General features: G+C 73.3%; 43 protein-coding genes (2 of these 43 cut by a window edge). 27 read left to right on the plus strand and 16 right to left on the minus strand.

Annotated features, from left to right (window positions below):
• From HHX41_RS00235 to HHX41_RS00245, 3 genes are all read right to left on the minus strand, one after another.
• Positions 1-1,222, minus strand: the 5' portion of a protein-coding gene (locus tag HHX41_RS00235; RefSeq protein WP_169979426.1) for an MFS transporter. It extends 407 nt beyond the left edge of the window; 1,222 of the gene's 1,629 nt are visible here — the first part of the coding sequence; it begins with the start codon at positions 1,220-1,222; its stop codon lies off the left edge, out of view.
• 144 nt (positions 1,223-1,366) lie between these two features.
• Entirely contained in the window at positions 1,367-2,737 is a 1,371-nt protein-coding gene (locus HHX41_RS00240) for a condensation domain-containing protein (protein WP_310741682.1), read from the minus strand.
• A gap of 127 nt (positions 2,738-2,864) precedes the next feature.
• Positions 2,865-4,211 (minus strand): nucleotide sugar dehydrogenase, encoded by a 1,347-nt coding sequence (locus HHX41_RS00245; protein ID WP_182904349.1) that lies wholly within the window; start codon positions 4,209-4,211, stop codon positions 2,865-2,867.
• A 330-nt stretch (positions 4,212-4,541) separates the two neighbouring features.
• Between HHX41_RS00245 and rfbH the strand changes: the two genes are divergently transcribed.
• Genes rfbH through HHX41_RS00260 form a run of 3 tightly spaced genes read left to right on the plus strand, consistent with a single transcriptional unit; the run spans position 4,542 to position 8,606 of the window.
• Positions 4,542-5,846, plus strand: coding sequence for a lipopolysaccharide biosynthesis protein RfbH (gene rfbH, locus HHX41_RS00250; protein WP_182904350.1), 1,305 nt, complete (start codon positions 4,542-4,544; stop codon positions 5,844-5,846).
• 58 nt (positions 5,847-5,904) lie between these two features.
• On the plus strand, positions 5,905-7,584 hold the full coding sequence (locus HHX41_RS00255; RefSeq protein ID WP_182904351.1) for an amino acid adenylation domain-containing protein: 1,680 nt from the start codon (positions 5,905-5,907) through the stop codon (positions 7,582-7,584).
• Positions 7,581-8,606 carry a glucose-1-phosphate thymidylyltransferase gene (locus tag HHX41_RS00260; protein ID WP_169979419.1) on the plus strand — a complete coding sequence of 342 codons (1,026 nt, stop codon included), beginning with the start codon at positions 7,581-7,583 and terminating at the stop codon, positions 8,604-8,606. Before HHX41_RS00255 ends, HHX41_RS00260 begins: the two co-directional genes overlap by 4 nt.
• A gap of 168 nt (positions 8,607-8,774) precedes the next feature.
• On the opposite strand, the gene HHX41_RS00265 is transcribed toward HHX41_RS00260, so the two are convergent.
• Entirely contained in the window at positions 8,775-9,191 is a 417-nt protein-coding gene (locus tag HHX41_RS00265) for an SgcJ/EcaC family oxidoreductase (RefSeq protein ID WP_169979417.1), read from the minus strand.
• Positions 9,192-9,288: 97 nt separating this feature from the next.
• Positions 9,289-12,240 (minus strand): LuxR C-terminal-related transcriptional regulator, encoded by a 2,952-nt coding sequence (locus HHX41_RS39550; protein WP_220503608.1) that lies wholly within the window; start codon positions 12,238-12,240, stop codon positions 9,289-9,291.
• A gap of 180 nt (positions 12,241-12,420) precedes the next feature.
• Here HHX41_RS39550 and HHX41_RS00275 point away from each other — a divergent pair, with 180 nt between their 5' ends.
• Positions 12,421-13,782, plus strand: coding sequence for an FAD-binding oxidoreductase (locus HHX41_RS00275; protein ID WP_182904352.1), 1,362 nt, complete (start codon positions 12,421-12,423; stop codon positions 13,780-13,782).
• A gap of 23 nt (positions 13,783-13,805) precedes the next feature.
• Positions 13,806-14,765: an alpha/beta fold hydrolase gene (locus tag HHX41_RS00280; protein ID WP_220503609.1), complete on the plus strand. Its 960-nt coding sequence runs from the start codon at positions 13,806-13,808 to the stop codon at positions 14,763-14,765.
• A gap of 146 nt (positions 14,766-14,911) precedes the next feature.
• Here HHX41_RS00280 and asnB read toward each other — a convergent pair whose 3' ends face one another.
• From asnB to HHX41_RS00305, 5 genes are read right to left on the minus strand one after another with little or no spacing between them, the layout of a single operon-like run.
• Entirely contained in the window at positions 14,912-16,756 is a 1,845-nt protein-coding gene (asnB, locus tag HHX41_RS00285; RefSeq protein ID WP_182904354.1) for an asparagine synthase (glutamine-hydrolyzing), read from the minus strand.
• Positions 16,757-16,783: 27 nt separating this feature from the next.
• The gene (locus HHX41_RS00290; RefSeq protein WP_182904355.1) at positions 16,784-17,977 is read right to left on the minus strand and encodes a 3-hydroxybenzoate 6-monooxygenase; all 1,194 of its coding nucleotides are present in this window, start codon (positions 17,975-17,977) and stop codon (positions 16,784-16,786) included.
• A 44-nt stretch (positions 17,978-18,021) separates the two neighbouring features.
• Positions 18,022-19,920, minus strand: a complete 1,899-nt coding sequence (locus HHX41_RS00295) for an anthranilate synthase family protein (RefSeq protein ID WP_182904356.1) — start codon at positions 19,918-19,920, stop codon at positions 18,022-18,024.
• A complete protein-coding gene (locus HHX41_RS00300; protein WP_169979404.1) occupies positions 19,917-20,630 on the minus strand; it encodes an isochorismatase family protein in 714 nt (237 codons plus the stop codon). Before HHX41_RS00300 ends, HHX41_RS00295 begins: the two co-directional genes overlap by 4 nt.
• A 38-nt stretch (positions 20,631-20,668) precedes the next feature.
• Positions 20,669-21,430 carry a 2,3-dihydro-2,3-dihydroxybenzoate dehydrogenase gene (locus tag HHX41_RS00305; RefSeq protein ID WP_169979402.1) on the minus strand — a complete coding sequence of 254 codons (762 nt, stop codon included), beginning with the start codon at positions 21,428-21,430 and terminating at the stop codon, positions 20,669-20,671.
• 317 nt (positions 21,431-21,747) lie between these two features.
• Between HHX41_RS00305 and HHX41_RS00310 the strand changes: the two genes are divergently transcribed.
• Both HHX41_RS00310 and HHX41_RS00315 read left to right on the plus strand, forming a co-directional pair.
• A complete protein-coding gene (locus HHX41_RS00310) occupies positions 21,748-22,788 on the plus strand; it encodes a prephenate dehydrogenase (protein ID WP_396793808.1) in 1,041 nt (346 codons plus the stop codon).
• 400 nt (positions 22,789-23,188) lie between these two features.
• The gene (locus HHX41_RS00315) at positions 23,189-24,370 is read left to right on the plus strand and encodes an acyl-CoA dehydrogenase family protein (protein WP_169979398.1); all 1,182 of its coding nucleotides are present in this window, start codon (positions 23,189-23,191) and stop codon (positions 24,368-24,370) included.
• Positions 24,371-24,542: 172 nt separating this feature from the next.
• Here the strand turns inward: HHX41_RS00315 and HHX41_RS00320 are convergent, their stop codons facing one another.
• The 3 genes from HHX41_RS00320 to HHX41_RS00330 form a co-directional block, all read right to left on the minus strand.
• Positions 24,543-24,818, minus strand: coding sequence for an acyl carrier protein (locus HHX41_RS00320; RefSeq protein ID WP_169979396.1), 276 nt, complete (start codon positions 24,816-24,818; stop codon positions 24,543-24,545).
• Positions 24,819-24,929: 111 nt separating this feature from the next.
• A complete protein-coding gene (locus HHX41_RS00325; protein ID WP_310741683.1) occupies positions 24,930-27,989 on the minus strand; it encodes a BTAD domain-containing putative transcriptional regulator in 3,060 nt (1,019 codons plus the stop codon).
• A gap of 490 nt (positions 27,990-28,479) precedes the next feature.
• Positions 28,480-28,689, minus strand: coding sequence for a hypothetical protein (locus HHX41_RS00330; protein ID WP_182904359.1), 210 nt, complete (start codon positions 28,687-28,689; stop codon positions 28,480-28,482).
• A gap of 388 nt (positions 28,690-29,077) precedes the next feature.
• Here HHX41_RS00330 and HHX41_RS00335 point away from each other — a divergent pair, with 388 nt between their 5' ends.
• From HHX41_RS00335 to HHX41_RS00390, 12 genes are all read left to right on the plus strand, one after another.
• Positions 29,078-29,416: a hydroxyisourate hydrolase gene (locus tag HHX41_RS00335; RefSeq protein WP_169979391.1), complete on the plus strand. Its 339-nt coding sequence runs from the start codon at positions 29,078-29,080 to the stop codon at positions 29,414-29,416.
• Between the two features lie 10 nt (positions 29,417-29,426).
• Entirely contained in the window at positions 29,427-31,223 is a 1,797-nt protein-coding gene (locus HHX41_RS00340) for a 2-isopropylmalate synthase (RefSeq protein ID WP_310741684.1), read from the plus strand.
• 4 nt (positions 31,224-31,227) lie between these two features.
• Complete coding sequence (locus HHX41_RS00345) at positions 31,228-34,095, plus strand: AAA family ATPase (RefSeq protein ID WP_310741685.1); 2,868 nt, start codon at positions 31,228-31,230, stop codon at positions 34,093-34,095.
• A 127-nt stretch (positions 34,096-34,222) separates the two neighbouring features.
• Positions 34,223-34,474 carry an acyl-CoA carboxylase epsilon subunit gene (locus tag HHX41_RS00350; protein ID WP_182904361.1) on the plus strand — a complete coding sequence of 84 codons (252 nt, stop codon included), beginning with the start codon at positions 34,223-34,225 and terminating at the stop codon, positions 34,472-34,474.
• Positions 34,475-34,660: 186 nt separating this feature from the next.
• On the plus strand, positions 34,661-35,647 hold the full coding sequence (locus HHX41_RS00355) for a DUF1702 family protein (protein ID WP_182904362.1): 987 nt from the start codon (positions 34,661-34,663) through the stop codon (positions 35,645-35,647).
• Positions 35,648-35,842: 195 nt separating this feature from the next.
• On the plus strand, positions 35,843-36,802 hold the full coding sequence (locus HHX41_RS00360) for a DUF1702 family protein (protein ID WP_259400540.1): 960 nt from the start codon (positions 35,843-35,845) through the stop codon (positions 36,800-36,802).
• The gene (locus HHX41_RS00365; protein WP_182904363.1) at positions 36,799-38,766 is read left to right on the plus strand and encodes a CRTAC1 family protein; all 1,968 of its coding nucleotides are present in this window, start codon (positions 36,799-36,801) and stop codon (positions 38,764-38,766) included. The genes HHX41_RS00360 and HHX41_RS00365 overlap by 4 nt, the downstream gene beginning before the upstream one ends.
• A 6-nt stretch (positions 38,767-38,772) precedes the next feature.
• Positions 38,773-39,783, plus strand: coding sequence for an enediyne biosynthesis protein (locus tag HHX41_RS00370; protein WP_169979381.1), 1,011 nt, complete (start codon positions 38,773-38,775; stop codon positions 39,781-39,783).
• A complete protein-coding gene (locus HHX41_RS00375; RefSeq protein WP_182904364.1) occupies positions 39,780-45,608 on the plus strand; it encodes a type I polyketide synthase in 5,829 nt (1,942 codons plus the stop codon). The genes HHX41_RS00370 and HHX41_RS00375 overlap by 4 nt, the downstream gene beginning before the upstream one ends.
• Positions 45,605-46,033: a thioesterase family protein gene (locus HHX41_RS00380; RefSeq protein WP_182904365.1), complete on the plus strand. Its 429-nt coding sequence runs from the start codon at positions 45,605-45,607 to the stop codon at positions 46,031-46,033. Before HHX41_RS00375 ends, HHX41_RS00380 begins: the two co-directional genes overlap by 4 nt.
• Positions 46,034-46,084: 51 nt before the next feature.
• A complete protein-coding gene (locus HHX41_RS00385; protein ID WP_169979818.1) occupies positions 46,085-46,600 on the plus strand; it encodes a flavin reductase family protein in 516 nt (171 codons plus the stop codon).
• On the plus strand, positions 46,597-47,979 hold the full coding sequence (locus HHX41_RS00390) for a cytochrome P450 (protein WP_310741687.1): 1,383 nt from the start codon (positions 46,597-46,599) through the stop codon (positions 47,977-47,979). The genes HHX41_RS00385 and HHX41_RS00390 overlap by 4 nt, the downstream gene beginning before the upstream one ends.
• A gap of 108 nt (positions 47,980-48,087) precedes the next feature.
• Here the strand turns inward: HHX41_RS00390 and HHX41_RS00395 are convergent, their stop codons facing one another.
• Both HHX41_RS00395 and HHX41_RS00400 read right to left on the minus strand, forming a co-directional pair.
• On the minus strand, positions 48,088-48,858 hold the full coding sequence (locus HHX41_RS00395; protein ID WP_169979375.1) for an AraC family transcriptional regulator: 771 nt from the start codon (positions 48,856-48,858) through the stop codon (positions 48,088-48,090).
• A gap of 285 nt (positions 48,859-49,143) precedes the next feature.
• Entirely contained in the window at positions 49,144-49,989 is an 846-nt protein-coding gene (locus tag HHX41_RS00400; protein ID WP_182904366.1) for a metallophosphoesterase, read from the minus strand.
• A 207-nt stretch (positions 49,990-50,196) separates the two neighbouring features.
• Here HHX41_RS00400 and HHX41_RS00405 point away from each other — a divergent pair, with 207 nt between their 5' ends.
• The 7 genes from HHX41_RS00405 (at position 50,197) to HHX41_RS00435 (ending at position 57,092) form a co-directional block, all read left to right on the plus strand.
• Positions 50,197-50,760: a SigE family RNA polymerase sigma factor gene (locus HHX41_RS00405; RefSeq protein WP_182904367.1), complete on the plus strand. Its 564-nt coding sequence runs from the start codon at positions 50,197-50,199 to the stop codon at positions 50,758-50,760.
• A gap of 38 nt (positions 50,761-50,798) precedes the next feature.
• Entirely contained in the window at positions 50,799-51,368 is a 570-nt protein-coding gene (locus tag HHX41_RS00410) for a DUF5987 family protein (protein ID WP_182904368.1), read from the plus strand.
• Positions 51,365-53,026 (plus strand): FAD-dependent oxidoreductase, encoded by a 1,662-nt coding sequence (locus HHX41_RS00415; RefSeq protein WP_182904369.1) that lies wholly within the window; start codon positions 51,365-51,367, stop codon positions 53,024-53,026. The genes HHX41_RS00410 and HHX41_RS00415 overlap by 4 nt, the downstream gene beginning before the upstream one ends.
• 12 nt (positions 53,027-53,038) lie before the next feature.
• Positions 53,039-54,130: a carboxymuconolactone decarboxylase family protein gene (locus tag HHX41_RS41545; RefSeq protein ID WP_182904370.1), complete on the plus strand. Its 1,092-nt coding sequence runs from the start codon at positions 53,039-53,041 to the stop codon at positions 54,128-54,130.
• Positions 54,127-54,930: a TIGR03084 family metal-binding protein gene (locus tag HHX41_RS00425; RefSeq protein ID WP_182904371.1), complete on the plus strand. Its 804-nt coding sequence runs from the start codon at positions 54,127-54,129 to the stop codon at positions 54,928-54,930. The genes HHX41_RS41545 and HHX41_RS00425 overlap by 4 nt, the downstream gene beginning before the upstream one ends.
• A gap of 25 nt (positions 54,931-54,955) precedes the next feature.
• Entirely contained in the window at positions 54,956-56,044 is a 1,089-nt protein-coding gene (locus HHX41_RS00430; RefSeq protein ID WP_182904372.1) for a hypothetical protein, read from the plus strand.
• Positions 56,045-56,105: 61 nt separating this feature from the next.
• A complete protein-coding gene (locus HHX41_RS00435; protein WP_182904373.1) occupies positions 56,106-57,092 on the plus strand; it encodes a helix-turn-helix transcriptional regulator in 987 nt (328 codons plus the stop codon).
• 33 nt (positions 57,093-57,125) lie between these two features.
• Here HHX41_RS00435 and HHX41_RS00440 read toward each other — a convergent pair whose 3' ends face one another.
• Positions 57,126-57,356, minus strand: a complete 231-nt coding sequence (locus HHX41_RS00440; protein WP_182904374.1) for a hypothetical protein — start codon at positions 57,354-57,356, stop codon at positions 57,126-57,128.
• 241 nt (positions 57,357-57,597) lie between these two features.
• Between HHX41_RS00440 and HHX41_RS00445 the strand changes: the two genes are divergently transcribed.
• On the plus strand, positions 57,598-57,671 hold the 5' portion of the coding sequence (locus HHX41_RS00445) for an acyl-CoA carboxylase subunit beta (RefSeq protein WP_169979357.1). Its footprint extends 1,543 nt past the window's final position; only the first 74 of its 1,617 coding nucleotides appear in the window; the start codon lies at positions 57,598-57,600; its stop codon lies beyond the right edge, outside the window.

Here is a 57,671-nt window from a genome sequence, read left to right on the forward strand (position 1 = left end):
CGCCGGTGGTCTCGGAGATCGCCGACGCGGAGCCCGCCTTCTCCGGCGGGGCGGACCCGATGACGAGGCCGGTGCCCAGCGCTCCCATGGGACCCGCGCCGACGGAGCTGACGATCAGACCGGCCACGAGCAGGGCGACGCCCGTCGCGCTGCCCACCTGCGTGATCAGCAGGTAACCGGCCGCCGTGACCACCAGGCCGCCCGCGATGACGTACGCGGGGCGGACGCGCCGCGCGATGGCCGGGGCCATCATGACGCTGGCGATCGTCGCGAGTGTCGAGGGGACCAGCCAGCCTCCGGCCTGCAGTGGCGAGAGCCCCTCGACCGTCTGCAGGTACAGGTTGACCAGCAGGTGGGTGCCGCTCATGACGCCGCCGCCGATCATGATCACCAGGGCGACGCTGAACGCGCGGTTGCCGAAGAGCCGTAGGTCGAGCAGCGGGCTGGCCAGGCTGCGCTGACGCCGTACGAAGACCGCGCCGACGATCAGGCCGGCCACGACGGAGGCGACGGGCAGCACCTGCCAGCCGTTCCTGGCCACCTCCTTGAGGCCGTAGATGACCGGCATGATGGCGGCCAGGGAGAGCGCCACGCTGGCGAGGTCGAGCCGTCCGCCCTCGGGGTCCCGATACTCGGGCAGCAGGCGCGGCCCGACCAGCAGGAGCAGCCCCATCACCGGCACGCCGAGCAGGAACACCGAGCCCCACCAGAAGTTGGTGAGCATGATCCCGCCCACGACCGGGCCGATCGCCATGCCGCCCATGAAGCAGCTCATCCAGACGGCGATCGCCATCCCCATCTGCTTGGGGTCCTTGAACATGATGCCGAGCAGCGACATGGTCGAGGGCATCAGCGTGGCCCCGGCGACGCCCATCAGCGCCCTGGTGGCGATCAGCATCTCCGGGCTGGACGCGTACGCGGCGAGCGCCGAGGCGGCGGCGAAGCAGGCCGCGCCGATGAGCAGCAGCCTGCGGCGGCCGATCCGGTCACCGAGCGTGCCCATCGTGACCAGGAAACCGGCAATGAGGAAGCCGTAGATGTCGGTGATCCACAGCTGCTGGGTCGCGTCGGCCCCCAGGTCGATGCTGAGGTGCGGCAGCGCCAGGTACAGCACGCTCATGTCGAGCGACAGCAGCAGCGTGGGCAGGGCCAGGACGGCCAGCCCGATCCATTCCCTGCGCCCGGCCCGCTCGGCCGGGCCGGATTCGGTGCCTGCGTGCATGAAGGAGTCCTTCCGTCTGGTCGCCCGGGCCGTTGCGGGGGAGCGACGACGAGCGATTGTCGGGTGGGGGTGCGCGCGCGTCGCTCTTCACCGGCTCCGCACACGCGGCGGCTTCCGGCGGGGCCGCGGCCCCGCCGGCGAGCCTCAGCGCAGGGGGGCGTCGGGAGTGGTGACCACCGCTCGCAGCACGCTGTCGAACTCGGTCATCCACTCGGCCATCGTGTCGGCCCGCCACAGGTTGGTGTTGAAGCCCAGAGTCCCGATGATCTCTCCCGACGGGGTGAGGTTGAGCTCGCACAGCGAGCCGTCCGGGATGTCCCCGCCCACCGGCTGCGAGACGAGCCGCGGCACCTCGGCGTACTCGACGTCGCCGACCACCTCGCCGGCCATCCCGAAGGGCGACTGGAAGACCTGGAAGAGGAACAGCGCGCGGTCGTCGGCCGCCGCCGGGGCCATCAGCTCCGGCGCCTCGGCGGCGATCTGGGCGAAGGGGATGTCGTGGGAGTAGGCCTCCAGGCAGGTCGCGCGGGTCCGCCGCACCGCCTCCTGGTAGCTGTCACAGCCGGTGAGGTCCGTACGCAGCGGGACGAAGTTGAAGAACGACCCCACGGTGGTGTGGAACCGCTCCTGGGTGCGCCCGGTGGTGAACGTCGGGACCACGATGTCGCTCACGCCGGTGATCCGGTTGAGCAGGATGTTGTTGGCCGCGAACAGGACCATGAAGGTGGAGCAGCGCAGCGCCTTGGCGGTCCGGCGGGTCGCGGCGCTCAGCTCGGGGCCGAGCGTGAACCGGTGCCACCCGGTCGTCTTGGCCAGCCCGGCCGACCGCGGGTGGTCGGTGGGCAGCGTCAGGATGCTCGCCCCCCGCAGCTTCTCGCGCCAGTACTCCCGCGCGCGGTCCAGGGCGGGGGACGAGGCGCGCTCCTGCTCCCACAGCGTGTAGTCGCGGTACTGCGGCGCCTCCGGGAGAGCGGCGACCTGCCGCCCGCGCCGCGCGGCGTAACTGTGGGCCAGGTCGCGCATGATCACGTGCATCGACCACGCGTCGGCCGCGGTGTGGTGCGCGATCAGCACGAGGACGGCGTCCTCGTCGTCGAACCGGGCCAGCACGGCCCGCAGCAGCGGCACCTCGCGGGCGCTGTAGGAGCCCGCCTCGATCTCGTTGACGAGTTCGCCCGCGCGGCGGTCGCGGTCGGCGGGGGCGACGCCGGACAGGTCGCGCAGCGTCAGCTCCACCGGGCCGGACGGGAGGATCCGCTGGTGGCGGTCCTCGGGGTCGCGGACGATCAGCGTGCGGAGGGCCTCGTGGCGCTCCGCGACGTCGTGCAGGGCCGCCCGCAGGGTGTCGACGTGGACCTTTCCGCGCAGCCGGCTCGCGTAGAAGATGTTGTATCGGGGGCCGAAAGGCCCGGAATCGTCTCCCTCGTCGAAAATGCAGAGGAATTCCTGGTTGAGAGAGAGGGGCACCCGGCTCGCCGGCTCGCTCGGCGCGTTCGGGATCTCGGAGACGCTCACACCACAAGCCTTTCGCTAGCAGGCGGTTTCGCCCTGTGTTTGCGCGCGCGGGTAGCTCAGATGGTAGGAGCGGGTTTCCCGGGCACGCTTATCCTGGATTGCCGTATACGGCCGGCCGGCGCGGAATTCACCGCCCGACGCCCTGGTAGACGTAACCGAGCCGGCGCAGTTCCGCGATCTTGTCTTTCGGGTAGTAGGCCCGGCCGTCCAGCACCAGGCAGTCCGGCGCCACCGGCAGGTCCGCGAAGTCGATGTCCCTGAACGGCCGGTGCAGGGCCATGACGGCGACGCAGTCGGCGTCCTGTACGGCCTCCCGCAGGTCGGCGCAGGGAGCGACGCCGAACAGCGCCTCGGCCTGCACCGGGTCCACCAGCGGGTCGTGGACGCGGACCGTGGCCCCGGCCTTGGCCAGCGTCGTCACGAAGGCCTCCACCGGCGTCGCCCGCAGGTCGCCCGTGTCGTTCTTGAACGCCGCGCCCAGCACGGCCACCGTGGCCGTGGCGGGGTCCTTGCCGAGCCGCACCAGCGTGTCGACGACCAGCTGCGCCGCGTACTCCGGCATGCCGGTGTTGACCCTGCGCCCGGCCGGGGCGGTCTGGATCTCCAGACCACGCCGGCGGGCCGAGTGCCAGACCATCCACGGGTCCTTGACCAGGCACGAACCGCCCACGCCCACGCTGGGCAGCAGGATGTTGACGTTCCCCGTGCCCTTGGGGACCGTGTTGGCCGCGGCGATCACGTCGAGCACGTCCACGTCGTACAGCGCGCAGAACTTGGCCAGCTCGTTGGCGAGCGCGATGTTGAGGTCGATCCACCAGTTGTCCGCCAGCTTCACGATCTCGGCGGCCTCCGGGGAGTCCATCGGGACGATCGCGACGTCGAGCACGCGGCGCCAGAACTCCATCCCGGCTTGGGTGCTGTCGTCGTTCAGCCCGCCCACGGCGATCGGGAGGGAGCGCAGCTCGCGCAGCGCGGTGCCCTCGGCGAACCGCTCCGGGGTGAACGCGAGCCCGAAGTCCTCACCCGCGACGAGCCCGCCGCGCTCCAGCAGCGGCCGGGCCAGATCCCGCGTGGTGCCGGGCGGCACCGTGCTCTTGAGCAGCACGAGCTGGCCCTCGCGCAGGTGGGCGCCGAGACGCCGGCACGCCTCGCGCAGGTGGTCGTCCAGCAGCGAGCCGTCCGGGTGGACGGGCGTGCTGACGGCGACGAGCACCACGTCGGCGTCCCGTACGCCGGCGTAGTCGGCGGTCACCCGGAGGCGTCCGGACGCGACCGCGGCCGCGACGAGTTCGGGCAGGCCGTGCTCCTGGTAGCGGCAGTGCCCGCGGGCCAGTTCGGCGAGCAGGGCGGTGTCGATGTCCACGCCCGTGACCCTGCAGCCGCGGTCGGCCAGGATCGCCGCCAGGCACGAGCCGACGTAGCCGAGTCCGACGACCGCCACTTTCAGGTCCCGCTGGTCGGGTAGGAAACGCATGAAACGCTCCTGAGTCGAAATGGGAATGTGTTTCCTGGTGTTGCCGGGCGCGTCCCCGTCGATATTTCCGGCGTACCGCCGGATCCTGACGCGATTCTCCGTTCGCATCGTCATTCCCGGCCGCCGCCCGCCGCATCTCCCGGCGTGCGAAAGGGAAAAACGCCGCGCGTAATACGGCGCGAATTACGACGCCCGGGGCGGCAATCCAGGAGATGCGGGGCGGTCGGCGCCGCCGGATGCTGGGACGGTGCGTCCGTGGCTCCCCCGTGGCCTGCCCGTGGCCGGCCGGAAGACGACCGGCACCGTCCACTCGACCGATAAGGACCGGAGATGAACGATCACAAGGCGCTGATCCTGGACGAGGTCCGCAAGTATCACCAGGATGTCCAGACCGGCGGTGAATTCGTGCCCGGGGTGACCGAGATCTGGCCGACCGGCGCGGTGCACGACGTCGAGGACCGCGTGGCCCTGGTCGAGGCGGCGCTGGACCTGCGGGTGGCCGCCGGTCAGCGGGCGCGTAAGTTCGAGTCCGCGTTCGCCCGCAAGATGAAGCGGCGCAAGGCGTTCCTCACCACCTCCGGGTCCTCCGCGAACCTGCTGGCGGTCTCCGCGCTGACCTCGCAGCGGCTGCAGGACATGCGGCTGCGGCCGGGCGACGAGGTGATCACGGTCGCCGCGGCCTTCCCGACGACGGTCAACCCCATCCTGCAGAACGGCCTGGTGCCGGTCTTCGTGGACGTCGAGCTCGGCACGTACAACCCGACGGTCGAGGCGGTGGAGCGGGCGATCGGCCCGAAGACCAAGGCCATCATGATCGCGCACACCGTGGGCAACCCGTTCGACGTCGTGGACATGGCCCGGCTCGCGACCGAGCACGACCTCTTCCTCATCGAGGACAACTGCGACGCCGTCGGCGCCCTGTACGACGGCGAGCCCACCGGCACCTTCGGCGATCTCGCGACGGTGAGCTTCTATCCGGCCCACCACATGACGATGGGCGAGGGCGGCTGCGTCCTCACCTCGAACCTGGTGCTGGCCCGGATCGTCGAGTCGCTGCGCGACTGGGGCCGCGACTGCTGGTGCGAGCCCGGCGAGAGCAACACCTGCCTCAAGCGGTTCGACTACCAGATGGGCACGCTCCCGAAGGGCTACGACCACAAGTACATCTACTCGCACGTCGGCTACAACCTGAAGGCGACGGAGCTGCAGGCGGCGCTCGGCCTCAGCCAGCTCGACAAGCTCGACGACTTCTGCGCGACGCGGCGGCGCAACTGGCGGCGGCTGCGCGAGGGCCTGGACGGCGTGCCGCACCTGCTGCTCCCCGAGGCGACCCCGCGCAGCGACCCCAGCTGGTACGGCTTCGTCATCACGGTCGACCCGCAGGCGCCGTTCGGGGCGGGCGAGCTCGTGGACTTCCTGGAGAACCGCAAGATCGGCACACGCCGGCTGTTCGCGGGCAACCTGATCAGGCACCCGGCCTACGCCGACCAGCCGTACCGCGTCGTCGGCGAGCTGACCAACACCGACATCATCACCACCCAGACCTTCCACGTCGGGGTGTATCCGGGCCTGACCGACGAGATGATCGACTACGTCGTCTCGTCCATCACCGAATTCGTGCGGGCACGTGGATGACCGCCCGGCCGCGCTGCCGGTTGCGCACGAGACGATCCGCGTTCCGAGGGGGACCGAGATGCGCGTACCGCTCACTTTCCGGCCGGTTCACGAGCGGGTGCTCCGGCACGCGCTGACCCGGCCGGACGACGTCGCGATCGCCCGGGGCGGCCACGGCGTCGGTTACGCCGAGCTGGCGCGGCAGGCGGCCGCGGTCGTCGCGGCGCTGACCGCGGGCGGCGCGGCGGGCCGGCCGGTGGCCGTGCGGATGGACCCCGGCCCGCGTCAGGCCGCCGCCGTGCTCGGGGTGCTGAGCGCGGGAGCCCACCTGCTCTGCCTGGACCCCGGCGCGGCCGGACAGCGCGGCGCCGCCGTGCTGGAGGACCTGCGCCCCGCGTGGCTGCTGCTCGACGGTGTCTCCGGCGACGCGGCAAGAGCTGACGCGGCGGGGGGTGACGCGGCGAGAGGTGACGCGGCGGGGGGTGAATCGGCAGAGCGCGACGAGCTCGCCGATTGGTACCGCCGCACCCTGGGCGGGACGATCCTGGACGTCGCCGGCCTGCTCGGACCGGCGCAGGCCCCCGCGCCGCCCCCCGCCGTCTCGTCCGCCGCGTCCGGCGCGGGCCCGGACGACCTCATGTACGTCGCCTACACCTCCGGATCGACCGGCAGGCCCAAGGGCATCCCGCAGACCCACCGGGGCTTCGCGCAGTTCGTGACCTGGTTCGCCCGGGAGTTCCGGATCGGGCCCGGCTCCCGGGTGGCCCAGTGGGCGGCGCCGGGATACGACGCGAGCCTCGTGGAGATGTTCGCCCCGCTCGTCGCGGGCGCGACGCTCTGCCCCGTGCCGCCGAAGATCAGAGCGCACCCCGAGCGCCTCGCCGACTGGCTCGCCGCCGAGCGCGTCACGCACCTGCAGACCGTGCCCAGCTTCGCCCGCCGCCTGCTCGAGGCGATCACGGGCCTCGGACCGGAGGGGCGCCCGCCCGCGCTGGTCCACCTCCTGCTGGCGGGCGAGCCGCTCACCGCCGAGCTGGCCGGCGGCCTGCGCGCCGCCCTGCCCGCGACCCGGCTGGTCAACCTGTACGGCCCGACCGAGTCGATCCTCGCCACCTGGCACGAGGTGACGGAGCCGGCCGAGGGCCGCGTGCCGATCGGCCGGCCCATCCCCGGGCGCGTGGTGCTGGTGCTGGACGAGCTGGACCGCCACTGCCCGCCCGGCGTCACCGGCGAGCTCGTCATCCGCAGCCCCTACCTCACCCCCGGGTACGCCGGCGCGGCGGCGGGGGAGCGGTCCGCCTTCCGCCCGCCGCGCGGGTCCGCCCGCCGGGGCCGGTACTACCGCACGGGCGACCGGGGCCGGTGGACGGCGGACGGCGTGCTGGAGTTCGAGGGACGCCGCGACTTCCAGGTGAAGTTCAACGGCATCCGGCTGGAGCTCGGCGACGTCGAGGCTGCCCTGAACGCGCACGAGAGCGTGGCCGAGTGCGCCGTCGTCGCCGTGCCGGGCGCGCACCGCCAGGTCGCCAGCCTGGCGGCCTACGTCGTCCCGCGCGCTCCGGCCGCCGCCGAGGCTACGCCGGCCGCCTGGCGCGCCGCGCTGCGCCGCTGGTTCGGCAAAGCCATGCCGCCCGTGACCTTCACCGTCGTGGGCCACCTGCCGCGCACCGCCGGTGGCAAGGTGGACCGGGACCGGCTGCGGCGCGAACGCGAGAACCGGCAGGCGGCCCAGGCGCGGCCGAAGGGGATGATCGCGTGAAGGCCCTGGTGCTGTCCGGCGGGTCGGGCACCCGGCTGCGGCCGTTCAGCTACTCCATGCCCAAACAGCTCATCCCCATCGCGAACCGGCCGGTGCTGGAGCACGTGCTGGGCAACATCCGCGACTGCGGCGTCACGGAGGTCGGGCTCGTCGTCGGTCACTGGAGCTCGGAGATCGCGCGCGTGATCGGCGACGGCGGCCGCCTCGGCGTGCGCGTCACCTACATCCCGCAGCACGAGCCGCTCGGGCTGGCCCACGCCGTACGGCTGGCGCGGCCGTTCCTGGGGGACGACGACTTCGTCATGTACCTCGGGGACAACATGCTCCCGGACGGGATCGCCGGCATCGCCCGGGACTTCCGCGCCGGGCGGCCGGCCGCCCAGGTGGTGGTGCACCGCGTGCCGGACCCCCGCGAGTTCGGCGTCGTCGAGCTCGACGAGGCGGGCGCGGTGCGCCGGCTGGTGGAAAAGCCCGCGCACCCCCTCAGCGACCTGGCCCTCGTCGGCGTCTACTTCTTCACCGCCGCGATCCACGAGGCGGTCGAGGCCATCCCGCCCGGCCGCCGGGGCGAGCTGGAGATCACCGACGCGATCCAGTGGATGCTGGCGCGGGGCGCGGCGGTGAAGGCCACCGAGTATCGCGGCTACTGGAAGGACACCGGCAAGGCCGAGGACGTCCTGGAGTGCAACCGCCGCCTGCTCGGCGAGCTCGGCGAACAGGTCCTGGTCGCCCCCGGCGCCCGCGTGGTGCGCTCCGTCGTCACCGGGCCGGCGATCATCGGCCCCGGCACGCTGGTGGAGGACTGCCATCTCGGCCCGCACGTCTCCGTCGGGGCGGGCTGCGTGCTGCGCGGCACCCGGCTGGCCGACTCCATCGTGCTGGACGGGGCGTCGATCTCCGACGTCCCCGGCCTGTACGGCTCCATCATCGGGCGCGGCGCCGTGATCGGCCCCACCCGGCCCGGCGCGGCGCGGCACCGCCTACTGGTCGGCGACCACACCCGGGTGGAGATCTCCGCCTGAACCGCCCGAGCAGCTTGAGCCGCTTGAGCCGCCCGAGCCGCTGAGCTGCTTGAGCCGCCCGAGCCGCTTGAGCCGCCGGTCCGCATCACTGACCGCCGAGGACGGGCCCGGGAAACGGAACGAGGAGGACTCCGCGGAGTCCTCCTCGTCGCCGGTGCCGCGCGCGGATCAGGCCGCCGCGCCGATCGGGGTGTTCTGGTAGGCGGTGATCAGCCACGTGCCGTCCTGCTTGGCCAGCACCCAGGTGGCCCGGATGGCCCGCTCCGGCGCGACCTCGGTCTCACCGGGAGCCAGGACGCCGCCCCGCGTGACCAGCACGGCCGCGTCGGCGCCGATGAACTTGACCGAGATCGGCTCGCCGGTCACCCGGGTCCCCTTGTACGGCCCGGCGTAGGCCGCCTTGAAGAATTCGCGGATCGCCTCGCGTCCGCTGACGAAGACGTCACCGGGGAGGATCATGGTGGCGTCCTCCGTGCAGGCCGCGGCGAAGGCGTCGGCGTCGTTGCCGGCCCAGGCGGCGACGATGCGCCCGGGCACCTCGCGGAGGGCCGCGATCTCGTCGTTGATCGTCGAAGTTGCGCTCATGCTCGTTGTTCCTTCGCTGGACGGCTGGAACTCACCTCCCCATCGTCGTGACCGGGCCGCTGACCACGCATCTCTGCGCGTGCGCTCCCGTACGGCGTCAGGCGCCGGGGGGCGGCGGCGGGCAGCCGAGGGCCGCGAGTTCGGCACGGCCCTCGCCGGCGTGCCCGGGGAGCAGCAGCAGGGTGCAGGCGCGCTCGAACCGGGCGCCGACGCGCTCCCACCCCCGCACGGACGCCTCCAGCGCGGCGAGGTCGCCGTGCAGCCGCCCGGTCGCGCGGGCGAGGCAGGCGGCGGCCCAGTCGTTCTCGTTGCCCTCGGCGGCGGCCGCGATCCGCCGCGCGGCGTCGGGCAGCCCGGCGGCGACGGCGAGCTCCGCCCCGGCGGCCCGCGCGTACGTCTGGTACCGCCCCTGCGGGAAGTCCGTGAAGACGAGGTCCACGAGCGCGGCCGCGTCGCCGTACCGCGCGAGGTGGACGGCGATGCGCGCGTCGACGAACGTCGCGAACGACGCGTGGTTGCGGGCCCGGCCCGCGACCTGGGTGGCACGCGCGCGCCAGAAGCGGAACCCGTGCTCGTCGCCGTGCAGTCCGTGTGCGAGCGCGATCGCGGCGACCGCGGGGGACAGCCAGCCGGCGGTGGGGCTGCCGGCCCGCTCCCAGCCGTCCCACACGGCCGGCGCGTGGCGCAGGGCCTCCTCGAACTCCCCGGTGAGCACCAGAGGCAGGATCAGGTTGAGCGCGGACAGATAGGAGTGGTGGCCCAGGAGGTCGTCGTCCAGGGCGGCGCGCGCCGTCAGCAGCGCGGTGTGCAGGTTGCCGGTGGCCACGGCGTACGTCGAGGCCATGGTGAAGGTGTCGACGATCTCCGGGGCCGCCCGGGGGGCGTCCCTGGGCATCGTGGCGAGCAGGGCGAAGCGCTCCCGGGTGACCCGGTGCGCCTCCCGCAGCCGCCCGGCCGTGGTCTCCGCGGCGCACACCGCGTCGAGCGCGGCGCTGACGAGCACGGGGTCGCCCGTGGTGCGGGCCGCCGCGACCGCCGTCCGCGCGAGCGCGGCGTCCGGGTTCATCTTCTCCGGGCCGGCGTTCCAGGCCGCCGCGGCGGCGAGCGCCGCAGCGACCACGGGGTCGCCGGAGTCGCCGGCGCGCACCGCCTCGTCGAGCAGGCCGCACAGGCGTTCGTACGGGACCTCCTCGGCGAAGCCGGCCGAGAACCGGTTGGCCGTGACGACGGCGGAGGCGAGGGCGATCGCCCTGCCGTCGCCGTCGTCCCCCTCGCGGGCCCGCTCCGCGGCGGCGAGCAGCAGGTCGAAGGCCCGGTCGCCGGAGGGAGCGATGGCGTGCGCGCCGTCGGCGGCGCTGCGCAGGTCGCGGGCCGCCTCCGCGGGGGAGGGCGCCCGGCGCGCGGCCTCCGTGTAGTGGCGCAGCGACTCGGTGAGGAACCGCCGCGCGTAGGTGAGATGGCCCAGCGCCCGGGCCAGGCGATGCGGCCGCTCGCCCGGGCCGGGCGGCGCCGCGGCGAGCGCCGCGCGCAGGTCGTCGGCCACGGCGTCGAAGCCGTCGCGCCATCCGCCGTCCCGCCACTCGCTGGGAAGCCGGCTCTCCAGATCCGCGGCGACCGCCGTCGCCCACGTCAGGTGCCGCTCCCGTATCTCGGGCTCCTCGCCGCTGCCGGACAGCCTGTCGGCGGCGAAGGCGCGCACGGTCCGCAGCAGCCGCCACCGGCTCGGCCGGCCCCGCAGGTGCACCACGAGGCTCTTGTCGACCAGCCGTCCGAGGACGTCGGCGACCTCGCTCGTGTCGCCGCCGGGCGTCACCGCGACGGCGGCGTCGAGGCCGAAGCCGCCGGCGAACACGGCGAGCCGCCGGAACAGCGCCCGTTCGTCCTCGCCGAGCAGGTCGTGGCTCCAGCCGATGACCGTGCGCAGCGACCGGTGCCGCTCGTCGGGCCCGCGACCGCCGACCAGCAGCCGCAGGACGTCGCCGAGGGCCGTCAGCAGGCCGTCGGCGCCCAGCGAGGCGCTGCGCGCGGCGGCGAGCTCGATGGCGAGCGGCATGCCGTCCAGCCGGGCGCACAGCTCCGCGACCAGGGCGGGATCGGCGGTGAAGTCGGGGTCGGCCGCGACGGCCCGCTCGTGGAACAGCCGTTCGGCCTCGGGCGCCGGCGGCAGCGGGGCGACCGGGATCGTGCGTTCGCCCGGGACCCCCAGCCGGGCCCGGCTCGTCACCAGGATCCGGGTGCCGGGGCACAGATCGAGCACCCGCACCGCGAACGCGGCGACCTCGTCGAGAAGGTGCTCGCAGTTGTCGAGCACCAGCAGCGACCGGTCCCGGCCGAGACGCTCGGTCACCGCGTCGTCGAGCGGCTGGCGGGGCCGTTCCGTCACGTCCAGCGCGGTGGCCACCGCCTGCGCGACGAAGCCCTCGCTCACCGGCACCAGGTCGACGAACGCGCCGCCGGAGGCGAACGAGGCGGCGGCCGCCCCGGCCACCACCATCGCCAGCCGGGTCTTGCCGACCCCGCCGGGTCCGAGCAGGGTCACCAGCCGCGCGGTCTCGAACGCCGCGAGCACCGCCTCGCGCTCCCGCTCACGCCCGACGAACGAGGTCCGGGCCGCCGGCAGGCCTGCCAGCCGGGCGGGCGGCCCTTCCGGTGCCGCGTGCCCCCCGGTTCCGTGCCCGCCTGCTCCGTGCTGCTCGGTTCCGTGTCGCTCGGCTCTGTGCTGCTCGGCTCTGTGCCCCCCGATACCGTGCCGCTCGGCTCCGGATCCCTCCGCTCGGTGCCCCTCAGCTTTGTGCCGCTCGGCGGCGGCCCGCTCGGCGGCGGCCCGCTCGGCGGCGGCCCGCTCGGCCGCGGCCTGCTCGAAGACGGCCGCGAGGGCGCGCCGGTCGGCGACGCCGTATTTGCGCAGCAACGACGACACGTGGCTTTCCACCGTGCGCACCGAGATCTGCAGCCGCCGTGCGATCTGGGCGTTCGACAGATGGGCACCGAGCGCCTCGAGCACCTCGGCCTCGCGTGCGGACACCTCACCGCGCCCCGTCGACGTCACCGCAACATCTTCACCCATTCGCCCGGGTCCGTGGCGCGTCCGTGGTGAATCCGTGGTCACCACGGATGCCCCGGAGCCCGTCCGCGGGAGATCCTGATCCGGAGCCAGGAGTAGGGGCGCACGGCGGACCAGCAGCCCGACCGCGCCGTCGACACGCGAGACGAGGGAAGGTTTTCCGAGATGAGCCAGCACGTCCAGCGGCAGGCGTACCAGGCCCGGCAGGCCGGGCCCGGCGACGGACCGGCCGTGGCGCGCGACCTGCGCCGCGACTTCGCCGGCGCCGTGCACCTCCCCGGCGACGCCGCCTACGACGCGCTCAGGGAGGCGCCGTACTCGAGCATCGACCCGCGGCCGGCGCTGATCGCCGAGGCGACGAGCCCCGCGGACGTGCGGGCCGCGATCGTGGCGGCGCGCGATTCCGGCCTGCCCTTCGCGGTCCAGGCCACCGGGCACGGCACGCAGGTCGCGTGCGACGGCGGCCTGCTGCTCAGGACGGGCGCGATGGGCTCGGTGCTGGTCGACCCGGCCCAGCGGATCGCCCGCGTCGGCCCCGGCGTCATGTGGCAGGAGGTGACCGCGGCGGCCGAGCCGTTCGGCCTGGCGCCGCTGGCGGGCCCGGTCCCGTCGGTCGGCGTGACCGGCTACACGCTCGGCGGCGGTTTCGGCTGGCTCGCCCGCAAGTACGGCTTCGCCGCGGACAGCGTGGTCCGCGCCGAGGTCGTCACGGCGGAGGGCCACATCGTCGCGGTCGGCCCCGACCGGCACCCCGACCTGTTCTGGGCCCTGCGCGGCGGCGGCGGCAACTTCGGCGTCGTGACCTCGCTGGAGTTCCGGCTCCACCCGGTCGCCCGCGTCCACGCGGGCACCGCGTTCTTCGCCGCCGACCGGGCCGCGGAGACGCTCGCGTTCTACCGCGACTGGATCGCCGGCGCGCCCGACGAGCTGAGCACCGCGATCCTGATCACCCGGATGCCGCACGAGCCGGGCCTGCCCCCGCAGCTGCGCGGCAGGCGGGTGATCGGCATCCAGGCCATGTACGCGGGCGAGGCGGACGAGGCCCGCCGGTTCCTGCGGCCCCTGTGGGCGGCGGCGGGACCGGCACTGCTCGACACCATGCGGACGACGCCGTTCGGGCACGCCATGATGGGCGGCACCGCGCCCATGCACGTGGAACTGCTCCCCACGCTGCCCGACCCCGTGATCGAGACGCTGGTGCGGGCGGGCGAGCGGCCGGGCTCGCCGGTCACGACCGTCGAGATCCGCCACTGGGGCGGCGCCATCGCCGCGGCCGGGCCGGACGCCGGGCCGGTGGCCCACCGCTCGGTACCGCTGTCGGTCGTCATCGACGCGCACGTCCCCGAGATCGAGCGGGCGCTGCGGCCGCACGTGAACGGCGGGACCTTCCTGAACTTCCTGCACGACCCCGCCAGGACCGAGGCGGCCTACACCCCGGACGACTGGCGGCGCCTGCGCGAGGTGAAGCGGGCCTACGACCCGGACAACTTCTTCCACGTCAACCTCAACGTGCCCCCGGCCGGCTGACCACCCGCCGGCTCCGGCCCCCGATGAGCACCGTGACCTCGGCCGACGGCACCCCCATCGCGTTCGACCGCGTGGGTGGGGGGCCGCCGGTCGTTCTCGTCGGCGGCGCGCTCCGCCACCGGGCGTGTGATCCGGTCGCGGAGCGGCTGGCCGCGATCCTCGCCCCGTCCTTCACGGTGATCAGGTACGACCGCCGCGGCCGGGGCGGCAGCGGGGACACCGCGCCGTACGCCGTGGCCCGCGAGATCGAGGACATCGAGGCCCTCGTCGCCGAGGCCGGCGGCGCGGCGGCGGTGTGCGGGTTCTCCTCCGGCGCCGTCCTCGCCCTCGACGCGGCCCGCCGCCTGCCCGGCATCACGCGCCTGGCCGTCGTCGAGCCGCCGTTCGTCGTCGACGACAGCCGTCCCCCGCTGCCGCAGGACTACCTCCCGAGGCTCGCCGCGCTGCTGGCCGCCGGCCGGCGGGGGGACGCGGTCGAGTTCTTCCTGACGCGGGCGGCGGACGTGCCCGCCGAGCGCGTCGCCCTGCACCGGCGATCCCCGGCGTGGCCCGTGTTCGAGGCCGCCGCGCACACCCTCGTCTACGACGGCGCCGTGATGGGCGCGACCATGTCCGGCGCGCCGCTGCCGGCCCACCGCTGGGCCTGCGTCACGGCGCCCGTGCTCGTGACCGGCCGGGCCGGGGGTCCGGCGTTCCTGCGGGGCGCCGCGCGAGCGCTCGCCGGCGTCCTGCCGTGCGCCCGGCTGCGGCTCCTCGCGGGTGCCGCCGGCAGGCGGGACCACCCCGAGACGGTTCCCCCGGGCGGCCGGGATCACCATGGCGATGCGCGCTCTGCCGGTGGCCGGGATCACCATGGTGAGGCGCGCTCTGCCGGTGGCCGGGATCACCATGACGAGGCGGACTTCGTGTGCGGTGGGGGGCACCACGCGGAGACGGCCGCCGCGCTCGCGCCGGTGCTGAGCCACTTCCTCGCCGCCTCCTGAACCCGCCGCCGCGTACCCCTTGAACGCCGCTGTGAACGCCGCCGTGAACGCCGCCGGGACGGCCGCGTCACGGCCGTCCCGGGGGGTCGCTCCTCGTCGTCAGCTCCTGGTCGTCATCGGCTCCTGGTCGTCATCCCTCCTCGTCGTCACAGCTCGACGCGCACGCCGTACATCCGGACCCAGGTGTTGAACTCGATCAGCCTCTCGATGACCGCGCGGGCGCTCCACGGCCCGCCCATGGCGTACGTGCCGACGGGCGCGTCGAGCAGCATGCGCACCTCGGACTCCGACACCAGGTCGAGCACCGGGCCGCCCTCGGCGAGGATCTCCTCCATCCGCTCACGCAGCGCCACCTCGTACTTCTCGTCCTGCGTGGAGGGGTAGGGGTTCTTCTTCCGGTCCAGCACCGAGTCGGGCAGCACCCCGCGCATGGCGGCGCGCAGCAGGCTCTTCTCCCGGCCGTCGAAGTTCTTCATCGCCCAGGGCGTGTTGTAGACGTACTCGACCAGCCGGTGGTCGGTGAACGGAACGCGGACCTCCAGGCTCGCGGCCATGCTGACCCGGTCCTTGCGGTCGAGCAGGAAACGCTCCCACCGGGTGAGGTTGAGGAAGGTCAGCTCCCGCATCCGCGCCTCCAGGCCGGTCTCGCCGGGCAGCCGCGGCACGTCCTCCAGCGCCTCGGTGTAGCGCCGCTTGACGTACTCGCCGAGCCCCAGCCGGTCCCAGAGGCCGACGGCGCGCAGCGCGCCGATCCCGCCGGCCTTCTCGAAGGGGTGGTGCCAGGGGAAGGTGTCGGACTCGACGGCCTCGCGGTCGTGGAACCAGGTGTAGCCGCCGAACAGCTCGTCGGCCGCCTCCCCCGACAGGGCCACCGTCATGCGCTCCTTCAGCGCCCGGCACAGGACCAGCAGGGAATACTCCATGTCGCCGGTGGACACCGGCAGGTCCTGGGCCCGCAGGACGGCCTCGCGCACCTCGGGGTCGAGGATCTGCGCGTTCTCCAGCTCGACGATGATGTGCTCGGCCCCCACGTGCTCGGCGACCTCGATCGCGAACGGCGTGTCCGGGTCCTCCCACTGGACGTTCGACCGGAACCGCGTCTCGTGCCCCTGGAAGTCGACCGAGAACGCCTTGAGCGGCCCGGCCCCCTTGCGGGCGAGCACGCGGGCGGCGAGCGCGGTGATGGCGCTGGAGTCGAGGCCGCCGGACAGCAGCGTGCCGACGGTGACGTCGGCGACCATCTGCCGCTCCACGATCTCCTCCAGCAACCGGCGCACGGTGACGATCGTCGTGGCCAGGTCGTCGGTGTGCTCGCGGGCCTCCAGCCGCCAGTAGCACTCCTCGGACGCGCTGTCGCGGGAGAAACGCATCACGGTGGCCGGACGGACCTCGTACATGCCGCGGAACACCGCGTGGCCCGGAGTCTTGACGATGCTGAAGATCTCCCGCAGCCCGTCGGCGTCCACGACGGCCTCCGCCTCGGGGTGGGCGAGGATCGTCTTCGGCTCCGACCCGAACAGCAGGCCGTCGGGCGTCGGGTAGTAGTAGAGCGGCTTGACCCCCATCCGGTCGCGGACCAGCAGCAGCTCCTCGGTGCGGGGGTCCCAGATGCCCAGGGCGAAGATGCCGTCGAGCCGCTCGGCGAAGGCCGGGCCCCACTGCAGGTACGCGCGGAGCACCACCTCGGAGTCGCTCGACGTGCGGAACTCCTGGCCCAGCGCCTCGAGCTCGGCGCGCAGCTCCCGGTAGTTGTAGACCTCGCCGTTGTACGTCATGACCGGCAGGGCGTCGTCGCCGGCCGCCATCGGCTGCCGCCCGCCCTCCAGGTCGATGATCGACAGCCTGCGGTGCCCGAGGGCGGCGCGGGGAGAGGTCCACACGCCTCCCGCGTCCGGTCCCCGGTATTCCAGGGTGGCGGTCATGGCGGAGATCGTCTCCGTCTGCCCGGTCAGATCGCTCGCGTAACTCACCCAGCCGGCGATGCCGCACATATCAGGGGTTTCCTCTCTAGGGTCGGTTCAGCTCAGGGGGAGGGCTTCGACGAAGTCCCGGGCGCCGTGCAGCCACGAGACCTTGTCGTGCAGTTCGTCGTCGGACAGCGCGGTCAGCATCCGGTTCCTGGCGAGCGCGCCGTGGCCGGCCGGGTGGTACAGCACGCGGCCCATCTCACGGGCGACGATCTGCGCCGCCGCGGTGCGCGCCCGCCGCAGGGCGTTGTACTTCTCGAAGCGCTGGGGGAACTCGTCGGCGCCGCAGTCGAGCAGCTCGCCGAGCAGGACCGCGTCCTCCAGGGCCATGCAGGCGCCCTGCGCGGCGTACTGCAGCATGGGGTGCGCCGCGTCGCCGAGCAGCACCACCCGGCCGTCGGTCCAGTCGTCCACGGGGTCGCGGTCGCACAGCACCCACTCCCTCCACTCCTCGCCGAGCCGCAGGAGGCGCGCGGCGGTGTCGCCGAGCCCGGGGAACTCGCCGAGGACGCGTTCGCGGGGGACGGGCCGGCCCGTCACCACGTGCCGCGCGCCGTCGTCGCGGGTGGCCGCCAGGTTGAGGAACCTGCCGCCGCCGATGGGGTAGTGGACGAAGTGCCAGCCGGGGCCGGCCCACAGCGTGACCGTGTTCCACCGCAGGTCCTCGGGCACCCGGTCCATGGGGATGACCGACCGGTAGATCGTGTGCCCGGACACCCGCGGGTCGCCGTCGCCGACGAGGCGGGCGCGCACCGCCGAGCGGATGCCGTCGGCCCCGATCAGCGCGCCGCCCCGCACCCGCTCGCCGCTCGCGAGGACCGCGCTGACGCCGTCCGCGTCCTGCTCGTAGCCGACGACGTGACCGCCGCCGCGCAGCTCGATCCAGGCCGACTCGCGGCAGGCCGCCAGCAGCGGGCCGTAGAGGTCCATCCGCTGCACCACGGCGTACGGGTTGCCGAACCGGGCGCGGTAGCGCTCGGTGAGCGGCATGCCGGCCACGCGCTCGCCGGTCGTGCCGTCCATGAAGCGCAGCTCCTCGATGTACACGGCGAGGGCGCGGACCTCGTCGCCGACGCCGAGCCGGTCGAGCGCGCGGAAGCCGTTGGGGGCGATCTGGATGCCGGCCCCCATCTCGGTGAACTCCTCGCGCCGTTCCAGGACCACGGCCCGGTGCCCCTGGCCGGCGACGGCGATGGCCGCGGCGAGGCCGCCGACGCCGCCACCGGCGATCAGTACGGTCGTCATCTCCTGCCCCTCACTGCTGGACTGTTCTCACTGGTGGTCCGGCCTCACTGGTGGACCGGCAGCCGGTCGAGCACCGCGACGATGGCGTCGCGGAGGATCGACACGCCGTTCTCGGTGAGGACCGACTCGGCGTGGAACTGCATCGAGCCGAAGCCGGGGCCGCGCAGCGCGTGCACCTCTCCGGTGCGCGGGTCGCGGCAGACCTCGACGGGCGCGGCCAGCCCGGGGATCTCGACGACGTCGGCGTCGGCCCTGGCGGCGAACGCGTTGTAGAAACCGACCCTGACCCGGCGGCCGAACAGGTCGATCTCGCGCTGGACGCCCTGGTTCGGCACGGGCCTGCGCACCAGCGGCAGCCCGAGCGCCGTGCTGAGCACCTGGTGGCTCAGGCACACCGCGACGAAAGGACGCTGTTCCCGCAGCAGCCGTCGTACGGCCTCGCGCAGATGGGCGATCTTGGGATGGGCGGTGTCGCGGGGGTCGCCCGGGCCGGGTCCGAGGACCACCAGGTCGTGGCCGTCCAGCGGGTACGGCTCGTCGAACCGCCGTACGGTCACGTGCAGGCCGAGCGACCGGAGCTGGTGGGCGATCATCGAGGTGAAGTTGTCCTCGGCGTCCACGACGAGGACCCGCCGGCCGATCAGGCCGGGCGTCCACTGGACCCGGTCCTCGTCCTCCCGCAGCCAGAAGCCGGCGATCGTGTCGTTGCGGGAGTCGAGCGCCCGGCGCACGTCGGGGTGGTCGGCGAAGCGCGCCGGCGGCTCCATGCAGAGCACGTCGAGCAGTCCGGCGGCCTTGGCCCGCGTCTCGGCCGCCTCCGACAGCGGGTCCGAGTGACGCACCAGGGTGGCGCCCACCGCGATCCGCACCCGGCCCTCGCTGTCGATGTCCGCCGTGCGGATGAGGATGGAGGAGTCGAGCGCGCGGCCGCCGTCGGCGTCCCTGCCGATGAGCGCGACGACGCCGCTGTAGTAGCCGCGTCCCTCCGGCTCGTATCGGCTGATCACCCGGCAGGCGCTCTCCAGCGGGCTCCCGGTGACGGTGGGCGCGAAGAGCGTCTCGCGCAGGATCTCGCGCACGTCGCGGGTGGTGTGTCCGTCGATGAAGTACTCGGTGTGCGCGAGCCTGGCCATCTCCTTCAGGTAGGGCCCGGACACACGCCCGCCGGTGTGGCAGATGCGCGCCATCATCTTGAGTTCCTCGTCGACCACCATGTAGAGCTCGTCGGCCTCCTTGCGGTCGGCGAGGAAGTCCATGAGCCCCGGCAGGGTCGGGCCGGACGCGGGGTAGCGGTAGGTGCCGCTGATCGGGTTCATCGTCGCGACGCCGCCGGACAGGCTGACGTGCCGTTCCGGGGAGGCGCCGACGAACGTGCGGTCGCCGGTGTGGATGACGAAGGTCCAGTACGTCCCTGCCTCGCGTTCCACCAGCCGGCGGAAGAACGTCAGCGCGCTCCGCACGGAGTAGCCGGAGATCTCGGCGGTGAACGACCGCTTGATGACGAAGTTGGCGCCCTCGCCGTGGCCGATCTCCTCCTCGACGACCTTGCGGACCACGGCCGCGTACTCGTCGTCGTCCAGGTCGACCCGGCGGCCGCCGGCGACCACGGGCGCGTCGGGAATCCGCCGCAGCGCGTCGGCGAGCGGCAGCGTCCCCTGCTCGGCGATCGTCATCGCCAGCAGCGGCTCGTGGTCGTCCACCACCGTGAAGCCCCGCTCGGCGATCTGCCGGAAGGGGATGACGGCCAGCGTCTCGTGCCGGGCCTCCCCGCCGGGACCGTCGGGACCGTCGGGAAGCGGCAGCTCGTCGAGCGTCCCGACCGCGGACATATCGCCCACGAGGACGTCGAGCAGCCCCCGGCGGCCGGCCCCCGGGCGGTGCAGCAGCGCGAAGGCGGGAGGATCCGGGGAGAGCACCTTGTCGAGGAGTCGTTCGGCCGTCATCGCTGTCCCTCCGAACTCGAGGAAAGGCCCGGCACCGGGGCGAGGCCCGGCGTGGGGGAAAGGTCCGGCGCCGCGGACAGGTCCGCCAGCACCTGCTCGGTCGTGACGGTCACACCGCACCGCCGGGCGGCGTAGTCGAGCGTCATGCGGTGGTCGGCGGCGGTGAAGTCCGCGATGGCGTCGGCCACCAGGAAGGGCTGGATGTCGTTGGTGAAGGCGTCGACCGCGGTCATCAGGATGCCCACGTGGGCGTACACCCCGGCGAGGATCAGCTGGTCGCGGCCGCTCTCCCGCATCCGGCTCAGCAGCGTGGTCCTGTGGAAGGCGCTGTAGCGCCATTTGGTGAAGAGCCAGTCGCCGGGGGCGGGCGCCACCGCGGCGACGATGTCCCGGTGGGACGGCTCGGCCGTCATGCCGGGGCCCCAGAACTCCCTGAGCAGCCCCCGCTGCTCCTCCGTCATGTCTCCGGGCTGTCCGGTGTACGCCACGGGGATGCCGAGGCGGGCACACCGGTTCCGCAGCGCCGTCGCGTTGCCGACCAGGTCGACCACCGGAGGCCGGCCCGCGGGGAACGGCTCCAGGAAGAAGTTCTGCATGTCGTGCAGCAGCAGCACGGCCCGTCTCGAATCGACCGTCCAGGACGCCGTGTTCCCCGGCAGTTCTCCGGCCTCCGGCATGGAATACGGTGCGATCTGTGGAATTCCTGCCATCGAAATCCTCTTGTGTGCCGTGATTTGTGATCTCGTTATCAGGCGCCGAGGGTCGCGCCGCCGTCCACTGTCAGGTGTTGCAATGTGATGTGACCGGCTCTTTCCGAGAGCAGGAAGGCGACGGCCTCCGCGATGTCGGCCGGGCGCGCGATCTTTCTCAGCGGGATCCCGGTGCGATAGAGGTCCGGGGCGCCCTCGATGGAGGCCCGGTGACCGTCATCGTCGTGCCACAGCGAGGTGAGCATCGGAGTGTCGGTCGAGCCGGGCGCCACCACGTTGCAGCGGATGCCGTAGCGGGCGACCTCCAGGCCCAGGTTCTTGGTGAACATCGTCACCGCCGCCTTGGAGGCGCCGTAGGCGGACATTCCGATGCGGGCCGTGTGTGCCGCGTTCGAGGCGACGGTGACGACGGCGCCGGCCCGCCGCGGCACCATCCTGTTCACCACCGCACGTGAGACGTGGAAGACGCCGGTGACGTTGACCGCGAACGTCGCGGCCCAGTCGTCGTCCGACAGCGTCCTGGCCTCGCCCACGCGTAGCACGCCGGCGGCGTTGACCAGCCGGTCGATCGGGCCGAGCCGCCGCTCGACCTCGTCCACGACCGCCTCGACCTGTGGCGCGGAGGTGACGTCCGCGGTGAACGCGGCCGCCTCCAGCCCGTCGGCGACCAGCTTGCCGACGACGGTGCGCAGCGCGCCCGCGTCGCGGTCCACGGCCGCCACCGGCACGCCGTCCTCGGCGAGCACCCGGGCGACCTCGGCTCCGATGCCGCCGGCGGCGCCGGTGACCAGGGCGACCATCACGCGCTCCCGGCGGCGGTCGCGGCGGCGTTCGCCGAGGCGTCTCCTTCACGTGCACGACGTGAGTGAACGCGGGGGGCCGGCCGGTCCCACGTCGTCCCGCCCGTCGCGGAAAGGGGGCGGGGAAACCGCGAAATGTTTTTCATGGCAGAACTGTGCGGCCCGGCGTAAGTCGCCAACAAGGCGAATGAAAGGCAGCATGTTGCCCGCCGATAGCCGTTTCCTGCCAACACCGGCCCGCCTGGGAAAGAGCGGCCTGTGGTCCCCTCGCGACGGGCCCGGACCGTTCGCCGTGAATTGACTCAAGGTCAGAAGAATTGTCATCTCACGGGTTCCTCCCGGGCCGGGACGAGGGCTGGCAGGAAGCTGTACCACCCGGGCATCTTGCTGCCGCCGCCCTGTCTGGCCGGTGCCACGCAAACGCGCGAGATTGCCGATGCGGAGATCCGTACTCGCACCAAGGGAGAGGCATGATGACTTCGTCGTCGATTCGCCGCGTCACGATCATCGGCTGTGGTCTGATCGGCGCCTCTGCCGCGCTCGCGTTGCGCAAGGCGGGCGTCGAGGTCGCGCTGTCCGACCGCGACCCGCACGCGGTGGCCGTCGCCGAGCGGATGGGCGCGGGCGTCGCACTGACCCCCGGCGCTCCCGCGGCGGACGTGGTGGTCGTCGCCACGCCGCCGTCCACGGTGGCCGCCGTGCTGCGGGACGCCCAGGCCAGGGGGCTCGGCGCCGTCTACACCGACGTCGCCAGCACCAAGGCCCGCGTCGTCGCCGAGGCCGAGCGGGCGGGCTGCGACCTCACCGCGTACGTGCCGGGGCACCCGATGGCCGGCGCGGAGGCGTCGGGCCCCCTGGCCGCCCGGGCGGACCTGTTCGCCGGACGGCCGTGGACGCTCTGCCCGCTTCCCACGACGCCGCTGCGGCCGGTGCGCGTGGTGGCCGAACTGGTGGCGGCGTGCGGAGCGGAGCACCGGCTGCTGGCGCCGGACGTCCACGACCTGGCCGTCGCCGCGAGCTCGCACGCGCCGCACCTGGTCTCGGCGGCGCTGGCGGCGAGGTTCGCCGGCGCGGACGAGACCACGCTCTCCCTGGTGGGGCCGGGCCTGCGGGACGTCACGCGGGTCGCGGGTGGGGCCCCCGGCCTGTGGTGCGACATCCTCCGGCAGAACGCCGAGCCGGTCGCCGCCGTCCTGGAGGCGGTGGCGCGGGACCTGGCCGCCGCCGCGGCGGCGCTGCGCGACCCGGAGGGCGGGCAGTTGCTCGCCGACCTGCTCACGAAGGGCAACGACGGCCGCGCGCGCATCGTCGGCGGGGGCGCGGAGCACACGGCACCGGCCGGCGCCCTCGCGGCCTGAGCCGCGCCCCCGAGACGCCCCCGAGACGCCCCCGAGACGCCGCCGGCGCCTCGCGGCCTGACCGCGCTTCCTCCGAGAGCCCACCGGCGGCGATCGGTGGCGCCCCCGCCCCTGGACGGAGCCCGGGGCTGCGCAACCAGAAAGGTGTGCCGCCCGCGGGGCCGGTGCGACAGTCGAGGAGACCCAGCGGCGGCCACCGCACCGCACTGCACTGCACCGCACCGAGCTGCACCCACCGAGCTGCACCGCACCGAGGCTGCATCGCAGCGCACTGTGCCGCACGGAGCTGCACCGCAGCGCACTGTGCCGCGTCGCGGGCGCGGGCGTTCCGCCCGCCGCCATGTGCCGTGAGCTGGGACGCGAGGAGCGGCTTCAGCGCCGACGGCACGAGGAGGAAACGATGTTGACGACCGGGGTTCCGACACGGGAGGAACTGGTTCGGCGCGCGTCCGAACTGCTGCCGCTGCTGCGCGGCCACGCGGACTGGGCGGAGGAGAACCGGCGGATCCACGACGAGTCGATCGAGGCCCTGGCCGACGCCGGCGTCTTCAAGATGCGGGTGCCCGCCCGCTACGGCGGCTACGAGTGCGACACGCGGACCCTCCTCGAAGTGGCGGCCGAGCTCGGGCGGGCCGACGGCTCCACCGCCTGGACGGCGTCGGTCTACTGGATCCCGACCTGGATGACCTGCCTGTTCCCCGACGAGGTCCAGGACGAGGTGTTCTCGACGCCGGACGTGCGGGTGTGCGGCACGCTCAGCCCCACCGCCATGGCCGCCCCGGTGGACGGCGGCGTCGTGGTCAACGGCAAGTGGGGGTTCGTCAGCGGCGCCTGGCACAGCCACTGGCAGGAGATCGTGGCGATCCAGGTCGGCCCCGAGGGCGAGCCCATGCCGATCATGGCGCTGGTGCCGATGTCGGACCTGCAGATCGTGGACGACTGGCACACCTCCGGCCTGCGGGGCACCGGCAGCGTCACCACGGTCGCCCAGGACGTGTTCATCCCGGCCGAGCGGGTGCTTCCGCTGCCCGCGGTGCTCATGGGGCAGTACGCGTCGAAGCTGAACGCCGCCAGCCCCATCTACCGGACGCCGCTGCTGCCGGTCGCCTCCGCGTCCTCGGTCGGCACGGTGATCGGCCTGGCCCGGGCGGCCAGGGAGGCGTTCTTCGAGCGCCTGCCCAACCGCAAGATCACCTACACGCACTACGAGAGCCAGAGCGAGGCCCCGCTGACCCACCTGCAGGTGGCGGAGGCGTCGCTCAAGATCGACGAGGCGGAGTTCCACGCCCAGCGCCTGACCGGCCTGGTGGACGGCAAGGGCGTGACGGGCGAGCAGTGGACGCTGGAGGAGCGGGCCAGGGCGCGCGCCGACATGGGCGCGGTGTGCCGGCTGGGCAAGGAGGCCGCGGACGTCCTCGCCATGGCCAGCGGCGGTTCCTCCATTTACACCCAGGTGCCGATCCAGCGGATCGCCCGTGACATCACCGCGGTGAACCTGCACGCGCTGATGCACCCCAACACCAACACCGAGCTGTACGGCCGGGTGCTGTGCGGCCAGGAGCCCGGCACCTTCTACATCTAGACCACACCCCCTCCGCCGAAACGGTTCCGCGGCCCGACGACGTGCCGCGGAACCGTTTCGTATGTGTGCCCGGAGTCCTTCCGGCGTGCCCTGAGGGCGGGCGAAACGCCCGGGCAGACGGAAAAGCCGGAGGCGTGCGACACACGCCTCCGGCCACGATGCGCCGGCTCGGTCACGCGGCGGGCGAGACCGCCGCCTTCCCCGCGACCATGCGGACCAGCGCGTCGAGGTTCGGGTCCTCCTCGAAGACGTCGCCGACGTCGACGCTGACGCCGAGCTCCTCCTCGATGCGGGACACGAGGCGGACCGCGGCGATCGACTCGCCCTCCAGGTCGAAGAAGGTCGCGTCCTCACTTCCGTCCGGCACGTCGAGCACCTGCTTCCAGATCTCCGCGACCTTGGCCTCGATGACCGGGAGAACAAGCTCGCCGGGGTGATTGCCACTCATACGGTGTCCTCCCCAAACGTCCACGATGGCGCGCATGGCGTCCTGCTGCCTGCTGGCTGCCCTCACAGCATCGCAACCGCCGGGGGTCGCGGCACCTCCCAGAGTGCGAGGTCAGGTCCTGACCACCGGTCCCAGTCCGTCCGAGATCCGCAGCCCGCCGCGGGCGTCGGGCCGGGCCCGCCGCGTACGGGAAAGCCGGTCGCGCACCTGCCGTCCGGCGCGCGGGTCGATCCGGTCAGCGAGGTCGAGCGTGCGGGTCATGGCGTCGTCGGCCTCGTCGTAGTCGCCCGTGGCGTACAACGCGTCGCTCAGCATGATCAGGGTCTGCGCTTCGAGCAGCGGCATCTGCATCCCGCGGAACAGGGAGGCCGCTCTGCGTAGATGCACCGCGGCCTGGTCGTTCTCGCCGTTCGCGACGGCGACCTCGCCGAGCCCCGACATCACGCGGGCCTCCGCGAGCCGGTGCCGCGAGCTGGTCGCGAGCCGCAGGGCCTCGCGCAGCGTCTCGCCGGCCTCGGCGATCCTGCCCTGGCGCAGCCGGGCGACGCCCAGGCCGTGCAGGGCGAACGCCTCGCCGATGGAGTCGCCGATGTCCCGCACGACCGTCAGCGACTCCTCGAAGGCGCCGGCGGACAGGCCGAACTCGCCCGCCTGCAGATGCGCCTGCCCCATCCGGTGCAGCACCTGCGCCGTCACCCTGCGGTCGCCCCCGGCCTTGCTCCGCGTCAGCGCCTCGGAGAGCAGCGACTTGGCGCTGTCGAGGTCGTCGCAGTCGAGCCGCACCTGGGCGAGGCTGTGCAGGGTGTGCGCGGCGGAGACGTGGTCGCCCGCGGTGTGGAACACCTGCAGCGCCTTCTCGTAGTTGGCGACCGCCTCCGCGAACCGCCCGTTGATGCGTTCCAGGACCGCGATGCTGCGGATCGCCAGGGCGATCCTGAGCTCGTCGCCGACCTCCTCGAACAGCCGCACCGCCGCGTCCAGCTCGCGCCTGGCGTCGTCGAACCGCTGCTCGCTGAACGACAGTGAGCCGATGGTGTACAGCATCTCGGCCTGGCCGCGCCGGTCCCCGGCCTGCCGCGCCGCCTCCAGCGCGAGCTCGTGGGTCTCCCGCCAGTCGTCCAGGTAGACCCGCGACTCGAAGAACATCGCGGCGTTCGCGGCGAGCCGCCAGCACAGCTCGACGAAGCCCGCCTGCGCCGCCTGCCGGATGCCGGAGACCAGCAGGTGACGCTCCCGCTCGAACCACGCCATCGGCTCGGCGACGAGCTGCTCGACGAGCTTTTCCGGCAGCGGCCGGGGGATCACGCTCTCCATCCGGGCGAGCACGTCGGAGCCGAACTCCCGCGACCTGGCCGCGTCCGTCAGCGACAGCAGCGAGCCGAGCACCCGGGACAACGCGGCCTTCCGCTCCGCCACCGGCTCCTCCGCGGCCAGGCGCTCGCGCGCGAACACCTTGACGAGGTCGTGGAACCGATACTGGGTGTGCGTCCCCCGGCCGACGGTCACCTCGACGAGGTGGGCGTCGGCGAGGTTGTCGAGCAGGTCCTGGGCCTCGATGAACGAGCGGTCGAGCAGGGCCGCGCCGGTCCACACGGAGAATACGTGGGAGTCGAGGATCGCCAGCCGCCGCAGCAGCCGCCGCGCCTCCTCGCTGATGTTGTCGTAGGTGAGCGAGAGGCTGGCCCGGATGCCCATCTCGCCGTGCATCAGCTCGTCGAGCCTGCGTGTCTCGTCCCTGAGGCGGTCGACGAGTTGTTCGACGGTCCAGTGCGGGCGCGCCGCCAGCCGCGCGCCGGCGATGCGCAGGGCCAGGGGCAGATGGCCGCACAGGTCGGCGAGGGCCTCGGCGGAGCTCTGCTCCGACGCCACCCGCCCGCCGCCGGCCACCTGGGCGAGCAGGTCCACCGACTGGGCCGAGTCGAACAGGTCCACGTCGATGTGCGTGGCCCCGGCCAGCCCCACGAGGCGGCTGCGGCTGGTCACGATGACGGCGGAGGCGGGATTGCCCGGCAGCAGCGGCAGGACCTGGCTCTCGCTGCCCACGTCGTCCAGCACGATCAGCATCCTGCGGTCCGCGAGCAGCGTCCGGTACGTCTCCGCCCGCTCTTCGAGGCCGTCGGGGAGCGCGGTGCCGGGCACCCCGAGGGCGCGCAGGAAGCGTTCGAGCACCTGCATGGGGCTGACCGGGCGGGAGACCCCGCCGTGCATGTGGGCGAAGAGCTGACCGTCGGGGTAGTGGTCGGCGACGCTGTGCGCGGCGTGGACCGCGATGGTCGTCTTGCCGATGCCGGCGCGGCCGGCGATCGCGATGATCGGCACGGCGAAGCGAGCCATGCCGTCGGAGACCTGCGTCAGCCGGCGCCGTATCTCGTCGAGGTGCCCGTGCCGGCCGATGAAGTCGGCGATTCCGGAGGGAAGCATGCCGGGGACCGGGGGAGGGGCGGCGGGCTCGGCCACGGAGATCCGCGCGCTATCCCGCTCCGGCGGCGCGTCGAGGCTCTCGTCCGCGGTGAGGATGCCGTGTTCGAGCTGCTGCAGCCGCTCGTTGGGCTCGATGCCCAGCTCGTCGATCATCATCCGCCGGGCGTCGCGGTAGACCTGCAGGGCCTCCGCCTGCCGGCTGGAACGGTACAACGCCGTCATGAACTGGCCGAGCAGCCGTTCGCGGAGCGGGTGCTCCTCCACGAGCCTGCGCAGCTCCGTCACCAGCTCGTGGTGCCGGCCGAGGTCGAGTTCGAGCTGGACGCAGTCCTCGTTCGCGGCGAGCCTCTCCTCGTCGAGCCAGCTCGCGGCGGCCTGGACCATCCTGCTCTCGATGCCTTCGAGTGCGGGGCCGCGCCAGAGGGACAGCGCCTCACGGTAGTGCCTGACGGCCTCGTCCACGTCCCGGTTGTCGCGCGCCTGCCGTGCCTTCAGCACGAGGCTCTCGAAGCGGTGCGCGTCGATCTGCTCGCTGTCGGTCCGCAAGGCGTATCCCTGGGACCGCGTGACGATCATCTGATCGTGGCCGTGGGCGCCGAACAGGCGCCGCAGGGCGGAGATGCAGATCTGCACCTGGGCCCGCGACGTGGCGGGTGGGTCGTCCCCGTAGATGGCCTCCATGAGACGGCCGACGGCGACCGGTCGGTTGGCCTCCAGCAGCAGCACGGCCAGGACTGTGTGCTGTCGCACACCCCCGAGGTCGAGTCGTTGCCCACCCTCCGTGACTTCGAGGGCTCCTAGCAGGCGAAACTCCACATGCATCTCCCTCTGAAACTGCTGGACCATTGCACAGTGCGGATTACGGAGCTCGCTCTCCGCGATATGCGCATTGCGGCCTCACATAAAGGCTCTCTCTGGGCGATGGCAGTTTACGGAATGTTTGCGATGGAGCCGTGAACACCGGCGGAAACGCTGTCAGGTGCGGTCGCCGCCGTTCTGACATGTAGTCGCCCGCGCGTCCCCTATTGACATTGTTGTCAGGGATCGTACAGCGCGAAACGGACGGTGGCTAGGCGAATGCGCGGTCCGGCAGGTGAACTCCGGTGCACGCTCGAATCTGCTAGGACGCCTTACCTGTTGAAAGTCGCTTAGTCAGAAAAGTGGCCGGGTGGCCGGACAATGCCCGGGAAAAGCGCCGAGCGGCCGGAGACGCCAGGTCTCCGGCCGCTCGGGGGGTGAGTCAGTCCCAGGGGTTCACGTGGGTGTTGGTGGGGCTCGGCGACGGGATGCCGGCGGGGCTGTGCGGCTGCACGCTCCGGTGGACGACGGTGCGGGCGTGAGCGTGGGAAGCCGCCGCCACCGAGACCATCGCGCCCGCCGACGCCGCGGCCGTGAGGGCGATGAAGATGGAGACGGCGAATCGCTTGACGATGCTGCTGCTGCCGGCCACTTGGATACCTCCACCCTGTGCGCGGCGCTCCGTACGCCGATCGCTTACGGGACCGACGCTCACACCCCCCGCCATCGAGCCCTTATCGTCGCGCTTCCGGGATGCCATCACCGCAGGTCGAAGGGGTAGTGGGCGGTGGGATGCGGGGGGTTGCGCCGCCGGCTGAGGGGTGCGGCCCGGCGGCGGCCCGGGCCCCCGCGGTGACGGGCCATGGCCGGACGATGCCTGGGCGATAGCGGGGCGATGCCGGGCCGATAACGGGGTGCGCCACTGTGACAGCAACCCGGGCGGCAACCGCACGCAGGCGGCGAAGCCCGGGTCACCACAAGGTCGGAAGACGAGAGCGTTGAGCCGGGCCGCAGGGGTCCCGGGATTGTGTGGCGGTGAGATGGGCATTGCTCTTCAGGCGCTGGACGGCCTCTACGGCCGGCCGGCCGCCGGTGTCCGGGTGCGGCTTGAACGCAGCGACAACGGCCTCTGGTGTGCCGAGGTCAAGGCGGAGACCGACCACGAGGGACGGGTGGGGGAGTGGCGCGGGCGCAGGTTCGACCGCGGGCTGCACCGCATCGTCTTCGAGAGTGACTCGTACTTCGTCGGCCTGGGGCTGACCGCCGCCTATCCCGAGGTCTCGATCACGTTCCGCATGCATGACGAGACCGACTCCTACCAGTTGCAGGTGCTGCTCTCGCCGTACTCCTACTCCGCTTACTTCGGATCGCTCACCTAAGGAGCCGACCGTGAATCTCGGACGCTACAGCGGTTCTTCACGGGTTCCCCTCGAGGGCCGCGCCTGGCCGGACGCGACCATCGGCTCGGCCCCGCGCTGGCTGTCGACCGACCTGCGCGACGGCAACCAGTCGCTGGCCGAGCCGATGTCGCCGGCCCGGAAGCTGATCATGTTCGACCTCCTGGTGGACGTGGGCTACAAGGAGATCGAGGTCGGTTTCCCGGCGGCCAGCAAGGACGACCACGACTTCGTCCGGATGCTCGTCGAGCGCGACCTGATCCCCGACGACGTCCGGATCTCCGTTCTGACGCAGGCAAGGGACGAGCTGATCGAGCGCACGGTGGCGAGCCTGGAGGGCGCGCCGCGCGCCACCGTCCACCTCTACGCCGCGACCTCGCCGCTGTTTCGCGGCCTGGTGTTCGGCATGAGCCGCGACGAGTGCAAGGACCTCGCCGTCCAGGGGACCCGGCTGGTGATGAAGTACGCCGAGCGGACGCTGGACGGCTGCGACCTCGGCTACCAGTTCTCGCCCGAGCACTTCGCCGACACCGAGCCGGACTTCGCGCTGGAGGTATGCGAGGCCGTCATGGACGTGTGGCAGCCGGAGGCCGGCCGCGAGACCGTCCTGAACTTCCCCACCACGGTCGAGCGCGCCACGCCGAACGTCTTCGCCGACCGGATCGAGTGGATGCACCGCAACCTGTCGCGGCGCGAGCACCTGTGCCTGTCCGTCCATCCGCACAACGACCGGGGGACCGGCGTCGCCACCGCGGAGCTGGCCGTCATGGCGGGCGCCGACCGCGTCGAGGGCTGCCTGTTCGGCAACGGGGAACGGGCGGGCAACGTGTGCCTGGTCACCCTCGGGCTCAACCTGTCCACGCAGGGCGTGGACCCCGGCGTCGACTTCTCCGACCTCGACCGCGTCCGCCGTACGGTGGAGCACTGCACGGGGGTGCCGGTCCATCCCCGGCACCCGTACGGCGGCGACCTCGTCTACACTGCCTTCTCCGGCTCCCACCAGGACGCCATCAAGAAGGGTCTGGACGCCGTCGAAAGGGAGGCCGTCCGCACCGGGGACGACGCCGCGCACCTGCCGTGGCAGGTGCCGTACCTGCCGCTGGACCCGCAGGACGTCGGCCGGACGTACGAGGCGGTGGTGCGGATCAACAGCCAGTCGGGCAAGGGCGGCCTGGCCTACGTGATGAGCGCCTGGCACGGCCTCACCCTGCCGCGCGACCTGCAGGCCGACTTCGCCATGAGGATGCAGGCGCTGACGGACGCCGAGGGCGGGGAGGTCGCGCCGGAGCGGGTTCTCGAGGTCTTCGTGCGGGAGTACGTCGTGGATTCCGCCCTGCCGGTCCCGCCGTCCGTCGAGGCCAGGGGGACGGTCACCCTGCACATCGACGCCGGCTGGTTCCGCACCGGCCCGGCCAGGACGGACACGGTCCAGGCGGTCCGCGCGGAGCTCGCGCGCCGGGGCCTGCGGGTGCGGGTCGTCCACCACACCCGCCCGGCGGCCGGCGCGGGCGCGGCGGGGCGGGACGACGCGGCGGTCTACGCCGAGTACCGCACGGGCGGCGCCTGTTACTGGGGTGCCGGGATCGAGCGGGATGTCGAGAGGGCCGCGCTGGTCGCGGTGTGTTCCGCCGTCGCCAGGGCCGCCCGCGACCGGGCCCCGGCAACGGGCGACGGCCAGGGCGATGGCAGGAGCGATGGCAGGGGCGGCGGCCGGGGGGCCACGGAGGGGAACGGGCGGCACGGACGCCAGGGCGCCGGGCGTTCCCGGCGGGTGACGGCCGGCAGGTGACCACGTGAAGGGCGGCGACACGGCGATGGCCATGGTCGAACGGGAACAGGAACTCGTGCTCCTCGAGGCGCTCCTCGCCAGCGCCGTCATGGGCAGGGGCAGGGTCGCACTGGTGGGCGGCGCGGTGGCGACGGGCAAGAGCACGCTGCTGCACACGTTCGCGGAGCAGGCCATCGAGCTGGGCGCGCTGGCCGTCACCGCGACGGGCTCGCCGCTGGAGCGGGACGTTCCGCTGGGCGTGCTGCGCCAGCTCGTCGAGGACGCGCCGCTGGTCCCGCAGGAGCGGGAGCGCGCGCTGTCCCTGCTGGAGGAGGGCGCGCGGGCGGTCGCCGCGGGCGCGGACGAGCGCCGGCCGGTGGACGCCCAGCTCGTCCACGCGCTCTGCGGCGTCCTGCTCGACCTGTCCGAGCGGTGCCCCCTGGTGCTCGTCGTCGACGACGTCCACCACGCCGACCGCGAGTCGCTGCTCTGCCTCGCCTACCTCGCCCGCCGGGTGCGGCTCGCCCAGATCGTGGCGATCTTCGGGCACGCCGACCAGGCGTGGCACACCGACTCCTACTTCCAGACCGAACTGCTGCGCCAGCCGCACTGCCGCCGCGTCAGGCTGACCCGGCTGTCGCGGGCGGGGGTGGCCGCGATGCTCGCCGCGCGCCTGGGCGACGAGGCCGCCGAGCGGCTCGCCGACGAGATGTACGCGCACAGCGGCGGCAACCCCCTCCTGGTCACCGCGCTGGCCGACGACTACGAGGAGTCCGCCCGTACGGCGCCGGAGCCCCCGGCGGGGGTCGTCGTCGGAGAGCAGTACGGCCAGGCCGTGCTGTCGTGCCTGAGCCGCGGCGAGGCGCGGGTGGCGCGGGCCGCCCGCGGGCTCGCGGTCCTCGGCGAGCCCCGCTCCCTCGACCTCCTGCTGGGCGTGCCGGCGGCCGAGGTGAACAAGGACCTGCACTCCCTCGGCGCCGCCGGCCTGACCGCGCTCGGCACGTTCCGCCACGAGGCCGCCCGGCAGGCGGTCCTCGGGGCGATGGACGCGGGGGAGCGGGCGGAGCTGCACCGCCGGGCGGCCGAGCTGTCGTACGGCGTCGGCGCCTCCCCGGCCGTGGTCGCCCGGCACCTGCTGGAGGCGGGGCGGGTGGACGCCCCCTGGGGCATCGAGATCCTGGAGGAGGCGGCCAGGAGCGCGCTGCGGGCCGGCCAGGTCGACAGCGCGGTCGGATACCTGCGGCTGGCCTGGCGCGCGTGCGCGGACGACACGCAGCGGGCGAAGATCATGACGATGCTCGTGCGGGCCGAGTGGCGCATCAACCCGGCCGCGCCCGCCGGCCGCCTCGCCGAGCTCGCCGAGGCCGTGCACCGGGGCAGCCTGCGGGGCGGCGACGCCGTCGTGCTGGCCCGGGCGCTGCTGTGGCACGGCCGCGTGGACGACGCGCGGGACGTGCTGGAGCAGGTGCTCGAATCGGGCGGGACGGCCGACCAGGAGACGCGCGCCGAGCTCGTCGTGGCCCGGCTCTGCCTGCGCGCGGCCCATCCCCCCTTCCTCACCGCGCTGGGGCACATGACGAAGGAGGAGGGGCCGGGCGGCATCGTCTCGGTGTCGGTCAGCCGGCGGCTGGAGTCGGCGCTCGCGCTCGCGGAGGTGCTGACCCGGGGGCCGCGCGAGGAGTACGTCGACGCCGTCGAGCGCATCCTGGAGGACTCCCGGCTCGACGAGATGTCGCTGGACACGGTCGAGAACTCCCTGCTGACGCTGACCTACGCCGGGAGGGCGGAGCGGGCGGCCCCGCTGTGCGACATGTTCGCCGCCGAGGCGTCGGCGCGGCAGGCGCCCAGCAGGCGCGCCAGGCTCGCGGCGATCCGGGCGGAGATCGCGATTCGCCAGGGGGACATGCCGGCCGCGGAGCGCCACGCGCGCGCCGCGCTGCAGATCATCCCGATGAGCGGCTGGGGCGTCGCCGTCGGCGGCCCGCTCGGCAGCCTCATCTTCGCCCTCACCACCATGGGGAGGTACGACGAGGTGCGCGAGCACCTGGACGTGCCGGTCCCCGAGGTCATGTTCCAGACCCGCTACGGGCTGCACTACCTGCACGCCAGGGGACGTCACAGCCTCGCGACCGGCTACCCCGCCCTGGCGCTGGGCGACTTCCGGCGGTGCGGCGACCTGATGACGGAGTGGAACCTCGACACCCCCGGCCTGATCCCCTGGCGGGCCGACGCCGCCGAGGCGTGCCTGCGCCTGGGACGGGTGGAGGAGGCGCGCGAGCTGGTCCGGGACCAGCTGGACGGGTGCGTGCCCGACGACCCCCGGGGCAGGGGCGTCGCCCTGCGGCTGCTGGCCGCCACCCTCGACCCGGGCGACCGTCCGGCGCTGCTGCGGCAGGCGACCGGGTGCCTGCAGGCCGCGGGCGACAGGTACGAGCTGGCCCGCGCGCTGGCCGACCTCGTGGAGACCTACGACGCGCTCGGCGAGTACCGCCGGGCGCGGACGATCGCCACCTGGGCGCAGGCCGTCGCCGCGGAGTGCGGCGTCGAGCCGCCGGCCTCGTCCCTGAGCCCGGCGCATCAGCAGTCGCACGGCGCCCCGCGCAGTGGATCGCACGGTGGGTCGAGCACCGGATCCGGCGGCGGGCCGGAGCGCGGGGCCACGGCCACGGCGGCCCGCCCCTCGGCCGTGCCGCTCGGCGAGCTGAGCGACGCCGAACGCCGGGTCGCGTCCCTGGCCGCGGCCGGCTGCACCAACCGGGAGATCGCGGCCAAGCTCTTCGTCACGGTCAGCACGGTGGAGCAGCATCTGACCCGCACCTACCGCAAGCTCGGCATCACCCGGCGCTCCGACCTGCCGCTCGTGCTGGAGTTCGGCGAGCAGGCCGGGGTCTGACACCGGCGGCACGGCACCCGGAGACACCGGAAACACCGGGAGACACCGGAAACACCCGGAAACACCGGGCAACCGGAGAGTTGCCCGCCCGCCTCTCGTGGTGTGACCGTCGAGGCGGGAGGCGCACGTGGAGGACAGCACCGATCTGATCGTCGTACGCGGCGACCCGACGCCCGAAGAACTCGCGGCGGTCGTCGCGGTCGTGGCCGCCGTCGCCGCGCGGGCCGGGTCCGCCGCGGCCGCACCCGAACCGCCCGCCGCGCCGGTGTCGCCGTGGGCCTCGGCCTGGGCCGCCTTCGCCTGGCTCGCCCCCGGCCCCCGGCCGGTCGCCCGGGGCGCGTGGTCTTCTCCGAATGTGCGCTGGCACTGGATCGCCTGAGGAATCGCCGGGCACGAGCACCGATCGCGCATTTTACGAAAAGCCGTAAAGGACCCGCGGACGCATCCTGAGGAAAGTGCCGTCGAGGCCGTCCGGGGAAATCGCGGGAAGACGAAATGCGGCTTCGGCGGCGCGGTGCCGACGGCGTTCTGGGCCCGTCCGGGGACCACGAGTGAGAGGTGTGGCATGTCGACGTTGTCCGGTTCGCTCCGCAGGCTGGTGCTGGCCCCGTCCCTGCTCGATGTGACCTTCGCCGAGCGGGGGTTCCCGGGCTCCCCGTCCGAGGTCACCCGGCGGCTGGAGACGATCCCCCAGGCGGTCGTCTGCGGCTTCGAGTGGGGGATCGACGCCCGCGACCAGTGGGAGGTCGAGCGCAGGCTGAACATGATCGAGCCCGAGCTGCGCGGCTTCGCCTACGAGGGCGCGACGATGGCGTTCACGGTGCTCGACGCCATGGGCGGCGGGCGTGGCCGCCGCACCCGTGACCTGCTGCTCGGGCCCGGGCGGCCGCACATCTTCCTCACCTACATCGGCATCGGATTCGCCATGGCCCGGCTGCCCCGGGTGCTGTGGCGGAAGGTGATGCCCGACCTCGGCGGCTCGCCGTACTACCCGACCATGAGCTGGCTGGCGGTGGACGGCTACGGCTTCGACCGCGCCTACTTCGACACCCGGCGCTGGGTGGACGAGCAGCGGATCCCGTCGCCCTACCCCTGGGAGGGCTCGCCGGACTACTTCCTCCGCGCCGTCGACCAGGGCATCGGGCGGGCGCTGTGGTTCATCCACGGCGCGCGGGTGGGGGACGTCGCCACCGCCGTGCGGCGCTTCGCGAGCCACCGGCAGGCGGACCTGTGGAGCGGCGTCGGCCTGGCCGCGACGTTCGCCGGGGGCTGCGACGCCGACACGCTGGCGGTGCTGCGCCGCGAGGCCGGCGAGCACGGTCCCGAGGTGGCGCAGGGCGTGGTGTTCGCCGCGAAGGCGCGCAGCTACGCCGGGTTCGTGCCGGCGCACACCGAGGTCGCCACCGCCGCCCTCGCGGGCCTGTCCGTGCGGGACGCGGTCGCGCTGGCCGACGACAGCGAGGTCGCGCCGGACCCGTCCGCGTCCGTGCCGGCGTACGAGCTGTGGCGGGGCCGGGTCCGTGAGCACTTCGCCGCGCGCCTGGTGGCCTGACCCCCGACCTGTTTTCCCCGTCGCGTCGAATTAATTTCACCGCGATTTCTTTCGCCATGCCCGGAAATAGCAACAGATGGGCACTTTTGAAGTGGTCCGGGCCCGGAGGAATATGCGTAAATAGCGCCAGAATCAGCCGTATATGCAGGATTTTATGGAGGGGCGGAGAGGCAATTGACGAGTTTCCTGCGTTCATTGAGACGCCGAATCATGACACCGGACATCTCGGAGACGAAGCTCGCCACCCGGGGTTTCCACGTGAAGAGCCCGGAGGCCCGGGACCTGCTCGAGACCGTCGGTGAGACCTTCCTCAAGGGATACGGCTACGCGATGGAGGCGTGCACGGTCGCGGAGGCGGAGGAGCGCCTGGAGCAGGTGCCCACCCGGTTCCGCGGCTTCGCCTACGAGGGCGCCGGCATGGCCTTCGCCATCCTCGACGGGATGCCGTTCGGCGGTGGGCGGGTCGAGGAGTTCCTCGCCGGGCGCGGCGGACGGCACAACTACATGATCTACGTCGGCGTCGGCTGGGCGATGGCCCGGCTGCCGAGGTTCCTGTGGCCGAAGGCCGAGTCGCTCGACCCGCTGCTGCGCTGGCTGGCGCTGGACGGCTACGGCTTCCACCAGGCCTACTTCCGCACCGACCAGTACGTCCACGGACAGTACCGCGACCCGGCCTTCCCCTGGCCGGCCGACGCCACGCGGCCGTACGCCAACCGGGCGATCGACCAGGGAATCGGCCGGGCCATCTGGTTCGTCGCCGGGACCGACGCGGAGCGGTGCGCGGACCTGATCGACCGGTTCGACCCGTCCCGCCGCGCCGACATGTACGCGGGCGCCGGGCTGGCCGCCACCTACGCCGGCGGCGCGGCCGAGGAGGAGCTGCTGACGCTGCGGGAGCGGGCGGGCGAGCACCGCCCGCTGCTCGCGCAGGGCGCCGCCTTCGCCGCCGAGGCCCGGGTCCGTGCCGGCCTGGTCGTGCCGCACACGCGCCTGGCCGCCGAGATCCTCTGCGGCCTGCCCGAGGACCGGGCGGCCCAGGTCACCCAGCTGGTCCGCCCGCCGCAGCCGCTGCGGGACGGCGACCCGCCCGCCTACGAGCTCTGGCGTCAGTGCATCGCCAACGAATTCGTCTCCCTTGGAGGTGTTACCCAGTGACCGCGACACTTGGCTGGCTGCGCAGGCAGACAGCGGGGATCGTGGCGCTCGTGCTGATCGCGACCGCCTTCCTGATCGCCCGCCTGCCCTCGTACTCCGCCGCGCAGACGGCGGAGACGGCGAGCAAGTACTCGTTCACGCCGCTGTCCATCGCCCTGCCGAGCGGCTACGACCAGCAGTCGATCCGAAAGGTCAACAAGGACTACACGCACATCGACGCCTGGATCTCCTCGGTCGGGGCAGCGATCGCGATGAACGACCTCGACGGCGACGGGCTGTCCAACGACCTGTGCCTCGTCGACACCCGCATCGACCAGGTCGTGATCACGCCGACGCCGGGCGCCAAGTCGGAGCGGTACGCCCCGTTCGCGCTGAACCCGGCCCCGCTGCCGGTCAACGACCACATGGCGCCGATGGGCTGCGTCCCCGGCGACTACAACGAGGACGGCCGGCTCGACCTGCTCGTCTACATGTGGGGCCGCACGCCCATCCTGTACCTCGCCAAGACGGGCGCGAAGGGGCTGTCGGCCACGACGTACAAGCCGACCGAGCTGGTGCCGGGCGTGAACGTCACCAACGGTGAGTACACCGGCCCGCAGTGGAACACCAACGCCGCGACCGTGGCCGACTTCGACGGTGACGGGCACGACGACATCTTCATCGGCAACTACTTCGCCGACGGACCGGTGCTCGACCCCACGGTCTCCGGCGGCGTGCACATGAACCACTCCATGTCGAACGGCCACAACGGTGGCGAGAACTACTTCTTCCGCTGGACCGGCGCCAAGAGCGGCGACAAGCCGGCGGCGACCTACCAGAAGCTCGACGACGTGCTGCCCGAGGAGGTGTCGAAGGGCTGGGAGCTCGGCGCGTCCGCCAACGACCTCGACGGCGACCTGCTGCCCGAGCTGTACCTGGCCAACGACTTCGGCCCCGACCGGATGCTGTACAACCGCTCCACCCCGGGACACTTCAAGTTCTCCCTGGTCGAGGGCGTCCGCTCGCCCTTCATCCCCAAGTCGAAGAGCGTGGGCCACGACTCCTTCAAGGGCATGGGCGTCGACTTCGGCGACCTGAACCACGACGGCATCTACGACATGTTCGTCAGCAACATCACCACCTCCTGGGGCATCGAGGAGAGCAACTTCCAGTTCGTCGCCGACGTGAAGAACCAGAGCGAGCTGCGGGAGAAGTTCCGCGAGGGCGTGGCGCCGTACCGCGACGAGAGCGCGCCGGCGCAGACCGCCTGGTCCGGCTGGGGCTGGGACGTCAAGATCGAGGACTTCAACAACAGCGGTGAGCCGGCCATCGCCCAGGCGACCGGCTTCATCAAGGGGCAGACCGACCGCTGGCCGCAGCTCCAGGAGCTGGCCACGGCCAACGACCAGATGCTGCAGAACCCGACCTGGTGGCCGAACGCCCGCGCCGGGGACGACATCGCCGGCAACCAGACGCTGCACTTCTTCGCCAAGGGTCCCGAGGGCCGTTACATCGACCTCGCCCCGCAGCTCGGTCTCAACGTGCCGGTGCCGACCCGCGGCATCGCGACCGGCGACGCCGACGGCGACGGCCGCCTGGACTTCGCCGTGGCCCGCCAGTGGGACGCGCCGATCTTCTACCACAACCAGAGCCCGGCGCAGGGCGCGTTCCTCGGGCTGCGCCTGACCCGCGACGAGAAGCCCGCCGACGGCGCCCTGCCCGCGGCCGGCTCGCCGGTGACCGGCGCGCAGGTGTGCGTCATGACCCCCGACGGCCGGAAGTTCATCAGCCGGGTCGACGGCAGCAGCGGCCACTCCGGCCGCCGCACCACGGACGTGCACATCGGCCTCGGCCAGAACGTCACCGGCCCGGTGAAGGTGCTTCTGCAGTGGCGTGACCGCACCGGACAGGTGCGTGAACAGGATCTCCAGCTCACCCCGGGCTGGCACTCGCTCAAGCTCGGCCGGCAGGCCAAGGAGAAGTGATCGGACATGGCTGAGAACACGCCCGTCGCGGGGCCGCGCCACGACCCCAAGGTGGTCATCGCGCTGCGCAACTTCGCGATCTCGATTTCGGTCTTCAACATCGTCGGCTACACGATCCTCGGGTTCGAGCAGCCCTGGCTGTGGCCCTTCATCGCCCTCGCCACCGGGTACACCACCGAGATCGTCCTGGAGCGGATCGGCTCGCGGGCCGAGGGGCGGCCCCCGCGCTACAAGGGCAACGGCCTGCGCGGGCTGATCGAGTTCCTCTACCCGGCGCACATCACCAGCCTGGCCATGAACATGCTGACCTACGTCAACGACCAGGTCCTGGTGCTCGTCTTCGGCGTCGTGGTGGCCGTCGGTGCCAAGTGGGTCCTGCGGGCCCCGGTGAAGGGCCGCCTGCGCCACTACATGAACCCGTCGAACTTCGGTATCGCCGTCATCCTGCTGCTGTTCCCCTGGGCCAGCATCGCCCCGCCGTACCACTTCACCGAGAACGTCGACACCTGGATCGACTGGCTGGTGCCCGGGATCATCATCGTCGGCGGCACGATGCTGAACGGCAAGCTCACCGGCCGCATGCCGCTGATCGCCGGCTGGGTGGGCGCGTTCGCCCTGCAGGCGATCCTGCGCGGCGTCTTCTTCGGCACCTCGATCCCGGCCGCGCTCGCCATGATGACCGGCGTCGCCTTCATCCTGTTCACCAACTACATGATCACCGACCCGGGCACGACGCCGTCGAAGCCCGGCTCGCAGATCGCCTTCGGCGCCGGCGTCGCCCTGCTGTACGGCCTGCTCACCGCCGTCCACATCTCGTACGCCCTGTTCTTCGCCACCGCCGGCGTCTGCGCGATCCGGGGCGGCTTCTTCTGGGCGCTGCACTTCGTGAACAAGGCCCGCCAGCAGGCGCAGGCCCCGGCGCAGGCCCAGGCGCCGTCCATCCCGTCCCAGACGCCGGCCCCGGTCATCGTGACCGGCCCCGTCTCGGTCAACGGCAAAGAGGCGGCGTCCGTATGAGCACGACCAGGATCGCCATCGTCGGCATGGCCTGCCGATATCCCGACGCCGCCTCACCGCGGGAGCTGTGGGAGAACGCGCTGGCCGGCCGGCGCGCCTTCCGCAGGCTCCCGGACGAGCGGATGCGCCTGGAGGACTACTGGGACCCCGATCCGTCGGTGCCCGACCGGTTCTACGCCCGCACCGCCGCCGTCATCGAGGGCTACGAGTTCGACCGGGTCGGTTACCGGATCGCCGGCAGCACGTACCGCTCGACCGACCTGACGCACTGGCTCGCCCTCGACATGGCGGGCCGTGCGCTGGCCGACGCGGGCTTCCCCGAAGGGGAGGGGCTGCCGCGCGAGCGCACCGGAGTCGTCGTCGGCAACACCCTGACCGGCGAGTTCACCCGCGCCAACATCCTGCGCCTGCGCTGGCCGTACGTCCGCCGCACGGTCGCGGCGACGCTGAAGGACCAGGGCTGGGACGACGAACGGCTGGCCGCCTTCCTCGCGGACCTGGAGGCCACCTACAAGAGCCCGTTCCCCGAGGTCGACGAGGACACCCTCGCGGGCGGCCTGTCGAACACCATCGCCGGGCGCATCTGCAACCACTTCGACCTCAACGGCGGCGGCTACACCGTGGACGGCGCCTGCTCCTCCTCGCTGCTGTCGGTGACGACGGCGTGCAAGGCGCTGCTCGACGGCGACCTGGACGTCGCCGTCGCCGGCGGGGTCGACCTGTCCATCGACCCCTTCGAGATCATCGGCTTCGCGAAGACCGGCGCGCTGGCCAAGGGCGAGATGCGCCTGTACGACAAGCACTCCAACGGCTTCTGGCCGGGCGAGGGCTGCGGGATGGTCGTGCTGATGCGCGAGTCCGACGCCGTCGAGGCCGGTCGCCGGATCTACGCCGTCATCGCGGGCTGGGGCGTCTCCTCCGACGGCCGGGGCGGCATGACCAGGCCCGAGGTGAGCGGCTACCGGCTCGCGCTGAGCCGGGCCTACGATCGGGCCGGGTTCGGCATCGAGACGGTCGGCCTGTTCGAGGGCCACGGCACCGGCACCGCGGTGGGCGACGCGACCGAGCTCACCGCGCTGTCGGAGGCCAGGACCGACGCGGCCGCGGCGACGGCGCCCGCCGCCGTCACCTCGATCAAGGGGATGATCGGGCACGCCAAGGCCGCGGCCGGGGTGGCCGGACTGATCAAGACCGCGATGGCGGTCCACGAGCAGGTCCTGCCGCCCGCCATCGGCTGCGTCGAGCCGCACCAGATCCTCGCGAAGCAGGACGCCCCGCTGCGCGCGCTGCGCAAGGCGGAGCCCTGGCCCGAGGACGTCCCGGTCAGGGCCGGCGTCACGGCCATGGGCTTCGGCGGCATCAACACCCACGTCGTGCTGGAGAAGAGCGGGCCGCGGCGGCGCGTGCTGCCCGCCCGCACCAGGAGCCTGGCCTCCTCCCTGCAGGACGCCGAGCTGCTGCTGGCCGACGCCGCCTCGCCGCAGGCGCTGCGGGAGCGGGTGGCCACGCTGGCCGACTTCGTGACCCGGCTGTCGTACGCGCAGCTCGCCGACCTGGCGGTCACCCTGCAGCGCGAGCTGCGGGACCAGCCCTACCGGGCGGCGGTGGTGGTCTCCTCACCCGAGGACGCCGAGCGGCAGCTGCGGCGGGTGCTCACCGCCCTCGACGGCGGCGAGACCAGCCTGTTCGCCTCCGACGGCCGGGCCTTCCTCGGCCACGCCGACGGCCCCTGCCGGATCGGCTTCCTCTTCCCCGGGCAGGGCTCGGGGCGCGGCACCAGCGGCGGGGCCCTGCGCCGCCGCTTCCCCGAGGTCGAGGAGATCTACGCCAGGGCGGCGCTGCCGTCCTCGGGGGACATGGTGGCAACCGCGGTCGCCCAGCCGCGCATCGTCACCGGCTCGATGGCGGGACTGCGCGCGCTGTCCCTCCTCGGCCTGGAGGCCGACGTCGCGGTGGGCCACAGCCTCGGCGAGCTGTCGGCGCTGCAGTGGGCCGGCGCCATGGACGAGGACACGCTGCTCGGCCTGGCCGCCGCCCGCGGCCGGGCCATGACCGAGCACAGCTCCTCGGGCACCATGGCCGGCATCCGGGCGACCCCGCAGACGGTGACCGACCTCATCGCCGGGCTGCCGGTGGTGATCGCCGGGTACAACGGCCCGAGCCAGACCGTCGTCGCCGGCCCGGCCGACGCGGTGGAGGAGGCGGGGCGCAGGGCCTCCGACGCGGGCCTGAACTGGACCCCGCTCGCGGTGTCCCACGCCTTCCATTCGCCGCTGGTGGCGCCCGCGGCCGAGGCGTTCGGCGCGTACCTGGCCGGGCAGGAGTTCGGCCCGGTCGGGCGGCGGATCGTCTCCACCGTGACCGGCGAGGACCTGCCGCCGGTCGCGGACCTGCGCGAGCTGCTGCGGCGGCAGATCACCGAGCCGGTGCGGTTCACCCAGGCGGTCGAGCGGGCGGCCAAGGACGTCGCCCTGTTCGTCGAGGTCGGCCCGGGCCGGGTGCTGACCGGTCTGGCCGCGGCGGCGACGGAGGTGCCCGCGGTCGCGCTCGACACCGACGACGAGTCGCTGGCCGGGCTGCTGCGGGTGGCCGGCGCGGCCTACGTGACCGGCGTCCCCGTCCTCCTGGAGGACCTCTTCCACGGCCGGCTGGTCCGGCCCCTGGAGATCGGCGCGGAGTTCAGCTTCTTCGCCAGCCCGGCGGAGGCCGCGCCCCGGGTCACCGTGGCGGCGACGCGGGCGCGCGCGGCCGGGGAGGCCGCGCCGCCCGCCGCGACGGCGGCCCCCGTCGTCTCCGCCGACGCCGCGGCCGAGGCCGGATCGAGCATCGACCTGCTGCGGCGCCTCGCGGCCGAGCGGGCGGAACTGCCGCTGGAGATGGTGAGCGAGGACAGCAGGCCGCTCGACGAGCTGCACCTCAGCTCGGTCACGGTCATGCACATCATCGACCAGGCCGTCCAGCGCCTTGGGGTGCCCGCCGCGCAGGCCCCCACCAACCTCGCCACCGCGAGCCTGCGTGAACTGGCCGAGGCGCTCGACCGGCTCACGCGGGAGCCGCAGGGCCGGGCCGCCGCGCCGGCGGCCGTGGTGGCCGGCGCCGCCGACTGGGCCAGGCCGTTCGCGGTCGACCTCGACGAGGTGCCGCTCCCGGCGCGGACCGGCCCCGGGGACAGCGGCCGGTGGCGGCTGTACGCCGCCGGGTCGTCCCCGATCGCCGAGCCGCTGCGCCGGGCGCTCGAGGAGGGGAACGTCGGCTCCGGGGTGCTGGTGTGCCTGCCTCCGGACTGCGCCGAGGAGCACCTGGAGCAGGCGCTGCTGGGCGCCAAGGCCGCCCTGGCCGGCCCGCCCGGCACCCGGTTCGTCCTGGTCCAGCACGACCGGGGCGCGGCCGGGCTGGCCAAGACGCTGCACCTGGAGGCGCCGCACCTGCGCACCACCGTCGTACACACCCCGGCGGTGCCGGAGGCGGTCGGCCGCGTCGTGGCCGAGGTGGCGGCGACCACCGGCTTCGCCGAGGCGTACTACGACGCCGACGGCGTGCGCCGGGTGCCGACGCTGCGCGCCCTGCCGGTACGGCCGGCCACCCAGGTCCCGCCGCTCGGCGCGGAGGACGTCCTGCTGGTGACCGGCGGCGGCAAGGGCATCACCGCCGAGTGCGCCCTGGCGGTCGCCACCGACAGCGGTGCGAAGCTGGCCGTGCTCGGCCGCTCCGACCCGGCCGGCGACGCGGAGCTCGCCGCGACCCTGCGGCGGATGGCCGAGGCCGGGGTGACCGTGCGGTACGCCAGGGCCGACGTGACCGACCCCGGTCAGGTGCGCCGGGGAATCGCCGAGCTGGAGGCGGAGCTGGGGCCGGTCACCGCGGTCCTGCACGGCGCCGGCCGCAACGAGCCCGCCGGGCTCGCCGGCCTCGACGCCGACGCCTTCGGCCGGACGTTCGCCCCCAAGGTCGGCGGGCTGCGCAACGTGCTCGACGTGGTGGACCCCGGCAGGCTGCGCCTGCTGGTCACCTTCGGCAGCATCATCGGCAGGGCCGGTCTGCACGGCGAGGCGCACTACGCGACCGCCAACGAGTGGCTGGCCGACCTGACCAGGGAGGTCGCCGACAAGCACCCGGGCTGCCGCGCCATCTGCATGGAGTGGTCGGTCTGGTCGGACGTCGGCATGGGCGAGCGCCTGTCGGTGGTCGAGGGGCTGACCCGCAAGGGCATCGCCGCGATCACCCCCGAGCAGGGAGTGGAGATCATGCGAAGGCTGGTCGCCGATCCCGCCTCGCCCGTCGTCGTCGTGATCAGCGGGCGTACGGAGGGGATCGGCACGGTCCGCAGGGACGAGCCGCCGCTGCCCCTGCTGCGCTTCGTCGACCGCCCGCTGATCCGCTACCACGGCGTCGAGCTCGTCACCGAGGTCGAGGTCAACGCGGGCACCGACCTCTATCTCGCCGACCACCTCCTCGACGGCAACCTGCTGTTCCCTGCCGTCTTCGGGATGGAGGCCATGGCCCAGGTCGCGTACGCGGCCACCGGGCGGCGGGAGACGCCGGCGATCGAGGACGCGCGGTTCCTGCGGCCGATCGTGGTGCCGCCGGCCGGCAGCACGACGCTGCGGATCGCCGCGACGGTCACCGGCGACGACACGGTCGAGGCGGCGATCCGCAGCTCGGACACCGGCTTCGAGGTGGACCACTTCCGCGCCCGGCTGCGCTACACCGGCGAGCCCGCGGCGGACGGGCCGCCCGGCCAGGTCGCCGAGGGCCTGCCCCCGGTGACGCTGGACCCGGCCCGGGAGATGTACGGCGACCTGCTGTTCCAGGGCGGCCGGTTCCACCGGCTGCGCCGCTACCACCGCGCCGCCGCCCGCCACGTGGACGCCGACGTGGCCGCGCTGGCCGACGGGGACTGGTTCGCCCGCTACCTGCCGGACACCCTGCTCCTCGGCGACCCGGGCACGCGGGACGCGCTGATGCACGGCAACCAGGTCTGCGTGCCGGACGCCACGCTGCTCCCGGTGGGGATCGAACGGGTGCGTCCCGGCGGCCCCGCCCTCGCGGAGGCGGGCGCGCTGCGTTACTGCGCGACGGAGCGCGAGCGCGACGGCGACACCTACGTCTACGACATCGCGGTCCGAACCGGGGACGGCACCGTCGTGGAGCGGTGGGACGGCCTGACCCTGCAGGCCGTACGCAAGAAGGACGGCGGCGCGGGCCCCTGGGTGGCCCCCCTGCTCGGCTCCTACCTGGAGCGGACGCTGGAGGACCTGACCGGTGACCGGGTGGCCGTCGTGGTCGAACCCGGCCTGCCGGGCGAGCCGGACGGTGCCGCCGGGCGCGGCGCCCGCGCGGCCGTGGGGCTGGGCCGGGCGCTCGGCCGCCCCGTCGAGGTGCGGTCCGGTCCCGGCGGCGAGCCGGAGATCGGCGGCGAGGCCGGCGACGGCGTCGCGGTGTCGGCGGCACACGGGGCCGGAGTGACGCTGTGCGTCGCCGGCGGCGGGCCGCTGGGCTGCGAGATCGCCGAGGTGACCGCGTCCGGCGAGGGGGACGGGCGGTGGCGGGAGGCCCTCGGGCCGAACGCCGCGGTCGCCGAGCGGGTAGCCGCCCTCACCGGCGAGGCCCCCGCGGTCGCGGCCGCGCGGGTCCTGGCCGGGGTGCGGTCCCTGCGACGGGCCGGCCTGCCGGAGGACACCCCGCTCGCGGCCGGGACCGTGTCCGGCTCGTGGGCGGTCGTCGACGCCGGGGACGCGCGGATCGCGACGCTCGTCACCTCCCTGCGGGACGTCGCGGGGCCGGTAGTGATCGCGGTGCTCACCGAAGGGCGGTCGCGGGCGTGAGTGACTACTACGAATACCTCCACACCGTGGGGTTCGAGGAGACGAACATCGTCGGGAACGTCTACTACGTCAACTACCTGCGGTGGCAGGGACGTTGCCGGGAGATGTTCCTCAAGGAGCGGGCGCCGGAGGTGCTCGCCGACCTGCAGGACGACCTGAAGCTGTTCACGCTGAAGGTCGACTGCGAGTTCTTCGCCGAGATCACCGCGTTCGACGAGCTGTCCATCCGGATGCGCCTGGTCGATCTCGCCCAGACGCAGGTCGAGTTCAGCTTCGACTACGTGCGGCTCAACCCGGGCGAGGGCGAGACGCTCGTGGCCCGCGGCAGGCAGCGCGTGGCCTGCATGCGCGGGCCGAACACCCGCACCGCGCCCGCCCGGGTTCCCGAGCCGCTGGTCAGGGCGCTCGAACCGTACGCGTCCTAACCCCAGGAGGTCAGCGTGACTGTCGACCAATCAACGGCATCATCCCTGCAGATGGACGGCCAGGTGAACGACGCCAAGGCGCTGCGGCGGGCGTTCGGCGCCTTCGCCACCGGTGTGACCGTGGTGACGACGGGCGGGTCCGTCCCGCACGCCATGACCGCCAACTCCTTCGCCTCCGTCTCGCTCGACCCGCCGCTCGTGCTGGTCTGCATCGACCGGGCCGCCGTCATGCACCAGTGCCTCAGCATGACGGGCTTCTTCGGGGTCTCGGTCCTCGCGGCCCACCAGGAGAGCGAGGCGAGGCACTTCGCCAACCGCTACCGCGCGCTGGGCGCCGCCCAGTTCGAGGAGGTCGAGTGGCTGCCCGGCGACCTGACCGGGGTCCCGCTGATCGCCGGGACGGTCGCCAGGTTCGAGTGCGAGCTGTGGCGCACCTACGACGGCGGCGACCACACGATCTTCCTCGGCAAGGTGCTGTCCATGGAGCAGCAGACCGACCGGGAGGGCCTGCTGGTCTACCGCGGCCGGTTCCAGGAGCTCACCGACCGGCCGGGGGTGCCGGCGTGAGCGCGACGAGCCGCCGCGCCGTCCTCGCCCCGCCCCGGACCCGCAAGGGCGGCGCCCAGGTGGCGCCGCCCGGCCCCCCGGTGACGGCCACGCCGCGGCTGTTCCTCCAGCTCGTCCGCGACCGGCTGGGGCTGCTCACCTCGGCCACCGCGGCGTACGGCGACGCCGTACGGCTGACCATCGGGCCCAAGAGCATCTACCTGTTCAACCACCCGGACCACGCCAAGCACGTGCTGGCCGACAACAGCGCGGCGTACCACAAGGGGATCGGCCTCGCCGAGGCGAAGCGGGTCATCGGGGACGGGCTGCTCACCAGCGAGGGCGAGGTCTGGCGCGCCCAGCGCAGGACGGTCCAGCCGATGTTCCAGAACAAGCGGATCGCTCACCAGGACGCCGTGATCGCCGGCGAGGCGGCGCGCCTGGTGGAGCGGCTGCGGGCGCGGGTGGGCGGGCCGCCGGTCGACCTGGCGGGGGAGATGACGCGGCTCGCCCTCGGCGTGCTCGGCCGCACCCTGCTCGGCGCCGACCTCGACCGGTTCCACTCGATCGGGCACGCCTTCGAGAACATGCAGGACCAGGCGATGTTCGAGATGGTGTCGCTGAGCATGGTGCCGCTGTGGCTGCCGCTGCCCGGGCACCTGCGCTTCCGCCGCGCCCGCCGGGACCTGTACCGGGTCGCCGACCGCCTGGTGGCAGGCCATCCGGACGGCGGGGACGACGTCGTGACCCGGCTGCTCGCCTCGCCCGCGGGCGTCGATCCCCGGCCCGCGCGGCGGCGGATGCGCGAGGACCTGGTCACCCTGCTGCTGGCCGGGCACGAGACGACGGCGAGCACGCTGTCGTGGGCCTTCCACCTGCTGGACCGGCATCCGGAGGTGCGCGAGCGGCTGCGCGCCGAGGCCGTGGAGGTCCTCGGCGACCGGCCCCCGGTGTACGACGACCTGCACCGGCTCAGGTACACCGCCATGGTGATCGAGGAGGTGATGCGTCTCTACCCGCCCGTGTGGGCGCTGACCCGGGTGGCCCAGCGGGACGACGAGGTCGGCGGCTACCACGTGCCGGCCGGGGCGGACGTCATGATCAGCCCGTACACGCTGCACCGGCACCCCGCGTACTGGACCGACCCCGAGCGGTTCGATCCCGAGCGGTTCGACCCGGACCGCGCGCACGGCCGGCCGCGGTACGCCTACATCCCCTTCGGTGCCGGGCCGCGGTTCTGCGTCGGCAACCACCTGGGCATGATGGAGGCGACGTTCGTCCTCGCGATGGTCTCCCGCGAGCTGCGGCTGGCCCATGTGCCCGGCCGTCCCGTGGTTCCCGAGGCGATGCTGTCGCTGCGGGTCCGCGGCGGCCTGCCGATGACCGTCCATCGCGCGTAGGGAGCAGCGCGCGGGGGAATCGGGTTGAAAGCGAGCGGCCGGGCGGTGACGCCCGGCCGTCTTCGCGTGAGGAGCCGCGTGGGAGCCGCGCGGATGCGGGCCGGCCGTTCAGCAGGCCTGCCTGGCGGCGCCGACCGGCGACAACAGGTCGCGCAGGGCCAGCAGGACCGGCGGGTCGAGCGGGCGCATCGGCCGGAGCCGGACGTCGGCGACCTGTGCTCCCGCGCCGGGCCGCACGGTGATCGGCCCGCTGCACGAGATGCACTGCGCCTCGTCCTCGCCGCCGGGGGTGCCGAAGGCGTCCTCGTGCCCCTCGGCGGCCGACTGCGCGATCAGGTGCCACCGCCCCGGCGGCACGTTCTCCAGCACGTACGGCCCGGGCCGGTCGAGCAGGGTGTAGCAGACCGGGCGTCCGCCGAGGATCCGCTCGGGGAACAACCCGGCGAAGACCGGCCGGTCCGGCAGCGGCGAGGAGATCTCGCCCGCGATCGTCGCCGTGGCGCCGGAGGGGGTGGCGCCAGGCCCGGCCGCGAGCAGCTGCGGCGTCACGCTTCCGAGCACGCGGTACCTGCTCGGGGACAGGCCCACGCTGCTGGTGAACCGCGAGCTGAAGGTGCCGACGCTCGAATAGCCCACCTGGTGGCTGATGTTCGTCACGCTCATCACGGTCGAGGCGAGCAGCCTCTTGGCCTCGCGGAGCCGTACGGCGGACAGGAAACGTCCCGGGGACAGTCCGGTGACCCGCTGGAAGACCCGCGAGAAGTGGAACTTGCTGAACATGGCCACCCGGGCCATGTCGTCGATGGTGATCGGTTCGCCGAGGTTCTCGTGCATGTTCTCGATCACCCTCAGCGCGGCTCGCTCGATTACTTCGTCCATTACTCCTCCCGGTGTCCGGAGGCGTCTGGTGAGCGATCCTGAATCGGATCGGCGGGTCCGCGCGCGAATGGTGCCGCCCGCGGATTTCGTGGAATGCTCGTCGCCCGGAATTCACGGCGGCGCCCTCCGATTTCCGGCCGCCTCGTTCCGGTCTTTCGTTCTTTTACATGCGGCCGGAGGGGTCCGGCGCTGCATGGAAACGGGAATTAATTTGAGAATTGTGTTCGGGTGGTCGTCCGGTCGCTTTCCGTGGTCGCCGCGCGGCACGCCGGCGGTGTGCCCGTGCTACGCCGCGGCGGGGAGGATCTGCCGCGGCGCCGGCGGCCCGGCGTGGTGGCGTCGCTCGCGCGGGTAGCCGAGCGACACCTCCTCGAACCGCACGCCGTCGTGCCATGTCGTCCGCGGCACGTGCAGGTGGCCGTACACCACGGCGGACGCGTGGTAGCGCAGGTGCCAGTCGGCCGTGTGCTCGGTGCCGCACCACTGGGCGAACACCTGGTGCCGCAGCACTCGGGTGGGCTCGCGGAGCAGCGGGAAGTGGTTGACCAGGACGGTCGGCAGGTCGGGGTCGCGCGCGTCGAGCCGCGACTCGGTCTCCCGCAGCCGCGCCCGGCACCACGCCTCCCGGCTGGGGTACGGGTGGGGGTCGAGCAGGATCTCGTCGGTGCAGACGACGCCCAGCCGGTACGCCTGGGCGAGCGACTCCTCCTTGGTGGTGTGCGGGTCGCGGAAGCTGTAGTCGTACAGCAGGAACAGGGGGACCACGGTCGCCGGGCCGCCCTCCCCGGTCCACACCGGGTAGGGGTCCTCGGGAGTGAGCACCCCGATCCGGCGGCAGACCTGGACGAGCCGGCGGTAGCGCTCCTCGCCCCGCAGGGGCTCGGGGTCGCCGGGCGTGGTCCACAGTTCGTGGTTGCCGGGCGTCCACACAACCGCCGCGAAACGGTCCCGCAGCGTGGCGAGCGCCCATTCGACGTCGGAAATCCGCTCGCCGACGTCGCCGGCGACAATCAGCCAGTCGCCCGGCGCGCCGGGACGCAGCGATTCCACGAGCGCCCGGTTTTCCGGGTGGGCGACATGGAGGTCGCTTATCGCGAGCAGTCTTCCATTTTTCGTCCGCCGGCCGGTCACGACGAAATCGTAAAGGGATCCGGCGGGCGCGGGAATCGCTCGCGGCGGTTATGGGACCCCAGATTTCCGGATAGGGGACAGGGGGTCCGGATAGGGGTTGTGACGCCAGGTTGGGGCGGCCAATTCTGGCTCCGTTGGCCCAGGCCGCGGGAGAGCGCTTCTCAGCCCGCGGGCAGGGGACGCGGCCCTGTTGGGGAGTGGGGGCGGATGGCCGAGGCTCGCGACGACGGGTTCTCGCGCTACGCGAGACATGCCTGGCCGGCGCTGCGGCGCACGGCCTTCCTGCTCACGTCGGACTGGCACGAGGCCGAGGACCTCGTCCAGCGGACCCTGATCGCCCTCCACCGCCACTGGGACAGGCTGGAGCGGCACGACAGGCTCTCCGGCTACGCGCGGGCGATCATGATCCGGCTGGTCTACAGCGACCGCAGGTCGCACCGGTGGTCGCGGGAGGTCCTGCACGAGCTGCCGCCCGAGCCCGAACCCCTGGCCGACCCCTACACGCTCGTGGTCGACCGCATCCTGCTGATGAACGCGCTCGCCGGTCTCGGCCCCCGGCAGCGGGCCGCCGTCGTCCTGCGCTACTGGGAGGACCGCAGCGTCGAGGAGACGGCGTCGGCGATGGGCAGCGAGGGCTCCACGGTCCGCAGCCAGACGGTCCGCGCGCTGGCCACCCTGCGTACGGCACTGACGGCCGCCTCGGACGGCACGGCCGGAGAGGCGCGGCGCAACGCGGAAGATGCGACGCGCGCGGCGGTGCCCGGACGATGAAGGTGACCTGAGTCGAACTGAGACACGAGGGAACGCCCATGCCGCCGCGAGCCCCAGCAGACGACAATCCCAGGACGACGACACTGGAAGCCTTCGCGGACACGATCGTCCCCGGTGAGAAGAGGTACCCCGGCGACCTGGCCGTGGCCGGCGCGGCCGAGGGCGCCGGGGCGGTGCAGGCCGGCGCCATCGAGCTGCTCGAATGGAACGCGACCGGCGTCACGGAGGGCCTGGACGACTACGCCCGCCTGCTCGGCGACCACGCCCGCGACTACGCGGCGGAGCACGGGCTCACGCTGGACGACTCGTTGCCGCCGTTCGTCGCCCTCACCTTCGAGCACCGGACCGCCCTGGTGCGCCGGCTGACCGCGCCCGACCACCCGGAGAAGGCGTTCTGGGTCCTGCTCGCGCTGTTCAGCAACATGGCCTACGACTCCGCGGCGCACACGAGCACGGCCGAGGCGATCGCCGCCGGGCATCCCGGGCTGCTCGCGATGGGCATCGCCCGTCCCGGCGACGACGGACTGTGGCGGTTCCCCGCCCACTCCTACGGCAGGCCCCTGGCCCGCCTGCACCCGGACACGACCCCCTCAGGGAGCCCCGCATGACCAGCACTGAACGCACCGACGTCCTCGTGGTCGGCAGCGGCTTCGGCGGCGCCATCGCGGCCTACCACCTGGCCGCGGGCGGGGCGCGCGTCGTCGTGCTCGAACGGGGGCCGTGGCTGGGCGCGCAGGACTTCGAGCACGACTTCAAGCTCGGCTCGTCCTACACGCGGGCCTTCGACTTCGTCGTCGGCGACGGCATGAGCGTGCTCGGCGGCAACTGCGTGGGCGGCGGAAGCGTCGTCTACTTCGCCGCCATGCCCCGCGCGCCGCGCTTCGTCTTCGAGCGCCACGGAACCATCGGCCGCCGGATGTGGCCGGCCTCCGTCAGCCGCGACACCCTCGACCCCTGGTACGACCGGGTGGCGGAGTCCATCCCCGTCACCACCCAGGACTGGAACGACGTCACCTACGCGGGCGGGCTGTGGGCCGCCGCCTGTGACCACTCCGGCCGCACCGCCAACCCGGTGCCGGTGGCGATCGACAACGCCAAGTGCGTCAACTGCAACTGGATGATGGCCGGGTGCCGCTTCGACGCGAAGCGCTCGCTGCTGACCAACTACCTGCCGGCGGCGCTCGCCCACGGCGCGCAGATCCGCCCGCTGCACGAGGTGCAGCGGATCGAGCGCAACCACGACGGCTCCTACCGCGTGCACTACGACCTCATCGACGAGGAGGACTACCGGATCCGCTACGACGGCGGGGCGATCGACGCCAAGATCATCGTGCTGGCGGCGGGAGCCGGCGCCACGCCCGTCATCCTGCAGCGCAGCGAGGCGACGCTCGGCGCCATGCCGCACGCGGTGGGCCGCTACTTCTCCGGCAACGGCGAGCGGCTCAACACCGCGGTGCTCAACGAGGACCGGGTGCGCGACGTGCTCGGCCTGTCCCGGGGCGACGGCCTCGCGTACGCGGCCAACCAGATCGGCAAGGGCCCGACCGTGGCGAACTGGGACCGGCTCGACGGCTCGCTGCCCGAGTTCACCCGCTACTCGCTGGAGCAGCTCTACTTCCCGCCCGGCCTCGGCACCATCCTCGCGCAGGTCGCCGACGCCGCCCCGGGTGAGTCGACCTGGTTCGGCGTGAAGAAGAAGGAGATGCTGCGGCGCTGGCAGTCCTGGCTGATCATCTTCCAGATGATCGAGGACGCCAACGAGGGCGTCTTCGGCCCGCCGCCGGCCAAGGGCAACGCCGACCGGGTGTCCCAGCAGATGCTCGGCGTCGGGCGCCTCAAGTACGACCCCGCGGAGACCACGCTGCGCGCCTGGGCCATGGCGGACGCCGAGGTCAAGGAGATCCTGGAGCGCGACGGCCTGGCCACCGTCACCGCCTGGACCAACGAAGTGATCGGCGCGTACACCGTGCACCCGCTGTCGTCCTGCCGCATCGGCGACGACCCCGCGACCTCCGCCCTCGACGACCGGAACGAGCTGCGCGGGCACCCGGGCATCTTCGTCACCGACGGCTCCGCCGTGCCGGGCGCGCTGACCGTCAACCCGGCCATGACCATCGCGGCGCTCGCCGAGCGCGCGATCCCGGGCATCGTCCGGGCCGCGCAGGACCGGGGCGTGGACGTCACCTACGGCGCGCCGGCCCCCGACGGCGGGACCAGCGGCCGCCGCGGGGTCGCCGACCTGCTGCCGAGCCTGACGAGAAGGTAAGGGGGAGCCGAGATGGGGGCCGTCCTCGCCCGCGCCACGCTGCCGGGCACGCTGGCGCAGGTCCGCCACGTCGCCCCGGTGCGCCCGAACGCGGCGCCGGACCTCGTCCGCCGGGTGTACGCGCAGGTCGAGCGGGACTTCGGCATGCTGGCGCCGCCCGTGATCCTGCACTCGCCCGCCCCGCCCGTCCTGGCCGCGTGCTGGCTGGCGCTGCGTGAGTCGCTGCTCGCGCGGGGCGCGGTCGCCCGGCAGGTCAAGGAGGCCGTCGCGACGGCCGTCTCGCGGGGCAACTCCTGCCCGTACTGCGTGGACGTGCACCGGGCCACGCTGGACGCCCTCGTCAGACGTGGCGGCGCGGCCGCCGACCCCCGGACCTCGCGGATCGAGGAGTGGGCGCGGGCGGCCGCGCGGCGCGGGGAGGCCGCCTCGCACGCCCTCCCGGTGCCGCCGGACCAGGCCGCCGAGCTGATCGCGGTGGCCGTGACGTTCCAGTACCTGAACCGGATGGTCAACGTCTTCCTCGGCGACTCCCCGCTGCCCCCCGGAGTGCCCGTACGGGCCCGCAAGGGACTCATGCGGCTGTTCGGGCTGCTCATTGCCCCGGCGGCGAGCAGGGCGGCGACCCCGGGCGACTCGCTGAGCCTGCTGCCGGACGCGCCGCTGCCGCCCGACCTGTCCTGGGCGCGGGACGTTCCGCACGTCGCCGGGGCATTCGCCCGGGCTGCGGCGGCCGTGGAGGTGGCCGGGCGCCGCTCGGTGCCGGAACCGGTGCGCGACCTGGTCACGGACGTGCTCGACGGCTGGAACGGCGAGCCTCCCGGCCTGGGCCGCGCGTGGGTCGCCGGCGCCGTGTCCGTCCTGCCCGACCGGCACCGACCGGCCGGACGCCTGGCGCTGCTCACCGCCCTCGCCTCCTACCAGGTGGACGAGGGGGTCGTGGACGAATTCAGGCGCGCGGAGCCGGACGACCGGACGCTCGTCGAACTGACGGCGTGGGCCGCCATGTCCGCCGCGCGCCGCGCCGGCGCCTGGGCCCACGAGGCCCGCCCGCATGTTGGTGACCGTGACACCGCGACGACTTCTAGTGAGAGGACTGCCCGATGACCCAGCTGGAGACCGTGCTCAGGGACCTCACCGCGGAGGGCGAGCAGCTCGACCGCATCGTGGCCGGCCTCGACCCGGACCAGTGGAACCTGCCCACCCCCGCGCCCGGATGGACGGTCAGGGACCAGATCGCCCACCTCACCTTCGTCTTCCGGCTGGCCGCGACGGCGGCGAGCGACCCCGCGGCGTTCGAGGCGATGACCGCCCCGGCCAAGGGGAACTTCGACGCGGCGGTGAACGCCGCGCTCAAGATGTTCGAGAACGACACGCCGGCCGAACTGCTCGCCAAGTGGCGGTCGGTACGCGCGGAGGTGGTCGAGGCCCTACCCGCCGTGCCCGCGGACGCGACCGTGCCCTGGCTGGTCAACCCGCTGCCGCCGGTCGTGCTCGCGTGCGCCGGGATCATGGAGCAGTTCGCCCACGGGCAGGACATCGCCGACACGCTGGGAGTGGAACTCGAGCGCACCGACCGCCTGGGCCACCTCGTCGTGTTCGCCGTGCTCACCCGCGACTTCGGCTACCTGTCGCGCGGCCTCACGCCGCCGGCCGAGCAGTTCCGCTTCGAGATCACCGCGCCCTCCGGCCAGGTGTGGGCGTACGGGCCCGAGGACGCCGAGCAGCGGGTCTCCGGCCCCGCCGCCGACTTCTGCCTGCTGGTGACCCGGCGCCGGCACCGGGACGACCTCGCGGTCACGGCCGTCGGCGCCGAGGCCGACCGCTGGCTGGACATCGCCCAGGCCTACCGCGGCCCGGCCGGACAGGGCCGCAGGCCGGGCCAGTTCGCTCCCGCGCGCGTGTAGCGGGAGGCGGAGTAAGGAGGAACCGATGAGGCCCACACCCGCGGGCTTCCGGACGGCGGGGGAGACGCCGGGGACGGCGGGAGAGGTGGCCGGCTGCCTGGACGGCACGGTCCACCTCGCGTACGCGCGGGCGTCGGCGGCCGATCCTCCGGTGGTCGCCGCCGGTTTCTCCGCCGAGGCGGCACTGTCCAGGGCACGGGCCCGCGCCCGGGCCCTGGGCCTGCTGCGTGAAGGACCCGCACCGCGGGCGACGCCCGGCGGGGGCGGCAGGGCACTGCGCCTGTCCGATTTCGTGCCGCACCCCATCGCGCCGCAGCTCATCGCGCCGCACGCCGCCGCGCCGCACGCCGCCGTGCCGCACGCCACCGTGCCGCACCCCACCGGGAGCGGCGGCCCGCTCGTCGCGGGCAGGGGGCTGCTGACCGGTGCCGGTTACCGGCTGCCGGGCGAGGTCGTGTGGCTGCGGGAGCACGGTGGCCCGGTCGAGCCCACCGCGATCGGCGTGGTGGACGACTGCGCCCCCGCCGGCGTCGCCGACGTGCTCGCCCACGACGCGGTCCTCCGGTGGCGGGCCGCGTCCCGCCGCCCGCCGCTGCGGATCACGCCGTACCTCGGCGGACTGCTGCCACCCGGGGTCGCGGAGGCGGCCTCCGGGCTCGGCCTGTCGATCTCGGCGTACGTGCTGCCGGCCGGCGAGGTCAGGACCGTGCTCGTACGCGTGCGCGGCGCGGCCACGACCACGGCCGCCGCCTGCGGGCGCACGCTCGGTGCGGCGGTGCGCGAGGCTTTCCTGCTCGCGGTCGCGGCCGGGGCGCAGCCGGGGCAGGCCGTCCCGGACCTGGGCGCGCCGAGCCGCCTCGTCGCGTGGCGCCACGAGGACGGTCACCCGGCGGACCTGGAGCGCACGGCCGTCGACGCCGATCCCGGGATCGTCGACGAGCCCGCCGGGCCCGTCCCGTCCGGCTGGGCGGGCGTCGCCTACCGCCGGTTCGGGCACGAGCCGATCCTCGTCGAGGCGGGGGAGTCCCGCGAGGCCGTCAAGGTGGTCTGCCCGGGCGCCTCCTGCTACCGGCGAGAGCGGCCGGGGATCGAGGTGCCGTGTCCGGTTCGCTAGTCCCCGCCCCGTCGCACACCCCGTCGCGCGGATCGCACCACGAAGACGCGGGAGGTGAGCCGTGGACGTCTCCGTGATCGGCATCTCACCCGAGGCGGCCGAGATCTACCGGTATTTCCTCCGGTGCAAGGGCGAGGGAGTCGGTTCGGTGCCGGAGGCGCTGGGCCTGTCCGCGGACACCGTCGAGGCTGCCGTGGAGACGCTCAGCCGGCTGTCCCTGCTCGACATCGCCGACCGGCACAGGGTCGTGGCGACGGAGCCGCGCATCGGCATCGAGCGGCTGGTGGAAAAGCGCCTCAACGAGCTCAACGCCGAGATCCGGCGGGTCCTGGCGGCGCGCGACGCGATCGCCGTCTTCATGGAGGACAAGCACGAGGGCGACCGCGCGGCGACGGTCCTCGACATCGAACGGGTGGAAGGCGTCGAGCGGGTTCGCCAGCGCATCGACGACCTCGCCTTCTTCTCCTACAAGGAGACGCTCTGCCTGCATCCGGGCGGCCCGTTCAGCCGGGTGATGATCGAGTCGGCGCTGCCGCTGGACACCCGCTCGCTGCGCCGGGGCCTGGCGATCAAGGGCGTCTACCACCCGGCCGCGCTCGACGACCCGTTCATGGTGTCCTACCTGCGCGAGCTGGTCAGCCTCGGCGCCGAGGTGCGCGTCACCGATCAGCCGATGGACCGCATGCTCATCTACGACCGGAGCGCCGCCGTCGTGCCCATCGACCCCAAGGAGAGCGCGAAGGGCGCGTTGCTGGTCAGGGAGCCCGGGCTGGTCTCCCAGCTCGTCATCTACTTCGACGGGGTGTGGAAGTCGGCCACCGACTTCCGCGACATCATGGAGCCCACGACCATGGAGCCCGCGCTGTCGGAGATGGAGCAGCGGGTGCTCGCGGTGATGGCCACGGCGGACAAGGACGAGATCGCGGCCAGGGAGCTGGACGTCTCGGTGCGGACCTACCGGCGCTACGTGGCCGATCTGATGGCCAGGCTCGGCGCCGTCAACCGGTTCCAGGCGGCCCTGCGGGCCAAGGAGGAGAACTGGATCTGAGCTCGGTGCGGGGCCCACGCGGGGGCGCGGCGCTCACCCCCACGTGTTGCCGTACTGCACCGGGCTGCCCCAGGTGTTCCCGTCGTTGCCGTCGGCGAGCACGGTGATCCGCGGCCCGTCGTCCGCGACGCCTGCGCCTCCCGCCGTGCTCGCCATGCCGGCCGTGCCCGCCGCGAGCCCGCACGCGAGGGCGCCGGACGCCAGGGCGATGGCCCACTTGAGGGTGCTCCACGAAGCGGTGGGGGAGGAGACCAGGGTCTTCATCTCGGTGCCTTCTCTCGCTGCCGGAGGGGTTGTTCTCGCACTACCTACTGTGCGGCGCCACAGGACCCGGAACCAGGCGTCCGGCGTGCAGCAAGCTGCACCGGCGTTACCGCTTCCTGCCATCCCGGCGCCGCATGGCAAAGGAGGAGGTGACAGCGCGGGCCCGCGAGATTTTGACTGAGGCCACGTGACCCGGAACGCCGGCGCGCGCACAACGCGCACCGCGGGGGAAGGAACGCTGATGAGCATCTCGGAACTCGACGTCGCACCGGCGGACCTGCCGCCGCGGACGCCCCCGGAGCGGCCGGCCCGTTC

The sequence above is a fragment of the Microbispora sp. H13382 genome, assembly GCF_014161445.1.
Taxonomy (GTDB): Bacteria; Actinomycetota; Actinomycetes; order Streptosporangiales; family Streptosporangiaceae; genus Microbispora.

Coding starts and splice junctions, on each gene's coding strand:
- HHX41_RS00245 (WP_182904349.1), bottom strand. CDS start 4,211: ATGCGTTTCCTACCCGACCAGCGGGACCTGAAAGTGGCGGTCGTCGGA.
- rfbH (WP_182904350.1), top strand. CDS start 4,542: ATGAACGATCACAAGGCGCTGATCCTGGACGAGGTCCGCAAGTATCAC.
- HHX41_RS00255 (WP_182904351.1), top strand. CDS start 5,905: ATGCGCGTACCGCTCACTTTCCGGCCGGTTCACGAGCGGGTGCTCCGG.
- HHX41_RS00265 (WP_169979417.1), bottom strand. CDS start 9,191: ATGAGCGCAACTTCGACGATCAACGACGAGATCGCGGCCCTCCGCGAG.
- HHX41_RS00275 (WP_182904352.1), top strand. CDS start 12,421: ATGAGCCAGCACGTCCAGCGGCAGGCGTACCAGGCCCGGCAGGCCGGG.
- HHX41_RS00280 (WP_220503609.1), top strand. CDS start 13,806: ATGAGCACCGTGACCTCGGCCGACGGCACCCCCATCGCGTTCGACCGC.
- asnB (WP_182904354.1), bottom strand. CDS start 16,756: ATGTGCGGCATCGCCGGCTGGGTGAGTTACGCGAGCGATCTGACCGGG.
- HHX41_RS00290 (WP_182904355.1), bottom strand. CDS start 17,977: ATGACGACCGTACTGATCGCCGGTGGCGGCGTCGGCGGCCTCGCCGCG.
- HHX41_RS00295 (WP_182904356.1), bottom strand. CDS start 19,920: ATGACGGCCGAACGACTCCTCGACAAGGTGCTCTCCCCGGATCCTCCC.
- HHX41_RS00300 (WP_169979404.1), bottom strand. CDS start 20,630: ATGGCAGGAATTCCACAGATCGCACCGTATTCCATGCCGGAGGCCGGA.
- HHX41_RS00305 (WP_169979402.1), bottom strand. CDS start 21,430: ATGGTCGCCCTGGTCACCGGCGCCGCCGGCGGCATCGGAGCCGAGGTC.
- HHX41_RS00315 (WP_169979398.1), top strand. CDS start 23,189: ATGTTGACGACCGGGGTTCCGACACGGGAGGAACTGGTTCGGCGCGCG.
- HHX41_RS00320 (WP_169979396.1), bottom strand. CDS start 24,818: ATGAGTGGCAATCACCCCGGCGAGCTTGTTCTCCCGGTCATCGAGGCC.
- HHX41_RS00335 (WP_169979391.1), top strand. CDS start 29,078: ATGGGCATTGCTCTTCAGGCGCTGGACGGCCTCTACGGCCGGCCGGCC.
- HHX41_RS00355 (WP_182904362.1), top strand. CDS start 34,661: ATGTCGACGTTGTCCGGTTCGCTCCGCAGGCTGGTGCTGGCCCCGTCC.
- HHX41_RS00370 (WP_169979381.1), top strand. CDS start 38,773: ATGGCTGAGAACACGCCCGTCGCGGGGCCGCGCCACGACCCCAAGGTG.
- HHX41_RS00375 (WP_182904364.1), top strand. CDS start 39,780: ATGAGCACGACCAGGATCGCCATCGTCGGCATGGCCTGCCGATATCCC.
- HHX41_RS00385 (WP_169979818.1), top strand. CDS start 46,085: ATGGACGGCCAGGTGAACGACGCCAAGGCGCTGCGGCGGGCGTTCGGC.
- HHX41_RS00395 (WP_169979375.1), bottom strand. CDS start 48,858: ATGGACGAAGTAATCGAGCGAGCCGCGCTGAGGGTGATCGAGAACATG.
- HHX41_RS00405 (WP_182904367.1), top strand. CDS start 50,197: ATGGCCGAGGCTCGCGACGACGGGTTCTCGCGCTACGCGAGACATGCC.
- HHX41_RS00410 (WP_182904368.1), top strand. CDS start 50,799: ATGCCGCCGCGAGCCCCAGCAGACGACAATCCCAGGACGACGACACTG.
- HHX41_RS00415 (WP_182904369.1), top strand. CDS start 51,365: ATGACCAGCACTGAACGCACCGACGTCCTCGTGGTCGGCAGCGGCTTC.
- HHX41_RS41545 (WP_182904370.1), top strand. CDS start 53,039: ATGGGGGCCGTCCTCGCCCGCGCCACGCTGCCGGGCACGCTGGCGCAG.
- HHX41_RS00425 (WP_182904371.1), top strand. CDS start 54,127: ATGACCCAGCTGGAGACCGTGCTCAGGGACCTCACCGCGGAGGGCGAG.
- HHX41_RS00430 (WP_182904372.1), top strand. CDS start 54,956: ATGAGGCCCACACCCGCGGGCTTCCGGACGGCGGGGGAGACGCCGGGG.
- HHX41_RS00440 (WP_182904374.1), bottom strand. CDS start 57,356: ATGAAGACCCTGGTCTCCTCCCCCACCGCTTCGTGGAGCACCCTCAAG.